We start from the raw sequence: 44,228 nt of genomic DNA, 5'->3' as shown, positions 1-44,228 counted from the left end.
ACTGGCAAAAAACTCCACAGACATCCCACACACGAGGAGTGCAGGACATCCACAAAACCAATGCCACAAAAAATGGCATCAGACAATCCATCAACACACTATCGAGTTCTCAAAGAACACACACCCGCTGATACGTCCCCTTCTAAGAGGCGTTCATCTGCGAGCTGATGTTCAGAAGTGTTGCTCTCGTCTCCGAGGCAACTCTTCTAGCCTACCCGGTCGGATTCCGGTGCGCAAGTCTTTGCGTCCCGGATCCCTGGCCGGCTCCGCAATGTTCCGAAACGGCTAGGTTCGGACACTCTGCTTCTGCCCGGTTCCTGTCGGCTCCGGGAAGTTGCTCTCTGCGGTGCGTCGATTAAGTTACACAGACGAGAACAACGCGTCAAATCGCCTGGTCAGAGGACTACGCGTGCTCCAGCGAAACTCTTCTTGCCTCGGCGGATCACCAACCAGCGACCGTGTAGTAGATCGCCTGCCTCCGGCCGCCAATCCGCGTCGCTCATCTTCACGTTGTTGACGTATGCGCCGCCTTCACCGATCGCACGGCGCGCCGCCTTGTTGCTCTCGGACAAACCCGTGTCGACGAGCAGTTCCACCAGTGTGGGGCTCGTTCCCGCGTAATCGGCGACCGTGGTCTCACCCACGGCCGCGGCGAGCGTGCCCTCATCGAGATCAGCCAACTCAGCCCTACCGAACAGAGCCTGACTGGCCAATTCGGCGGCGGCGGTATGCGCGGCGCCGTGGATCAGCGTGGTCATCTCCGCGGCCAGACGCTTTTGCGCGAGCCGGAGCTGCGGCGTTTCCTCGGTAGCCCGCGCGAGGTCGTCGATCTCGTCTCGTCCGAGGAAGGTGAACCACCGCAGGTACCGCACCACGTCGGCGTCTGCGGTGTTCACGAAGTACTGATACCAGGCATATGGGCTGGTCAGCTCCGGGTCCAGCCACAGGCTGCCGCCGCCGGTGGACTTCCCGAACTTCTTGCCGTCCGACGACGTGACGAGTGGCACCGTCATCCCGTGCAGTGACGTCGCGTCCAGTCGGCGCGCGAGATCGACACCGCCGACGATGTTTCCCCATTGATCGGAACCACCGACCTGGAGTACACATCCGTGCCTGCGGTTGAGTTCCACGAAGTCATTGGACTGCAGCAGCAGGTAGCTGAACTCGGCGTAGCTCATTCCGTCCGACTCGAGCCGGCGCTTGACGGTGTCGCGAGCCAGCATCACATTGACGGAGAAGTGCTTGCCCAGGTCCCGGAGGAACTCGACGGCACTGAGCTGTTGAGTCCAGTCGAGGTTGTTGACCACCAATGCGCCGGTGGGCGAGTCGTCAATGCTCACGAACCGGCGCAGCTGTCCGCCGATCCGGTCGGCCCAGTCGGCCACGGTGTCAGGTGCGTTCATCGCGCGTTCGCCGACATCGCGTGGGTCACCGATGAGTCCGGTCGCGCCACCGGCCAGCACGATCGGTCGATGCCCCGCCTCCTGGAACCGGCGCAGCGTGAGCAGTGGGACGAGGTGTCCGGCGTGCAGGCTCGATGCCGTCGGGTCGAATCCGGCATACAGGGTGATCGGTCCGCGCGCGATCTCAGCGCGGAGATCGTCGAGGTCGGTCGACTGCGCGATCAGGCCACGCCACTCGAGTTCGGAGAGGATGTCGGTCGTCGGCCGGTCAGACGTCTCGGTACTCACGACTCGATCCTGTCACCTGGGCGGTCCGTCGCGATCACCTACCCACAGGTCAGACAGACCCGGATGCGTCGCCGGTGATCCGGGCGTGTTCGTCGTCGGCCACGGCACGCGCCTCGTCGGCGAGCATGACCGGGATGCCGTCGGAATCGATCCGGTAGGCCACCCGCAGCCGTGGGTTGTACAACTCATCGCCGGCATCGAGCAGCGGACCACGATCCTGCGGGCACACCAGCCGCTCCCGCGTGATCGGATCGATGGATTCGGCTCGTGTCGCCATGTCCGCGCAGTCCCCTCGTCGTTCACCGTGTACTAGGGCTTCACTCTATCGCCCGCCGCGCTGACCTCAGTGATCACTGGCAGCCGGGGCGTTGCCACCGGCGCCGGCTTGTACCGACCACCCCATCGTCGCCGCCGCCGACCGCGTGTACCTGCGATAACGCCCCTCGCTGTCCCGGTACCACACCTTCGAGCCCGGTCGCGGTAGACCGCGTTGCGCGAAGCCGGACGACAGTGGGCGGTAGGCGTCGGAGACGGGAATCTCATCGACCAGGTGGATCAGATGGGGACGCTGTTCGGCGACGAATTCGCCGAGGGCAATGCGCAATTGGGTCACGGTCAAGGATTCCGCCGGGTGATCTGCGCGTAGCGTCAACGCGGCTACCGCCACTTGCCGGCCCGGCGCACCGACTCCATAGGCAACCGCTTGATCGACCGGTTCCATTTGCGACAGGATCGCCTCGATCGGCGGGATGAACACCGGGCCGTCGGAGGTTCGGATGATGTTGTCCAGCGACCCCAGGAACCACAGATCGTCATCGACGTCGCGGACGAACAGATGTCCGGAAACCTCCCACCGGTCCTGAGGGGTGAAGACGTCGCGTAGCACTGTCGCCGAAGTGTCGAATCGATGCCGGGCGCGGGCCAGAAGCAGCCCAGGCTCGCCCACCGCAGCCTTGCGGACGAAACCATGGTCATCGATCACGAGCCGATCGGCGGCGAGGTCATAGGCCGCCACCTCCAGCGGGTTCGTCTCCGGCAGCGGACGCCCCATCGACCCGACCTTGTTCGCGGACACGTTGGCGAGAATCGCCGAGCCGTCCGCGGTGGCGAAGAACTCCAGCACGCGTGCGCGGGGGAAATGCTCCATGACGTCGTCCCACAGTCCCACCGGCATTCCCGAACCCATGAACAGCCGGATCGGGTTGTGCTGGTTGATGCGGAACCCTTCGGCGCGCACGATCTCCCGCATCATCGTCCACGTGTAGGAGACCACGGTGATCCCGTAGCGGTTGACCTCGGCGGTGAAGGTGTCAGGATCTATTCCGTTGGACAGCGCGATCCGTGACCGCCCCACCACGGTGGCGCCGAGCGTGGTGAGCAGGCCGGATGCGTGATGTAGCGGCGGCAGGCAGTACACGGTGTCACGATCGGTGAGACCCGCCGCCGATGCCGCTCCGAATGCCGACTGCGCGAACCGATGGTTGGTCACCGGCCACGGAGCCAACTGACCCGCGCTGCGGGTGAACAGGATGAACGCGAGGTCACCGGCCAGACCGGGGTCCGGTCGATACCACGTGGGCATCACCACTTCGGCGGGATCGATCTGTTCCATGTCGATCACCGATGTGCCGTCCGCCTCGGAGATCGACCGCGACCCGCCACTGCCGCCACCGAGCACCAACACCCGGTCGCACACACCGGACGCCTCCGACAGATGTCCTGGGTCGGTGACCACGACCGAAGCGTCGGCCAGCCGCAGCATCTCCCGCATGTCGCCATCGGCGGCGAGCATGACGGCGACCGCGCCGAGTCGTGACAAGGCCGCCACCACCACCAGCGCACTGGGGCGCGTCTCCATCAGCACGCCGATGTGCTGGCCCGGCCGCACCCCGCAAGACACGAGGCCGGCGACCACGTTGTCGATTCGCGTGTTGACGTCCGCATGGGAAAGCACACGGTTCTCGAACAGGAACAGTTCCTGCTCGGGTGCACGCTTGCAGTTCTCCGACATCAACTTTCCGAGCGAGATCCGGGTACCCGACTGGATCTGGCCGAGCCGGAACAGGCGCGGCACGGTGCGCACCGATTCCTGTGCCACTGCCCGCGTGGTGCGCTGCAGCGAGTTGGCCATCACCAGCAGTTCGCGCGAGACGCCACCGCCGGCGTCTGCCAGTGAGCCGAGCCCGTGGGTGATCCGCGACGACAGGCTCACGCCCGAGCCGTGCGGATCATCGTCGTCGGTCATGTCCTCGACGAGCGGCGGACGTTCGCCGAGTCCGGCTTGCCACAATACCCAGTCCGAGGTGGTCGGCCAGGTATGTGCCCCTGCGGTACTACCCACCACCAAACCGAAATGTCCGACCGGTACGCGGGACTCGAAGACGGCGGCAGCCGGTGCCGCGCGGCGTATTCCACGTACCGCCTGAGGCTGACCGATGTCGTCGGCCTCACCTACGAAAGCCAGTACCGGGCAAGTGATCTCGGTGAGTGAAACCAGGTCTCCATTGATCACGAACCCACCCGACATCATCCGGTTGTGCACCACGAACTGCCGGAGTAGTTCCGCGACCGCCGGGCCCGACCACGCGACCCACCCCTCGGCCTCGATGAAGCGCCGCTGGTCCTCCCGCGGCAGCAACGCGTCCCGGTTGTGTAGTTTGCGCAGAAAGTCGATCCGGCTGCGCGCGGTCTTCACCGGGTCGACCAGCTGGAATCCGGCTCGAGCCATCCAGCCGGGTACCCACAGACGGTTGAACACCTTGTCGGCGAGGATCTCGGCACTCGGGACCACCAGGGCCGGCGGCAGCCCGAGCGGCAGCGCCGCGAGCACATCGACCGGACTACCGAAGGTGATCAGGCTCGCGATGCCCGTGGACTGGCGATACGCCGCGGTCTGATACGCGAACATGCCACCTTGCGAGTAACCCGCGAGATGGACGTCTTTCCCACTGGACTCGATGATCAGGTCGATGGCACGGCTCACGGCCACGATGTGGTCGGCGAGGGTCCGCTCCATGCCGCCCTCTTCGGAGTCCGGTGAGCCGAAGTCGATCACGAACGGGGTGATCCCCGCCCGTTGCAGCACCGAGACCGCACCATTGTGTTCGGTCACGTCATAGACGTTGGCCGACACCATCATCGGCGGGACGAGCAGAATCTGCGGTCCGGTGCTGGGGGTGTCCGGGAAATACCGGCGGAGCCGGAACATCTTCGATGTCTCCACCACGTTGAACGGCGCCGGCTCGGTTCCGGTGTCGAGTCCGCCGAAACGCAGCACCTCGAGGCCGTTCTGCGCGGTGGCGAGAACCCGGTCCACCGCGGCGCCGACGTCGGGCAATGCGGGTAGGCCCACCATGACGTCGTTCCCCTCCCGTAGTCGTTCACGTGATGCACGTCACTGTACCGACCTCCCCGCGGGCGGCGTCATCAGCGTACTCAGATGGTTGGCGTCTCCACGCCTCTCGACCATTCGGCGCGCCGCCGGGCCACGTCGGCGCGGACATCGGACAACTGACGGGCGACCTGAACCGAGGCCGTCCCGCCCTGGGCGTTGCGTGATTCGATGGAACCCCGGACGGTCAACACTTCACGCACCTCCGGCCGGAGATCGGGGCTGATCGACGCGAGCGTGGCATCGTCGAGATCGGCCAGGCCGACTCCGCGCTCCTCGGCGGCACGAACACTCGCACCGGCCACCTCGTGCGCTACCCGGAACGGAATTCCTTGGCGCACCATCCATTCAGCGATGTCGGTGGCCAGGGTGAAACCAGCCGGGGCGAGTTCGGCCATGCGGTCGGTGTGAAACTCCAGCGTCGCGACCAGGCCGGTGATCGCCGGTAGCAGCAGGTCCAACTGGGCCACCGAGTCGAATACCGGCTCCTTGTCCTCCTGAAGATCGCGGTTGTAGGCCAACGGTTGGGCCTTCAGCGTCGCGAGCAGACCGGTTAGGTTTCCGATGAGCCTGCCGGACTTGCCGCGAGTGAGTTCGGCGACATCCGGGTTCTTCTTCTGCGGCATGATCGAACTGCCCGTCGACCAGGCGTCAGCAAGCGTCACATACCCGAATTCCGGTGTGCTCCACAGGATGATCTCTTCGGACAGCCGGGACAGATCGACCCCGATCATCGCCAAAACGAAGGCTCCCTCAGCGGCGAAATCGCGCGACGAGGTGGCATCGATGGAGTTCTCGGCCGCGCGGTCGAACCCCAGGTCCGTCGCGATCGCCGCCGGATCCAGTCCCAGTGATGACCCGGCCAGCGCGCCGGAACCATACGGCGACACCGCGGTTCGCCGGTCTGCGTCGGCCAGCCGATCGATGTCGCGGAGCAATGGGTGCGCGTGTGCGAGCAGATGATGCGCCAGCAGAACCGGTTGCGCGGCCTGCAGATGCGTCTTACCCGGCATCACCGCGTCCGGGTGCGACTCGGCCTGGTCGGCCAGGGCGTCGACGACATCGAGCAAGCCAAGGGCCACACGACGCATCGCGGCGCGCAGCCACATCCGGAACAGCGTGGCAACCTGATCGTTGCGTGAACGACCGGCGCGCAGACGCCCGCCGAGCTCCGGCCCGACCCGCTCGATCAGCCCGCGCTCGAGCGCTCCGTGCACGTCCTCATCACTCTGTGCTGGGACAAAGGTGCCGTCGGCGACGTCGGCGGCGAGCTGCGACAACCCGGCGAGCATCGCCGAACGGTCCGCGTCGCTGAGCAGGCCGGCGCGATGCAGGACCCGCGCATGCGCCATCGACGCCTCGATGTCGAAAGGTGCCAGCGCCCAATCGAAGTGGGTGGACTTACTCAGGGCGGCCATGGCGGCGGCGGGTCCGTCGGCGAACCGACCGCCCCACAGCGAGCCCTCGTTGGTGCCGTGCGAGCTCACAGGTCGAGATCTCGCTTGGCCGCGATCTTCGAGGACAGTCCGTGCAGCTCGACGAATCCGCGTGCGGCGGACTGGTCGAAGCTGTCGCCCTCGTCGTAGGTGGCGAGGTTGAAGTCGTAGAGCGACTCACCACTGCGCCGGCCGGTGACCGCGATGTGCCCGCCGTGCAGGACGAGGCGGATGTCGCCGCTGACGTGCTCCTGGGTGGAGGCGACGAAAGCGTCCAACGACCGCTTCAACGGAGAGAACCACAGTCCGTCATAGACCAGTTCGGCCCACTTCTGGTCGGTGTGCCGCTTGTAGCGGCCCAGCTCTCGTTCCAACGTCACATGTTCGAGTTCCTCGTGGGCGCGGATCAGCACCATGGCGCCGGGGGCCTCGTAGACCTCACGGCTCTTGATGCCCACCAGTCGGTCCTCGACGACGTCGAGACGGCCGACACCCTGTGCACCGGCGCGGCGATTGAGTTCCTGGATGGCCTCGAGGACACTGACCGGACGGCCGTCGATGGCGACCGGGCGACCTTTCTCGAAGGTGATGATGACCTCGTCGGGCGAGTTCCAGTTGATGGTCGGGTCGTCGGTGTAGTCGTAGACGTCCTTGGTGGGCGCGTTCCACAGGTCCTCGAGGAACCCGGTCTCCACTGCTCGGCCCCACACGTTCTGGTCGATAGAGAACGGCGACTTCTTGGTGACGTTGATCGGGATGTCGTTCTCCTCGGCGAAGCTGATCGCCTTCTCACGCGTCCACGCGTAGTCGCGGACCGGTGCCAGGACCTGCAGGTCGGGAGCCAGGGTGGCGAAACCCACCTCGAAACGCACCTGATCGTTGCCCTTGCCGGTGCATCCGTGGGCCACGACGGTGCCGCCGTGATTGCGGGCGGCGGTGACGAGGTGCTTGGCGATCAGCGGGCGCGAGATCGCCGAGACCAACGGATAACGATCCATGTAGAGCGCATTGGAGTTGATCGTCGCCAGGCAGTACTCGTCTGCGAACTCGTCGCGTGCGTCGACGACGACGGCCTCCACCGCACCGCAGTCCAGCGCACGTTGACGGACGACATCCATGTCCTCGCCGCCCTGACCGAGGTCGAGGGCAACCGCGACGACCTCCTTGCCGGTCTCCTTGCCGATCCAGCTGATCGCGACCGAGGTGTCGAGACCTCCCGAGTACGCGAGTACGACGCGTTCCGCCATGTGTTGTCTCCTCTGTGTGCTGCGCGCCGGCGCGGGCGTCCTCCCGCTCGTGGCGCGTTGTGAGTTGATTGTTCTCTTGTGGGCTGTGGCGCGTGGCCACTATCTGAAGCTGTCGGGAACGGGCCGCGTGGTTACACGAGGCCCTCGATTCGTCGGGCGAGTTCGGCACCGTCGATCGGTTCCCGGGCCACCACGAAGATGGTGTCATCCCCGGCGATCGTGCCCACCACGTCGGGTAGGCTCGCGCGGTCGATGGCGCTGGCGAGGTAATGGGCGGCGCCGGGCGGGGTCCGCAGCACAGCCAGATTGCCACTGGAGTCGGTGGACACGAGCAACTCCGCCAGCAGTCGGGAGAGACGGTCGGTACCGCCGAAGACGCCGCGCACCGGCGACCCGTCCTCTGGGACCACGTAGCGACCGATGCCGCCGTCGGCGCCGCGTAACTTGATCGCACCGAGTTCGTCCAGATCCCGGGAGAGCGTCGCCTGGGTGGCCTCGATGCCCTGGTCGGCGAGCAGGTGCTGCAATTCGGCTTGGCTGCGTACCTGGTGGGCGGCCAACAGATCGACGATGCGCGCGTGCCGTCCGGCCTTGGTCGCCGCCAGCCGGGTCTCGCCCGCGGTGAGGCGGGACGAGGGGGCTGCCGACCGGGCCGTGGGAGTGCGTTCTGCGGTCATCACTGCCTCAACAACCAGACCAGCAGCGCCTTCTGGGCGTGCAGCCGGTTCTCCGCCTCATCGATGACCACGCTGGCCGGGCCATCGATCACGGCGTCGGTGATCTCCTCGCCGCGGTGTGCGGGCAGGCAGTGCAGCACGATGGCGCCGGGGTCAGCTTGTGCCAGCAGCTCGTCGTTGATCTGGTACGGCCGGAAGGGTCCTTTGCGATCCTTCCCGTCGGTCTCCTGACCCATCGATGTCCAGGTGTCGGTGACCAGCACATCTGCGCCGGCCACCGCGGTCGCCGGGTCGGCGACGACCCGCACCGAGCCGCCGGCCTGCTCGGCACGCGCCCGAACCGCCTCCAGCACCTCGGCTGCCGGCTCGAAACCGGTTGGCGCACTGATGGTCACATGCATCCCCGCGGTGACGCCACCGAGTGCCAGCGAATGGGCCATGTTGTTTGCGCCGTCGCCGAGGTAGGTCATCGCCAAGCCGGCGGGTGGCCCCTTGCGTTCGATGATGGTCTGCAGATCCGCGAGTACCTGGCACGGATGGAAGGTGTCCGACAACGCGTTGATCACCGGCACCGTCGCCGTGGATGCCATCGCCTCGAGGCGGTCCTGACCGAAGGTCCGCCACACGATCGCATCGACGAATCGCGAGAGCACCCGCCCGGTGTCCTCGATGGTCTCGTCACGCCCCAGTTGGGTGGTGGTGCCGTCGACGACGACAGCGTGCCCGCCGAGCTGCGCTATCCCCATTTCGAAGGAGAAGCGGGTACGGGTCGAGTTCTTGTCGAAGATCACCCCCACCCCGCGCGGCCCCTCGAGGGGCCGCTGTGCGAACGGCGATGCCTTGAGCTCGGCGGCCAGAGCCAACACCTCGGCCTGCTCCGCCGGCGACAGGTCGTCGTCACGCAGAAAGTGCCTCGTCATGCCTTCTCCCCCTGCTCGTCTGCGGCCGCCTGGTCCAGGATCGCGGGCAAAGCGGCGACGAAGCCTGCCCCCTGTTCTTCGGTGAGGATCAGCGGTGGCGCCAACCGCAGTACATCCGGCGCGGGCGCGTTGATCAGGAATCCCGCGTCACGCGCGGCCCTCTCGGCCCGCGCGGCGAGCGGGTTGCGCAGCACGACACCGAGCAGCAGACCCGCCCCGCGCACATGGGACACCTGTGGATGATCGAGTTCCTCGATGCCCGTCGCGATCGATTTGCCCACCGCGGCCACCTGATCGACGAGCCCCTCTTCCTCGATGACCCGCAGAACCGCAAGCGCCGCAGCCGTACACGTCGGATTCCCACCGAAGGTGGTGCCGTGCTGGCCCGGCTCGAACAGGTCGGCGGCGCGACCGGTGGCAATGCAGGCCCCGATCGGCAACCCGCCGCCGAGCCCCTTCGCCAGGGTCATCACGTCGGGTACCACGCCTGCGGACTGGTGGGCGAAGAACGCGCCGGTACGTGCGATTCCGGTCTGCACCTCGTCGAAGATCAGCAGCGCTCCGCGTTCGGAGGTGATCCGCCGCGCTTCGGCGAGGAAACCGTTGGGCGGCACCACGACACCACTTTCCCCGAGAATGGGTTCGAGGATGACCGCCGCGGTGCGGTCGGTGACCGCGGCGTCGAGCGCCGCGACATCTCCGTAGGGGACGAACCGCACACCGGGCGGCATGGGCTCGAACGGAGCACGTTTCGCCGGCTGACCGGTCATCGCGAGCGCACCCATGGTGCGACCGTGGAAGGCCCGCTCGGCGGCGATGATCTCCGGCCTACCGGTCAGCCGGGCGAGCTTGAACGCCGCCTCGTTCGCCTCGGTGCCCGAGTTGCAGAAGAACACGCGACCGGAATGGCCGAACTTGTCGAGCAGGCGCTCGGCCAGTTCCACTGCGGGCGCACTGACGTAGAGGTTGGAGACGTGCCCCAGGGTCTGCATCTGAGTGGTGACGGCGTCGATCAGGGCCGGGTGGGCATGTCCGAGTGCATTGACCGCGATCCCGCCGAGCAGATCAAGGTACTCCTTGCCGTCGGCGTCGCGCACCACGGCACCGGACCCACTGGTCAACGCGATCGCCGGGGTGCCGTAGTTGTTCATCAGTGCGGCCGACCACCGCTGCTGCAACGGTTCTGTCATGCGAGTTCCCCCTCGTTGTCGGCGGTCACGGTGGTGCCGGTCGAGCTCTCGGTCAGGAGTTGGGCGATCACCGAATGCGGTACGCGCCCGTCGATCACGTGGGCCGCCCGCACCCCTCCGGTGACGGCTCGCAGGCAGGCCTCCATCTTCGGCACCATTCCAGCGTCGAGTGATCCCAGCAGCGCCGCGAGGCGGTCGGTGCCGATCTGCGCGACCAGCGACGTACGGTCTGGCCAGTCGGTGTAAAGGCCCTCGATGTCGGTCAGCACCACCAGCCGCGACGCGCCTAGCGCCTCCGCGAGCGCACCCGCGGCGGTGTCGGCGTTGATGTTGTGCACCACTCCGTCACGATCCGGGGCGATGGTGGACACCACCGGAATCCGGCCGGCGGCCACGAGATCGAGCACCGCCGAGGTGTTGACCGAGGTGATGTCGCCGACGAGACCGATGTCGGTCGCGACACCATCCACCCGCACGGTTCGCCGGGTCGCGGTGAACAAGTGCGCGTCCTCGCCGGTGATACCGACCGCGTACGGGCCATGCGAGTTGATCAGGCCGACGAGTTCACGTCCGACCTGTCCGAACAACACCATCCGGGCGACGTCCATCACCTCGGGAGTGGTGACGCGGAACCCGCCGCGGAACTCACCCTCGAGGCCGAGTCGCTTGAGCATCGCCGAGATCTGCGGTCCCCCGCCATGCACCACGACAGGATGAATTCCACAGGCGCGCAACAACACCATGTCTGCGGCAAAGGCACATTTGAGGTCGTCGTCGACCATCGCGTTGCCGCCGTACTTGACCACCACGGTCGCACCGTGGAGTGACTGCAGTGCCGGCAACGACTCGGCGAGCACCATCGCCTTGTCGAGAGCGCTCAGCTCTGATTTCCCGCTCATGACGAATACGCCGAATTCTCTTCGACGTACGCGTGCGAGAGGTCGGTGGTGCGGATACTGGCCGACGCGTCTCCCTGCCCGAGTTCGATGCGGACCGCGATGTCCTCACCCGACAGGTCGACATCGCGTGCGCCGGCCACTCCACAGCCGGCCTCGCAGACCGGGGTCCCGTTGAACGACACCGCGATCCGGTCCGGGTCGATCGTCACCGATGCGATGCCCACTGCAGCCAGCACGCGACCCCAGTTGGGGTCGGATCCGAACAGCGCCGTCTTGACCAGGGAATCCCGTGCGACGCTCCGCCCGACCGTCACGGCGTCGTCCTCGGTCCGGGCGCCGGCCACGGTGATCACGATGCGCTTGGTGACGCCCTCGGCGTCGGCCATCAGCTGCGCGGCCAGGTCGTCGCACACGGCGAGTACCGCGGCGTCGAGATCGGCCTGGTCGACCGGTATCTGGCTGGCCCCGGAACTCAGCAGCAACACGGTGTCGTTGGTGGAGCACGAGCCGTCGACGTCGAGTCGGTCAAATGTCAGTGCGGTAGCGCGACGCAACGCGGCGTCGAGTTGCTCGGCACCGACCTGTGCGTCGGTGGTGAGCACACACAGCATGGTGGCCAGCGAGGGCGCGAGCATGCCCGCCCCCTTCGCCATGCCGCCGACGTTGAATCCCTGCGGATGATGCAGGGCAGCCTGTTTCGGAACGGTGTCGGTGGTCATGATCGCGTGCGCGGCGTCGGTTCCGCCGGACAGTCCCCCGCCCATCTCGTGCACGATCTCGGTGACCCCGCCCAGCACACGATCCATCGGCAGCCGATCACCGATCAGTCCGGTGGAGCACACCGCAACCTCGACGGCACCGGTCTCGGTCCCCCAGTTGCTGAGCGCATCGGCGACCGCCTCGGCTGTTGCGTGAGTGTCCTGGAAGCCACCCGGGCCGGTACAGGCGTTGGCGCCGCCGGAGTTGAGGACGACGGCACGCAACCGGCCGGCGGTGAGCACCTGTCGGCTCCACAGCACCGGCGCCGCCTGCACCTGATTGCGGGTGAAGACTCCGGCCGCGGCGTACTCCGGTCCCTCGTTGAAGACCAGCGCGAGGTCCGGAGCGCCGGAAGCCTTGATGCCGGCGGCGATTCCCGCCGCCCGGAATCCCAACGGCGCGGTGACACCCTGCGCCCGCACGAGGCGGGGCGCGTCGAGCGGGGCTCCCGGAGTGATCCGATCGTCTGCGGTCACGGTGCCACCCCCACGGTGCTCAGACCCTCGGCCTCATCCCAGCCGAGCGCGAGGTTCATCGATTGGACTGCTGCGCCGCCGGTGCCCTTGGTCAGGTTGTCGATGGCGCCCACCGCAACCAGCGTCTGGGCTCGCTCGTCGACGGTGACCGCCAGCTGGACGGCGTTGCCACCCATCACCGATCCTGTGCTCGGCAGTGCGCCTTCGGGCAGTAGATGCACGAATGTCTCGTCACCGTAGGCCTTCTCGTAAGCGGCCCGCACCTCAGCAGTCGACGCGGAGGTGCGCGCGGTGCAGGTGGCGAGGATACCTCGCGCCATCGGCGCCAACACCGGGGTGAACGACACGGTGACCGGCGTGCCGGCCGCCTCCGACAACGCCTGAGAGATCTCGGGGGTGTGCCGATGGACGCCACCCACGCCATACGCCCGTGCCGAGCCGATGACCTCCGAGGCGAGCAGATCCACCTTGGGGGACCGGCCGGCGCCCGACGCCCCGGTCACCGCGACCACCGTGACATGCGGGTCCACCAGACCGGCTGCGATGGCCGGCCGCAACGCCAGAATCGACACGGTGGGATAGCAGCCCGGGACCGCGATCCGCGAGGCGTCGCGCAGTCGGTCACGGTTGCCGGGCAGTTCGGGCAGACCGTATGGCCAGGTCCCGGCATGTTCGCTGCCGTAGTAGTCGAGCCAGTCCTGCGCGTTCTGCAACCGATGATCGGCGCCGCAATCGATGATGAGCGTCGACGGCGGCAAGGCATCGGCGATCTCGCCGGACGTACCGTGCGGCAGACCGAGGAACACGACGTCGTGACCGGCGAGCACCTCGGGGGTGGTGTCCTCAAGGATCCGGTCGGCCAGCGGCAACAGGTGCGGATGCAGGGATCCCAGCGTGCTACCGGCGTTGCCCCCGGCGGTCAGTGCACCGATCTCGAGGTCCCCGGTGCGCAGGCGCGGATGCCCGCAGAGAAGCCGAAGGATCTCACCACCCGCATAGCCGCTCGCACCGGCGACTGCCACCCTGATCGTCATATGATGATTATGCACGCTGATGCAAATCAATTCAGCGGCGGGGTCTCGATACGCCGGCTCGCTTCGCTCGCGCGGCTACTCGACCAGCAGAAAGGGCCAGCCCACTTCACTCACAGTCACACCACCAGCAAAAAGGGCCAGCCCACTCCACTCACAGTCACACCACCAGCAAAAAGGGGCAACCCACTCCACTCACGATCACACCACCAGCACAAAGGGGCAACCCACTCCACTCACAGTCACACCACCAGCAGAAAGGGCCAGCCCACTTCACTCACAGTCACACCACCAGCAAAAAGGGCCAGCCCACTCCACTCACAGTCACACCACCAGCACAAAGGGGCAACCCACTCCACTCACGATCACACCACCAGCACAAAGGGGCAACCCACACCACTCACAGTCACACCACCAGCAAAAAGGGGCAGCCCACACCACTCACGATCACACCACCAGCACAAAGGGCCAGCCCACACCACTCACAGTCACACCACCAGCAAAAAGCCAGCCCACGCCACTCGCGATCACGTCATGAGCAGATGGGCAGGTCTGCGTCAGCGCATACGCGCGCCGACCTGTGCACCTGCATGGGCGACGGCGGCGAGTTTCGCCTCGTTGGCCTCGTCTTCGGTCAGCGTGCGGTCGGCGGCGCGGAAACGCAGCGCGAACGTGAGCGATTTGCTGCCCGTACCCACCTGTTCGCCCGTGAACACGTCGAACAAGTCGATCGCCTCGAGCAGCTCTCCGGCGCCGTCGCGCAACGCGGCCTGTACGTCGGCGGCGGCAACGGTGTCGTCGACCACCACCGCCACGTCCTGCAGGACGGCCGGGAATGGTGACACCTGCGGGGCGGGCAGCTGTTCCACGATGGGCACCGCATCGAGATCGATCTCCACCGCGCACAACCGCTTGGGTAGGCCCGCACGTTCCAGCACCGCCGGATGCAGTTCACCGGCAAATCCTACGGTTGTGCCGTCAACGCTGATCCGTGCACACCGACCCGGATGCCATGGACGACGCTCGGCCGAGGTCAGCTGTACCTCGACCCCGGCTGCGCGCGCAATCGTGCGGGCGGCCTCGAAGGCGTCGACATGGTCGGCCACTCGCCCGGGGCCCCATGGGCCGGCGGGATCGCGCAGTCCGGTGAGGGCGACCGCCACATGTAAGGGCTGATGCGGTAGCGACGCGTCGAGAGCCGCGATATCGGATTCGGCGGGTCGTTGCGAGACATCAAGAGCGCCAACCGGCTCGACATTGTCGCCGGCGAAAACAACCTGCCCGATCGTGTACAGCGAGAGATCGCGCTGGCCGCGCGCGATGTTGCGTGCCGCCATTTCCAGCAGCCCCGGCAACAGTGTGGTGTTCAGTTCGGGGCGTTCGGATTCCAGCGGGTTGAGCACCGTGACGGTACGCCGGCGATCGTCGTCGGCCGGCAGATCCCAGACGTCGAACACCCCGGCCGGCATGAACGGATAAGGCAGGACCTCGACAAAACCGTCGAGCGCAAGCGTGCGCCCGACTGCGCGGCGCCGACGCTGCGGGGCGGTCAGGCCGGTGCCGGCCGGTGCGCGCGGCACCACAGCCGGGATGTCCTCGAGCCCTTCGAGCCGAAGGACCTCCTCGACGAGGTCCGCACGCTGGCGAAGATCCGGCCGCCAGGACGGCGGGGTCACCTCGAGGCGTTCGCCACCCTCGACCACGCATCCCACCTCCCGCAGCCGCACCGCAGTGGTGCCGGCGGGATAGGTCAGGCCCGCGGTCCGGTCGGGTTCGTCGGCGGGGATCGAGATCGCCGACGGTGTCGGCACAACCGCCCGCGCCTCACTCAACGGCGAGGTCACCGAACCGCCCGCGATGTCGACGATGAGCTGTGCCGCGCGATCCGACGCCGCCGCCGTGACCTCGGGGTCGACGGTGCGTTCGAAGCGCTTACTCGCCTCCGAGGTGAGTTTGTGGCGTTTACCGGTGCGGAAGACACGGACCGGATCGAAGGTGGCCGACTCCAGCAGGACCGTCGTGGTGGCGGCACCGACCTCGGTGGCTCCGCCGCCCATGACCCCGGCGAGCGCGACCGGACCGCTCTCGTCGGCGATCACCACGTCCTCGGTGTCGAGTACCCGATCGACACCGTCGAGAGTGGTGAGCTTCTCCCCCGGCTGCGCCGAGCGCACCGTGATGGTGCCGGTCAGCTTGTCGGCGTCGAACGCATGCAGCGGCTGGCCGAGCTCGATCATCACGTAGTTGGTGATGTCCACGATCGCGGAGATCGGGCGGATACCGGCGACCATCAAGCGCTTCTGCATCCACCACGGCGACACCGCCGTCGCGTCGACACCGGAGATGACGCGCGCCGTGTAGCGGGTGGCCGACGAGTCGTCGTCGATGGCGACCGGCCAGGCGTCACCCGTCGCGTCCGAGGCGGTGGCGGCGAGCGCAGGATCGACGAACGGCACACCGAAGCTGCCGGCGAGTTCGCGACCCAGGCCGCGGATCGAGAATGCGTATCCGCGGTCGGGCGTGACGTTGACGTCGATGGCCGCGTCATCGAGGCCGAGCACCTCACGGGCATCCGCACCCGGCTCGGCGGTGCCCGGCGCCAACACCAGGATTCCGCTGTGATCGTTGCCGATCCCGAGCTCGGAGACCGAGCAGATCATGCCATCGGAGATACGCCCATAGGTCTTGCGGGAGGCGATCTCGAAAGGACCGGGCAACACCACACCCGGCAGCGCCGCGACGATGAGATCACCTTCAGCGAAATTGCGTGCGCCGCAGACAATGCCACGGGGTTCGTCCTCCCCGACCGCCACCGTGCAGAACCGGATCGGCTTCTTGAACTCGGTGAGTTCCTCAATGGTCTCCACCCGACCGATCACCAGCGGGCCGGTGATCGTCGGGAATGCGTCGATGTCCTCGATCTCGAATCCGACCCGGACAAAGGCCTGGTCGATCTCGTCGGCGGTCGCCGACCACTGCGGATCGCCCTGCCGGAGGACCTCGGTGTACCAGGACTGTGGGGCACGCACGTCAACCAACTACTTTCATCGATCGGGTCTCGTGGGACGGATTTCCGGGCGGTGGCGTCGGTCAGACTGCCGGGCCGAAGGGGACGGTGAAGCGAATGTCACCTTCGACCATGTCGCGCATGTCGGAGATGTCGTTGCGGAACTGCAGGGTCCGCTCGAGCCCCATGCCGAAGGCGAAACCGGAGTAGACGTCGGGGTCGATTCCGCTGGCCCGCAGCACATTCGGATTGACCATGCCGCAACCGCCCCACTCGACCCAGCCGGGTCCACCCTTCTTACCGGGGAACCACACGTCGACCTCTGCCGAGGGCTCGGTGAACGGGAAGTAACTCGCCCGCATCCGCGTGGTGGTCTCCGGACCGAACAGTGCGCGGGCGAACACCTCGAGGGTGCCGCGCAGATTCGCCAGGGTCAGCCCCTTGTCGACGGCCAGTCCCTCGATCTGATGGAACACGGGGGTGTGCGTGGCGTCGAGTTCGTCGGTGCGGAAGGTTCGGCCCGGGCAGGCCACGTAGATAGGCAGGTCGCGACTGAGCATCGAACGCACCTGCACCGGCGAGGTGTGCGTGCGCAGGACCTGGCGCGATCCTTCGGGTGCGATGTAGAACGTGTCCTGCATAGAGCGGGCGGGATGGTCGGGCAGGAAGTTGAGTGCGTCGAAGTTGTGGTGCTCGGTCTCGACCTCGGGCCCTTCGGCGATTTCCCAGCCCATCCCCACGAAGACGTCGGCGACCTGTTCGGCGATCACCGTGATGGGATGGCGCGCGCCGACGCGGCGCCGCGCACTGGGCAGGGTGACGTCGACTGCCTCGGCGACCAGAACGGCGGCATCGCGTTCGGCCTGCAACGATGTGGTGCGCAGATCGAGCGCGGCACTGACGCGACCGCGGACCTCGTTGACCAGTTTGCCCGCTGAGGAACGCTGGTCCTTTGGAAGGCTGCCGAGCGCCCGCCGCGCCAGCGCGACGGGAGACCGATCGCCGAGGTGCGCGGTCTTGGCCCGCGCGAGTTCGTCGAGATCTCCGGCGGCGTCGAATGCCGCGACGGCGGCCGCCGCTGCGGCGTCGAGTTCCTGCGGTTCGGGGAACCGGATCTCTGGGGCGTCGTCGGCAGAGCTGGCCACGGTCGGCGGTCTCCTCGGGATCGAAAACGGGCGTCTAGGTGCGGCTACAACAGTAGACGAGCCGCTGGTGGTGCCGCGGCGCAGGTTCCTCGCCGGCGGCCCGCTTCAACGCCGACCGGCCATCGCTCTCGCGAGTAGAGCGCCGGTAACCGCGACTGCAGCCCACACGAGCCCGTCGTCGACGAGACCGTTGCGCGCAGTCATCAACGTCGCGCCACCGGTGACGACGAGAGCACCCGACACCATGAGGTCACGCGACCGGGCGGCGCCGGTCGCAACCGGCCCATCCCACCAGGGCAACAAGCGGTTCTCGAACACGGACAAGGCAGCGACCGCCGGAACCATGGCACCCAGCAGCAGCACCGTCTGGGTGCCGACGACCACTCCGAACAGGGCAGCACCCTGCGCGGGGTCACGGCTGAGTCCGATCGACTGCCCGGCGACGATGAGCAGCGCAAGCATCGGCAGGTGCCAGAGGTACAGGGTCATCGCACCCCGGTTGCCCGACACCACCCACCACCAGATGCGAGCCCTCGAGGCCAGCCTCGCCAACGGGCGGCGCACGGCGATCGCGGCGCCACACAACACGATCGCGTGACCGGCGAGCAACAGACTGGGCGGGTTCATGTTCGACACCTGTTGCCCCGGCACGGTCACCAGCGACTTCTCGTACGGACCAACGGAGACCAGTGCGATGTCGACGATGAGTAACCCGAGTGCACCGGCAGCGGCCTGCCGTGGTGACACCAACCCTTTGGCGTACGCGACACCGAGGATCGCGGGAATCGACCACACCGTCAGAAACGACAGATAGCCGACTGTCGGCCAACCCACGGCGAGTCTGAGCACGTCGACCACTGCGGTGATCCCCCACGCCGTCGCGAGTGCGACCACAACATGCACCGGTACGCAGATGCGTTGCAGCAGCGGGACGATGGCGAGCACAAGGAGGTACGCACCGAGGAACCAGAGCAATTGCACACCGAGACGGGCGACCACATCGGCGGCGGCGTCGGCGCCGACCGCGGACGTCGTCATGCTCGTGGCGAGCACCGCGAGCAGATACCAGAACACCGGCCGGAGCAACCGTTGGGCCCGGGTGAACAGCCAGTGGCCGGCGGCGGGCATGGGTCCTGCGGAGAGTCCGTAGGTGGCAGCTGCCGCGCCTGCGAAGAAGAACAACGGCAGGACCTGCAACAACCAGGTGGCGGCCTGCAGCATCGGGAAGTCGGCGAGCAGATTGCCGGGCGTGAGGCCCCCGGCGTCGACGGTGACCGTCAACATCACCGAATGACCTGCGATGACGACGACGAGCGACGTCAACCGGATCAGGTCGATCACCCGGTCTCGGTCACCGGTCAGTGCGTCGAGATCAGATGCGGAGGGCAGACGCCCACGACGGCGCGCAGTGTCGGTGCTGGTCATGGCGCCAGCGTGGCCTGTCATGAGCTGCCGGACCTGAGCACAACTACTCAGATCGGCCGCGCAAACACCCGCCGCTGTGTGAGGTGGCGGGACGCGGGGATCACGCGAGGTGATGCTGTCGGGCGCTCGCGTACAGACAGATCGCGGCTGCCGACGCCAGGTTCAGGCTCTCGGCTCGACCGCGGATGGGGATGGCGACACGATGGTCGGCAGCGGCTGCGACATCGTCGGGCAATCCGTGGGCCTCGTTGCCGAACAACCATGCGGTCGGTCCGGAGAGGATGTCGTCGGCGTCGTCGAGGGATAGTTCACCGTCGGCGGCCGTCGCCAGGGTGGTGATGCCAGCGGACCGGATTCCGGCCAGACCGTCGGCCACGTCGCGGTGGCGTACGACCGGGAGGTGGAACACACTGCCCGCCGAGGCCCGCACGCATTTGGCGTTGTGTGGATCGACCGCGTCGCCGAGCAGGATCATCGCGTCCGCACCCATGGCGTCGGCGCAGCGGATCAATGTTCCTGCGTTGCCGGGCTCGCGTGGTTCGATGGCGACCGCGAGCAGCGCCGGCTGCGCGTCGAGCACCGCCGACAGGGTCCGGTCCAGCAACGTGCAGACCGCGAAGATCCCCGGTGGCGTGGTGGATTCGGAGAGCTTGTTTACCGCGCGGTCGGACAGCATCTCGATCACCACGCCGGCGGACCGGGCCTCATCGATCAAAGGCGCGTGGCGCTCGACATCGCCCTCGCCGACGAGTACTCGTTCGGCGCGTCCGGTCGCCAGCGCGGCACCGACGGAATTTGGTCCCTCCACCAGAAACCGTCCCTCGGCCCGACGAACCGAGGTGCGATGGAGCTTCGCATACGACACGACCCGTGTGGAACGTTCGGAGAGAACTTCCATCACGGGTCGTGTGCGGGTGTGGCGGTCGCGATCAGGCAGCCGGTGCGTTCACGTCGGAGGGCAGCGCCTTGCGGGCGACCTCGACGAGACCGGTGAATGCCTCGGGATCGGTGACGGCGATGTCGGCGAGAACCTTGCGATCCACCTCGACACCGGCGGCCTTGAGGCCCTGGATCAGCCGGTTGTAGGTGATGTCGTTGGCGCGGGCCGCGGCGTTGATACGCGAGATCCACAGCTTGCGGAACTCACCCTTGCGGGCACGACGGTCCCGGTAGGCGTAGGTCATCGAGTGGAGCTGCTGCTCCTTCGCCTTGCGGTACAGACGCGAACGCTGTCCGCGGTAACCCTTGGAGGCCTCCAGGGTCGAACGACGCTTCTTCTGGGCGTTCACCGCCCGTTTCACGCGTGCCATGTGTCAATCCTTTGTTCGTCAGATGTCGGTGTCGACCGTCGCCGGGGGATCCCCCGGTCGGGTCACTTGTTCAGCAGTCGCTTGATGCGCGGGGCGTCGCTGTCGCTCACGACGGCGATGCCGTCGAGGCGGCGGGTGCGCCGCGAGGACTTGTGCTCCAACAGGTGGCGACGATTGGCCTTCTGGCGAACGACCTTGCCGCTGCCGGTCACCTTGAAACGCTTGGCGGTACCCTTGTGGGTCTTGCTCTTCGGCATGTTCTTCCTTCATTCGGGCGAACGAAACCACCCGTGTCGCCACGGGTGTGTCTCGCACGCTGCGGTCAGTGTCTGAGCGACCGGACGGCTCTGAGCCATCCGATCGGCTACTGGCTGGTCTTCTCGTCCTGGGCGGCGGCCGCAGGCTTGGGACCGCGGTCGCGACCCTGCTGGGCCTTCTGTCGCGTCTTCGCACCCTTGTGCGGTGCCAGCACCATGGTCATGTTGCGGCCGTCCTGCTTGGCCGAGGTCTCGATGAAGCCGTAGTCGGCGACGTCGTTGCCCAGGCGCTGCAGAAGTCGGTAGCCCAGTTCGGGGCGCGACTGCTCGCGACCGCGGAACATGATGGTCACCTTCACCTTGGATCCGGCCTCGAGAAACCTGACGACGTGACCCTTCTTGGTCTCGTAATCGTGGTCGTCGATCTTCGGGCGGAGCTTCTGCTCCTTGATGACGGTCATCTGCTGGTTGCGACGCGACTCGCGCTGCTTCTGGGCGGCTTCGTACTTGAACTTGCCGTAGTCCATGATCTTGCACACGGGTGGCCGTGCGTCCGGCGCGACCTCGACCAAGTCGAGATCGGCCTCGTAGGCCAGGCGAAGCGCATCTTCAACACGCACGATGCCCACCTGCTCCGAGTTGGGTCCGACGAGTCGGACCTCAGGGACGCGGATGCGCTCGTTGATGCGGGTCTCAGTGCTGATGGGGCCTCCTTGATCAGTTCTTCTCTGGTGACCGCCAGGAGTCGTGACTCCGGTGGCAGGAGGATCGCTCTCAGCAGAAGAGCCCCGGGACGCTGATCGCATCCGCAGGGCTCCGATACCGACCGGTTCGCCGACGCACACGTCGAACCGACGCGTTCGCGCAGCTCAGCAGCTTCGCGACCATCGGCGTGAACCGGACCGTACAACTGCGGACTGGCCGCGTCGTGACGGTGGGAGCGGAACTCCACTTGCGACCCCGGCGCGAACCGGGGCGGTCGTACTGTGGGAGTCTAGCAGCCATGGCCGAGAACTCCTATTCGTCACCTGCGCAGATGCCCGGTGAGGGCGATCCGGGAGGGAGCGACGGGGCACTCGGTCCGGAGCAGACCGACATGGATAACGTGCGCGATCTGGCCGATATTCCGTCCATCGAGGTCATCACGCGCGCGATCGTGATGTTGATGAGCGCGTCCGCGGAGAAGCTCGGTCTGGCGGAGGGTGCCGACCCCGACAGCGTGGACCTCGACGAAGCACGCAAACTGATCACCGCCCTGGCCGGGCTCGTCGATGCGTCGAAGGCCGACCTCGGGGTTCATGCCGCGCCCATCCGCGACGGCCTCAAGCAACTGCAGTTGGCGTTCCGCGACGCGAGCGCCTATCCGGACGAGCCGGGCGAGGGTCCGGGAGAGAAGTACACCGGTCCGGTGCGCGACCGACGTCGCTCACCCGGAGGCGCGACGTAGGCTGGAGGGGTGACCAGCCACACACCGAAGGACCCGAACCCGGACGTCATCGAGGGTGAGGTCGTCGCCGACCCGGCATCGGCTCCCCCGGCGACGTCCGAGTCCGTCCCACCGGTCACCGACCCCTATTACTCCGAGTCGGGCGTGCCCACCTTCGACTTCGTCCGCGACAAGATCGAGAACCGCATCTCCACCGCTATCGGCAGCGAGGAACTGGCCCATGCCAGCCCCGAGGGCCGGCAAGTCGACGAGATGATGCGCACGCGCGACGAGGCCGCCAAACGCAAGCTCGACGAGATCCGCAAGTCCATGGGCAAGTAGCCCCCAGCCCCCGGTTTCGTAGTACGAACCGGCGTTTTTCGTACAGTTCGGACTACGAGAACTGAGGTGGAACCGTCAGTGGCGCCGGTGCGTCCAATCCGCATGACGGATTTGGCAGCGTTGCGCAGGATGATCGCCGATCACGACGGGGTGTTCAGCCTCACCCAGGCGACTGCCTGCGGCGGCAGCGCCGACGGTGCCCGACGTCGTGTCGCTTCCGGTGAGTGGATTCGCGTGACCCGCTCGGTCTATCGCGTCGCGGACCGGCTGCTCGACGACCGCATGCGTGCCCGAATCGCGGTTCTCTCCGCGGGACCGGGCGCGGCGCTCTGCAGCGGAAGCGCTGCGTGGTGGCACGGCCTGATCCCCCACCCACGGTCGACGATCACGGTGATCACGCCGCACGGCCGACGCGGTCGGCCGGTGCCGGGCGCCCGCGTTTGGCACCGCACGCTGCACGCCGCAGATCTGACCGCCATCGACGGCCTGCCTGTGACGCAGGTGCCGCTGACTGTGCTCGACGCCGCCGTCGACATCGGCGTGCGGGTGATGGACAACGCGCTGCTCAATCAGCACACAACACTGTCTGCGCTCATTGAGGCGCAGAAGCGCAACGCGGGACGACGAGGCTCGCCGCGTTCGCGTGCGATGTTGGCCGCCATGTCGTCCGGTGCGCGCTCGGAGGGCGAACGCAAGACAGTGGCCCTGCTCGAGTCGTCGGACATCGTCGGATGGACGCAGAACCATCCCGCGTGTGGGTACGTGCTCGACATCGCGATCCCCGACCACAAGATCGACATCGAGATCGACGGCTTCGCCTTCCACAGCGATGCCGACGCGTTCCAACACGACCGGGAAAGACAGAACAACCTCATTGCCAACGGCTGGACCGTGCTCCGGTTCACGTGGCACGACATCACCACGCGCCCGCTGTGGGTCCTCGCCCAGATCCGGGCCGCCGTCAAGCAGGCGACCGCGGCATAAGCCTCCCCGGATCCGTAGTACGAACGTGTGAAATATCGACGGTTCGTACTACGAAATCGGGGTTAGCCAGCGGAGGCGACCGTCTCGTCGACGTCGAGGATGTCGGCGAGGAACTTTCCGGTGTGGCTGGCGGGCTCGAGTGCGATGTCCTCGGGGGTGCCTTCGGCTACCACGGTGCCGCCCCCGGTACCGCCCTCAGGACCCATATCGATGATCCAGTCGGCGGTCTTGATGACGTCGAGGTTGTGCTCGATGACGATCACCGTGTTGCCCTTGTCGACGAGACCGTTGATCACCGCGAGCAGCTTCTTGATGTCCTCGAAGTGCAGACCGGTGGTCGGCTCATCGAGGATGTAGACGGCCCGACCGTTGGTCCGCTTCTGCAACTCGGACGCCAGCTTCACGCGTTGCGCCTCACCACCCGACAGCGTCGGGGCAGGTTGACCCAGCCGGACGTAGCCCAGGCCGACGTCGACCAGCGTCTTCAAATACCGGTGGATCGACGTGACCGGTTCGAAGAACTCGGCGGCCTCCTCGATCGGCATGTCGAGGACCTCGGAGATGGTCTTGCCCTTGTAGTGCACCTCGAGGGTCTCGCGGTTGTAGCGCGCACCGTGGCACACCTCGCACGGGACGTAGACGTCGGGCAGGAAGTTCATCTCGATCTTGATGGTGCCCTCGCCGGTGCACGCTTCGCAGCGACCGCCCTTCACGTTGAACGAGAATCGGCCCGGCTGGTACCCGCGCACCTTGGCCTCGGTGGTTGCGGCGAACAACGTGCGGATCTTGTCGAAGACTCCGGTGTAGGTCGCCGGGTTGGACCGCGGCGTGCGCCCGATCGGTGACTGGTCGACCCGGACGAGCTTGTCGAGTTGGTCGAGTCCCTTGACCCGGGTGTGCCGACCGGGCACCTGTCGTGCGCCGTTGAGCTTGTTGGCCAGCACAGTCGCGAGGATGTCGTTGACCAGCGTCGACTTACCCGACCCGGACACCCCGGTGACGGCGGTGAGCACACCGAGCGGGAACCCGACCTCGATACCCTGCAGGTTGTGTTCGCGCGCACCCACCACGGTCAGTTGCTTCTTGCGTGAGATCGGACGGCGGATCGCCGGGATCGGCAACTCGTCGCGGCCCGACAGGTAGGCACCGGTCAGCGAACGACGATTCTTCAACAGATCTTTGTAGCTTCCACTGTGCACCACCTCACCGCCGTGTTCACCGGCGCGTGGGCCTATGTCGACAATCCAGTCGGCCGAGCGGATGGTGTCCTCATCGTGCTCGACGACGATCAGCGTGTTGCCGAGATCACGCAGGCGCGTGAGGGTTTCGATGAGGCGACGGTTGTCGCGCTGATGCAGACCGATGGACGGTTCGTCCAGGACGTAGAGAACCCCGGCCAGACCGGAACCGATCTGGGTCGCCAGTCGGATGCGCTGCGCCTCGCCGCCGGACAACGAACCCGCCGCACGCGACAGCGACAGGTATTCGAGACCGACGTCGAGCAGGAAGGTGATTCGCGCCTGTACCTCTTTGAGCACCCGCCCGGCGATGGCCGCCTGCCGTTCGTCGAGTTTCAGGCCGTTGAGGTAGTCGGCGCATTCGGCCACCGACAGTGCGCACACCTCGGCGATGGACATCGCGCCGTAGCTGGGATGGTCGAGGGTCACCGACAGGATCTCGGGCCGCAGGCGTGCGCCCTGACACGCGGGACAGGGGATGTCGCGCATGTAGCCCTCGTAGCGTTCCTTCATCTGCTCGGACTCGGTCTGATCCATCCGCCGCGCGAGAAACGAGAGCACACCTTCGAACTCGGTGTAGTACGAGCGGGTTCGGCCGTAGCGGTTGCGGAACTTGACGTGCACCTGATGGTCGCTGCCCTTGAGGATGGCGGTACGCGCCTTGGCCGGCAGTTTCTTCCACGGAGTGTCCACCGAGAAGCCCATCTGATCGGCCAGGCCGCCCATGAGTCGCAGGAAGTAGTCGGCGTTGTGACCAGTCGACCACGGCGCGATGGCGCCGTCGGCCAGCGACAGCTCAGGGTCCGGGACGACGAGTTCCTCGTCGACTTCCTTGCGGATGCCGAGGCCGTCGCATTCCGGGCACGCACCGTAGGGCGAGTTGAACGAGAACGACCGCGGTTCGAGGTCGTCGATCGCGATCGGGTGACCGTTGGGGCATGCCATGCGCTCGGAGAAGCGTCGTTCGCGGTGCGGGTCATCTTCCTCGAGGTCTACGAAGTCCAGCACCACGATGCCGTCGGCCAGCCGCAGCGCGGTCTCGATCGAATCGGTGAGACGCTGCTTGGCCGTCGGTTTGACGGCCAATCGATCCACGACAACCTCTATGTCGTGCTTTTCCTGCTTCTTCAACTTCGGCGGATCGGTCAGCTGGTGGACGACGCCGTCGATGCGGGCGCGGGAGAAACCCTGGGTTTGCAGTTCGGCGAACAGATCGACGAACTCACCCTTGCGGGTGCGCACCACCGGCGCGAGCACCTGGAACCGGACACCGGCCTCCATCTCGAGCACCTGGTCGACGATCTGCTGCGGCGTCTGCTTGGCGATCAGCTCGCCGCATTCCGGGCAGTGCGCACGGCCGGCACGGGCGTAGAGAAGCCGCAGGTAGTCGTAGACCTCGGTAATGGTGCCGACGGTGGACCGCGGGTTGCGGTTGGTCGACTTCTGGTCGATCGACACCGCCGGCGACAGCCCCTCGATGAAATCGACATCCGGCTTGTCCATCTGGCCGAGGAACTGCCGGGCGTACGCCGACAACGATTCGACGTAGCGACGTTGGCCCTCGGCGAAGATGGTGTCGAAGGCCAACGACGACTTCCCCGACCCCGACAACCCGGTGAACACGATGAGACTGTCGCGCGGGAGGTCGACATCGATCCCACGCAGATTGTGTTCTCGGGCGCCGCGGACAATGAGACGGTCAACCACTGGATAAGTCCTCGTTCGTTGCTGTCCGGCATGCCGGAAGTGCTGGCAGGTGAGCTGGGTGGAGGCGGTCGGCCTGCTGGTTGGACCGCTCCGCGCGTACCTTATCGACGGACTCCGACAACTACGTCGTGCCGTCGACCACTGCTCCACGATACGCGCGTGGCATGACCGCTGATCGGGGCAGAACCGTCGGGCACACCGACCACGGCGCCGCACCGGTGGCATAGCCTGGCCTCATGAGCCCTCAGGATGTTTCGATCAGCGACAGCTACAGCGGCGACCTGTCCGAATCGCCATCCCCGCAGCGCAGGAACCTCTCCTCTGCGTCGATCGTCAAGATGTCGGTCGGCCCGATGGACAACAACGTGTACATCATCACCTGTTCCGCGACCGGGAAACAGCTCGTCATCGACGCCGCCAACGACGCGGACCGGATTCTGGCGGTTGTCGATGGGCTGCCCGGAACACCTGAACTCATCTTCACCACCCACCAGCACCCCGACCACTGGCAGGCACTCGCGGAGGTGGCCGCCCGACTCGATGTCCCGACCGCCACCGGCCGGCTCGACGCCGACCCCCTGCCGGTGACGCCGGATCGGTTGATCGACGACGGCGACACCATCTCGGTGGGTGACCTCACCCTGGAGGCCATCCATCTGGTGGGACACACTCCCGGATCCATCGCGCTGGCCCTCCGCGACGGCGACGTGGTGCATCTGTTCACCGGCGACTGCCTGTTCCCGGGTGGCGTCGGCAAGACCTGGCAGCCCGGCGACTTCGAGACGCTCCTCGCCGACGTCAGCGCGAAGGTGTTCGACCGCTACCCGGATTCCACCGTCGTGTACCCGGGCCATGGCACCGACACCACGCTGGGCGCCGAACGACCGGCCCTCGCCGAGTGGCGCGAACGCGGCTGGTGACCCCGGGGCAGACCCTGACCGGACCTCCGAACAGGGCACCTGCAGACGCTGCCGGTGACCGGTAACCTCGATAAGGTTCGCCACTCAAGCCATGGGGGTGAGCATCCGAGTCATGTCACGAGGAGGCCGTCAGTGTTGATCCGCCGAATTGCCCGACCCATGCTCGCCACTGCGTTCGTTGCCTCCGGCATCGACGCCCTGCGGAGCCCGACCGCGAAGGCCGAGACGGCACGCGGTTTCATCGACAAGTCCGTCGAGACCCTGCCCGACGATGTGACCGAGAAGGTGCCAACCGACCCGGAGACGCTGGTCCGGATCAACGGTGCGGTACAAGTGGGTGGCGGAATCCTGTTGGCCACCGGCAAGTTTCCGCGGATCGCGGCATTGGCGCTCGCCGGGTCGACGGTTCCCACCACGATCGCCGGCCACGCGTTCTGGGAGGAGACCGATCCCGAGGCCAGGGCGCGACAGAAGACCCAGTTCTTCAAGAACGTCAGCCTCGTCGGCGGCCTGCTGATCGCCGCTGTCGACACCGAAGGCAAACCTTCGTTGGCCTGGCGTGGAAAGCGCAAGGCATCCGACGCCAGCCATGCGATCGCGGCCGCCTTGCCGCTGACCGCAGCCGCATCGGAATCCGGCTGGGACTCCTTGGTGGAACGCTCCCAGGAGGGTGCGCATGTCATCGGTGAGCGCTCGGCCGAAGCGGCCGACGTGATTCGCCAGCGGGCACCGGAGTTCGCCGAGCTGGCACGCGAACGGTCCACAGAGGCAGCTGACCTCATCCGCAGCCGGGCACCCGAACTTGCCGAGGCCGCCCGCGAGCGGTCCGTCGAGGCGGCCGAACTGATCCGTCAGCGCGCCCCCGAGCTCGCCGAGGCCGCACAAAAGCATTCGACCGAATTCATCGAGGCGGCGCATAAGCAGTCGGAGAAGGCCGGCAAGGCCGCCAAGGCAGCACAGAAGAAGTCCGACAAGGCCACCAAGACTGCGCAGAAACGCGTCGACAAGGCGGCCAAGACTGCGCAAAAGCGTGCCGACAAGGCCACCAAGACCGCGCAGAAGCGAGCCGACAAGGCGATCGCGGAAGCTCAGCGACGCTCCGACAAGGCTGCCGGCGTAGTCCGGGACCGGGCTCCGGAGTGGGCCGACGAGGTCAGCTCGCTCGCCGATACCGCGCGCGACAAGGCGTCCAAGGGCGCCGACGAGGGTCGGCGCCGGTTGCGAGAGGCCCGCTCATAGCTCCGTCATCTGATCCCGCCCACTCGGGCCGGGGTTCGTCACCTCGGCTGCCCGCCCACGAGTATCCGTGGGCGGCACCCGATATGGACGGCGACCTACTCACCCGGCCCCGTGACATCGAGGGCCGCGACCTCGTCGTGGCGGTGGGATCCAACGCGTCACCGGAGGTGATGCGGACCAAACTCGCCCGCATCGCCACCGGTGACCCCGGCCCGCCGATGGCCCGGGTGACGGTGTCGCACGTCGCTGTCGGTCATTCCGCGCACGTCTCGGCGCGGGGCTACATCCCGGCGGCGCCCTATCACTCGCCGGGCGCCGTGCTGCACAGCGTGGGCGCCTGGCTCACCCCGGCCGAGGTGTCGATGCTCGATCACACCGAGCCGAATTACCGTCGCGTCGAGCTGGCCGTCGGCGATCATCCGGGCATCGACCATCCGAGCGGCATCGGCGCGACGTTCTCGGTGTATGTGTCGCTGCACGGCGTGCTCGCCGATCCCGATGCCGAACCTGTGCCTCTCGGTGCCCAGCGCGAGATCGTCGACTGGCTCGGCTCCCGCATCTGCGACAACGCGTTACACGGTCCGACAGCGGAGGCGTGCCATCGCCTGGCCGACCCTCGTGTGGGGGCACGGGTATCGGCGTCCATGCGATCGGCCGGCCTGTCGCGACCGGCCGGACTCCCCATCCACGACCCCGAGACAGGACCAGCACCGCGGTGAGTTCGACAGAGACCGACGTCGACACCCGCATCACCGAGGAACAGGAACACCTCGACCAGGTGTATGCGCGGCTCGACCGAATGCGCTCGAATACCCAGCGACGACTCTCGTCGACACTGCGCGAGAGCGGCGGAACCCCCCAGGCCCGCTCGGAACGCGAGTCCTACGAACGGATGTACACCGACGACCTCGCCAAATTCGATGCGGCCGAACATAACCTGTATTTTGGGCGCCTCGACCTGGACGACGGCGAGACCCGCCGCATCGGCCGCATCGGTGTCCTCGACGACGACGCCGCCGACACCACACTGCTGCTCGACTGGCGCGCGCCGCTGTCACGGCCGTTCTATCTCGCCACCCCGGCCGCACCTGAGGACGTCGACCGGCGCAGGCACATCCGGACCCGTAACCGTCGTGTCCGCGCGGTCAACGACGAATTCCTCACCCTGGGTGAGGCCTCCGCCGACGACGTGGGACATGGCGACGTGGTAAATGAGAACGCGCTGGTCGCGGCGTTGAACGCCGCACGCACCGGCGAGATGACCGACATCGTGGAAACGATCCAGCGCGAGCAGGACCTGATCATCCGGTCGACACATCGCGGCGTCACCGTCATCCAAGGTGGCCCGGGGACCGGAAAAACCGCGGTGGCCCTGCACCGTGCCGCCTACCTGCTCTACACCCACCGAGACATCTTGTCGCGCAGCGGCATCCTCATCATCGGACCCAACGACGACTTCCTCACCTACATCGGCCAGGTGTTGCCGTCGCTCGGCGAGTCCGGGGTGCTCCTGTCGACCGTCGGCGACCTGTTCCCCGGCGTCCACGCCACCGCGCGCGACGACCGCCAAGCGGCGGCGATCAAGGGCGACCTGCGAATGGTCGACATGCTCAAACGTGCGGTGCGGGCGCGTGAGTCGTTGCCCGCCAAGCCGGTCCCGGTGGATTTCGACACCTATGAGGTGATGATCGACTCCGCCCTCGTCAAGGAAGCACGCGCCAAGGCCCGCAGCACGCGCAAGGCGCACAACCTTGCGCAGCCGACATTCCTTCGTGCCGCACTGGACGGTCTGGCCCGCGCGCACGCCGGCACGATCGGTTCTAGTCTGCTGGACGGCTCACAGTTGCTCAGTGGTGCCGATATCGCCGACATCCGGACCGAGATGAGTCAGGATCCGGAGATCCGACGGGCCTTGCTGCAGTTCTGGCCCACGCTGCACCCGCAGGAGATGCTGCGCGACCTGTACGGCGATCCCGCCGCAGTCCGGAAAGCCAGCCCGGGATGGTCGGACGCGGACCGGGCAGCACTACAGCGCGACACCACGTTCCGACAGGATGATGGCAGCGACTTCTCCCCTGCCGATGTGCCGTTGCTCGACGAGTTGGCCGAACTGATCGGGTTCGGCACCGATGACGCCGAGCGCGCGGAACGCGAACGCTGGCGCCGACAGCTCGCCGATGCCCAGGATGCGCTCGACATCCTCACCGGATCGGCCCCGCAGGATCTCGAGGACGAACTGGATCCGGAGATCCTGATGGCCTACGACCTCATCGACGCCGAACAGCTCGCCGCCCGGCAGACCGACACCCAACGCCTGACCACGGCCGAACGCGCGCACGGTGACCGTAACTGGGCCTTCGGACATGTGATCGTCGATGAGGCACAAGAACTCTCGACGATGGCGTGGCGAATGGTGATGCGGCGCATCCCGAACCGATGGATGACGATTATCGGCGACACCGCCCAGACCGGCGACCTCGCGGGCACCCGCGAGTGGGGCGAGGTGCTCAGCCCCTATGTGGCCGCACGGTGGCAACTGCGGGAGCTCACCGTGAACTATCGGACGCCCGCGGAGATCATGACCTACGCGACCCGGGTCCTTGCCGCGATCGATCCGCAGATGACCCCGCCGACGTCTTTGCGCAGCAACGGTGTGGAGCCGGTCGCGATTCGTACCGAAGCTGCTGATCGCGCGCCAACCGCCGTTGCCGCCACCGGACGACCCGATCTCACGGGTCTCAGCGTCGTGATCGTTCCGTCGGAGCTGCACGAGCAGGTCCGAGCCGTCGCCGATGCGGCGGCCGACGACTCCGGGCACCCACCACGAGTGCTCACCGTTGCCGCGTGCAAGGGTCTCGAGTTCGACAACGTCGTGCTGGTCGAGCCGAGCGCCGTCGTCGCCGACTCACCGTTGGGCCTGTCCGATCTGTACGTCGCGCTGACCCGCGCGACGCAGCGACTCGTGGTGGTGCACGCCGACGATCTGCCCGCGGAACTCGCCGACATGCCTGCCGGGCAAGTCTGACATTCCCCGTCGGTCAGGCTGCCCCGGTTGCCCGCAGCTGCGACACCGCCTCCTCGAGGTCGATCACATCGGCGTATTTGGCCTGCAGGTCCAGCAGATTCGCCTCGTGCAGCCGGGGTTCGCGGTCGCCGCACGCATCGGCCACCACCAACGGTCGGAACCCGTGCTGCATGGCGTCGGTGGCGGTCGCTCGTACACAGCCGCTGGTCGACAGCCCACACAGGTAAACGGTGTCGATGCCCTGCGCGGTCAGCGTGGACGCCAACGACGTCCCGAAGAAGGCACTTGCGTACTGCTTGGTGACCACTACGTCGTCTGGCTCCGGGCGACACCCCGGAACGTGGTCGGCCAGCGGTGATCCCTCCTCGAACACGTTGAGCGACGGAATCTTCCGCATGAACAGACCACCATCCGCACCGCCCGGCCGATAGCTGACACGGGTGAAGATCACCGGTACCGCAACCTCCCGTGCCACCGACACCAGCGTGGTGGCGGCGGTCACGGCGTCCTCGACGGGAGCCCGCAGCGGTGATGAATCGTCGAGATAGGCCATCGTCAGATCGATCACCACCACCGCGGCCCGCGCCCCGGGACCCAACCGCCCGGCGAACCCCGACGCCCGGTAGTCCCCGAGGGTATCGGTCACGCCCCGACCGCCTTGCGCACGTTCACAGGTGGGCGTGGTGCCGGCAACCCCGTCTCCTCCTCGCACCGTTCGAGCAGCTCGGGGATCGACGGCCCCTTGTCGAATACGGGCAGTTCGCCGCGCTCGGCGCGGATCGCTTCGCGGCGTGCGCCGGTGGCGGCCACGTCGACGGTTCCGTCGGCGTCGCACACCACGCCGTAGGCGTCGGCCGCGGCGTCCGCACCCACCAGCCGGCGGCGGACCTCAAGGGCGACGAGCTCCGGATCGCGTTCGAGCGGATCGCCCCACCCGCCACCGCCCCAGGTCACGAAGTGCAGGACATCGCCGCGCGCCACCGGGACGTCGTGGATCTTACTCGGCAGGATCTCCACCTCACCGGTGGCGCGCTGAATCCACTTGCGGCCCCGCGCACCCGGTTTCCCACCGTTGACGCCCCACGGATAGGTCAGCCACCGGTCGTCGTGGATCGCGATCGTGCCCGGCTCGCCGAAGCGGTAGGCGACGTCGACGCCGTTGCCACCGCGATGCAGACCCGCACCGCCGGTGTCGGCGATCGTCTCCCATCGTTCGATGCGCAGCGGATAGTACGACTCGAGGTACTCACACGGGATGTTGACGAATGACGGCCACAGCGAATGGCCGTCCGGGCCGTCCCCCATGGGCCGGCCGGGAATGCCGCCGAATCCGATGGAGTACAGCTGGAACCATTCGCCGTCGCGCGGTCCGCCGTCGTAATGTCCCGAGTACATGAAATGCGGCGACGACGAGAAGCCGGCGGCGTTCAGGATCTCCGGGTTCTTCTTGCCGAGCAGGCCACCGAACAGGTCGAACACCCGCCCGATCCCGTGGTTACGACCGTTCAGTGCCGCAGGGTATCTCGGCTTCCAGAACGAATCCTCCGGGATGGTGACGTCGATGAGCGGATAGAAACCGTCGTTCCAGAGAATCTGCGGGTCGGCAACGGTGATCACGTAGATGCCGAAGAACATCCGGACCAGGTTCTCGTTGATGAAGTAGTTCACCGGCCCGACGGCCTGCGGGGCGGCCTCGCTGAAGTCGAGATGGATCTTCTCGCCGGTGCGGGTGAGCTTGATGGTGAGCTCGTACGGCCCGTAGCCGCACCCGTCGTCGCAGATGAAATCGCTGAACTCGATGGTCTCGCCGTCGTCGAACAGTGTGGCCAGCAACACCTTCATCGCCTGATAGTTGCGGTCGAGCAGCGCGTCGAGCGCCGAGAGGTACACCTCCACCCCGAACCGGTCGCACAGTTCGACGATGCGGCGCGAAGCCGTGGTGCACGCGGCGACGAGGCCGTTGAGGTCGGCGCGGTTCCAGTCGGGCATCCGCACCTGATTGAGGATAATGTCGAGCGCCGTCTCGTTGAGCTCACCGGATTGGTAGAGCTTGAACGGCGGGATCACCACGCCCTCTTCGTAGATGGTGTGCGCATCGGCCGGCATCGAACACGGTGTCTTCCCGCCGACATCGGACATGTGCCCGAACATCGACGACCAGCCGACGACGCGTCCGCTGTGGAAGATCGGCAGCACGATCAGCCAGTCATTCGCGTGGCTGATCGCCGCCCCGCAGGCGTACGGGTCGGAGGTGAGCAGGATGTCGCCCTCGCCCACGGTGCCGGAGAAGTTGTCGAGGAAGTCGGGCACCGACAGCCCGAACTGTCCGACGACCATCTTGCCGCTCGGGTCGGCGATGAGCGGGAACTCATCGTGCTGCTCCCGAATCCCCGGCGACAGCGCGGTGCGGAACAGGACCTCATCCATCTCGTAGCGGGCGTTGCGCAGCGCGTTCTCGATGATGTCGAGGGTGACCGGGTCAACCGGCACCTTGGTGACGGGGTCGGTGGTTGTCTCGATGATGGTGGCCATCGTGGCTCCTGGGGGTGAGAGGTCGAAATGCTCTGGTGGGTCCGGGAGGTCGTTCGGGCGGAGCTGGCCGGGTCAGGCCGTGGCGCCGCCGGACGGCCGAATGAGCAGGCTGGCGTTGGGATGCACGGTGGCCGCGTGCCCACTGAGCACGAGCGTGGTGGAGTCCATCTCGGTGATCACCGCCGGACCCTCGATCACGTTGCCGGCAGACAGTTTTGCCCGGTCGTAGATGCCCGCACTCACCATCGCGCCATCCATCCACACCTTGCCGGTGCGGATGAGCGCCGCCGACGGATCGGCGTCGCCTTCGGTGAGCGGCTGCCAGGCCACGTCGGGCCGCGGACCGCTCACCGTGACGCGCAGATTGATCACCTCCCGCTCGTTCTTGAGCAGGAACGAGAACAGTCGCTGGTGTTCGGCGTCGAAGGCCTCCCCAAGACGGGACAGGACATCGCCGCCGGTCAGTGCGTCGGCGTCGAGATCGACCGGGATCTCGAAGCCCTGACCGTGGTAGCGGAGGTCGACCTGGAAACGCACGGTCTGCTGCTCGCGCGGGACCCCCTCGGCCGCGAGCCGTTTGGCGGCCGAGTCGGCCAGCTCCGAAAGCGCCTGACGCACCTCATCATCGGAGGTCTCGGAGAATGCGCGGATGAGGGTTCGTGCGCTCTCGTCCCGGACGCAAGTGGTGGCATCGCCGTAGGCGCAGAGTACGCCCGGCGACGGCGGCACGATCACCGGCCACGATCCGGTGAGCCGGCCGAGCGCATTGGCGTGCAGCGGCCCGGCACCGCCGAATGAGACGAGTGCGAAATCCCTCGGGTCGTATCCCTGTTGAACGCTCACCAACCGCAGCGCGCCGAACATGTTCTCGTTGACGATGTCCACGATGCCGGCAGCCGCAGCCTCCGGGCCGTCGAGTCCCATCGCATCCGCGATGGACGCCACGGCGGCTCGACTGGCAGCCGTGTCGAGTTCGACCTCACCGCCGGCGAGTTCGCTGGGCAGGTAGCCCAACACCACATTGGCGTCGGTGACGGTGGGTTCGGTGCCGCCGTTGCCGTAGGCGGCCGGGCCGGGATCGGCTCCGGCCGACTGCGGGCCCACGCGCAGTGCGCGTGTCAGTTCGGGCACGTGGGCGATCGAACCGCCACCCGCACCGACGGTTCGGACGTCGACGCTGGTGGCGCGCACGGCGAGGTCCCCCACCTTGGTCTCCCGACCGATCCGTGGTTCACCGCCGAGCACGAGGGCGACGTCGGTGGAGGTTCCGCCCATGTCGAAGGTGAGGAAGTCCGTGTAGCCGGCCTGCTCGGCAAACCATGCCGCGCCGGTGACGCCCCCGGCCGGTCCGGACAGCAACAGCGATACGGGATCCTCGGCCGCCTTCTCCGCCTGCACCAGGCCCCCGTCGCTCCGCAGGATCGACAGTGGCGCATCGATCCCCTCGTCGGCGAGAGACCGTGCGAGATTGTTGACGTATCTCGAGACCTCCGGCTGCACATAGCTGTTGGCCACCGTAGTGAGGGTGCGCTCGTACTCGCGCATCTCGGGTAGCACATGACTCGAAATGGACACCGGGATACCGGGGAGCTCTTCGCCCGCCCACTGCGCGACCTGCTTCTCGTGCGTGTCGTCGACGTAGGAGTTGATGAGTGAGACAGTCAGCGCCTCGATACCCGCACCGGAGAGGCTGCGCAGTTGATCGCGCGCCTGGTGCTCGTCCAGCGGGGTCACCTCCGCGCCGTCGGCACCGATTCTCCCCACCACCTCCACCGTGTGCTCCAGTCGTGCCAGCGGCTCGGGTTTCGGCCAGATGATCCACCCGGCGAGGCCGCCCGGGACGAACGACCGCGCGATCTGCAGCACCTGCCGGAACCCGTCGGTGGTGACCAGCCCGACTCGCGCGCCCCGTCCCTGCAGGATCGCGTTGGTGGCAACGGTGGTGCCGTGGAAGATCTGCCCGACGTCGGCGAGGGCGATACCAGCCTCGGCACACACCTTGCGGATGCCGTTGAGCACGCCGATCGACTGGTCGGCCGGGGTGGACGGAGTCTTGGCCCGGTAGGTGGTGCCGGAGGTCTCCTCGAGCAGCAGCACGTCGGTGAAGGTTCCTCCGACGTCGACGCCCAATCGATAGCGCATGTGATTCTCCAGGTGTTCGGTTGTGCAGGGGTGGTTTTCAGATGACGCCGCGCTCGGTGAACGCCATGCGCTCGTCATCGGACAGGCCGAGAACCCGGCCGTAGATGTCGGAGTTGTGCTCGCCCAGTTCGGGTCCGGCGTGCCGGACCGACCCCGGGGTGTCGCCGAGTTTCGGGAACACCCCAGCCATCGGCAGCTCACCGAAATCGGGGTGGGCCACACGGACGATCGCATCTCGGGCGGCGAAGTGCGGGTCGTCGAACATGTCACGGGCGGTGTAGATCCGGCCCGCCGGGACACCGGCCTCGTGCAGGATGTCGAGCACCTCATCGGTGCCGAGGTCGGCGGTCCAGTCCGCGACGAGCGCGTCCAGTTCGGCCATGTTGACACCGCGGGAGGCGTGGTCGGCATACCGCGGATCATCGATCAGATCCGAGCGTCCCATCGCCGTTGCGAGACGGGCGAACACGGTGTCCTGGTTGGCCGCCACCAGCACCATCTCACCTCCTTTGGTCGGATAGACGTTGCTCGGCGCGATGTTCGGCAGTACCGACCCGGTGCGCTCGCGCTGATATCCGCCGACCTCCCATTCCGGCAGCAGAGATTCCATCATCGCCAGAACGGCCTCGTAGATCGCGGAGTCCACGAGTTGACCGCGTCCGGTGGTGGTGCGGTTGTGCACCGCGACCAGGATTCCGATCGTCGCGAACACCGCAGCGAGCGAGTCACCGAGGGATATCCCCGCACGCGAGGGGGTGCTGTCGGCATCGCCTGTCACATAGCGGATCCCGCCCATCGCCTCGCCGATGGAGCCGAAGCCGGCCCGCGACGCATACGGCCCGGTTTGTCCGTAACCGCTGACCCGCGCCATGATGAGTCGCGGATTGAGCTCGCGGAGCTCGGCGAAGCCCAGCCCCCACCGCTCGAGGGTGCCGGGCCGGAAGTTCTCGATCACGATGTCGGATTGTGCGATCAGCGACCGCGCGAGCTCCTGCCCCTCGGTGCTGCGCAGATTGCAGGTGACTGATTTCTTGTTGCGGGCGACGACCGGCCACCACAGTGACTTTCCGTGGGCCTTCTCCCTCCCCCACTGGCGCATCGGATCCCCATTGCCGGGCGGCTCCAGCTTGATCACCTCGGCACCGAAGTCGGCGAGCAGCTGCCCGCAGAACGGCCCGGCCAGCAGCTGGCCCATCTCCACCACCCGCAGGTCGGCCAACGGCCCGGTTGTCGTCATGTCATCTGCCTCTCTCGTCGTCGTCGACGTGATCCGCGGCCGCTGGCCCGGGTCCATCCGGAAGCGACTGCAGGAGAACATGCTTGGCCGCACGCACGTGGGACCGCATCACCGAGTCGGCCCACACCGCGTCACCGGCCCGCAGCGCGGCGATCAGATCACGATGGTGTGCGCCGCTGCGTTCGAGGTCCGCTGGCGAATATCGATGAAATGTGCGCAGCACCAACGGGAGCTGGATCACCGCGCCCAGCATCGTGGTGAGCCGGCTGCTGGCCGCCGCCGCACGAACGATCGCGTGGAACTCGTCGTTGAGTTGCGCCACCAGATCGAGCTGCGGCCGGGGACCCGACGCGGCGTCCTCCATCAGGCCGGAGAGCTCCTCGAGTCGATCGATGTCCTTGCCGGCGATCCGTGATGCCGCTCGTTCGGCGGCCATCGCCTCGAGCGTCATCCGCAGGTCGTAGATCTCCTCCAGATCCTCCGCGGTCCACGCGCAGACCCGCGCGCCGCGATGGGGCAACACCTCGACGAGACCTTCCATCTCGAGTTGTCGCAGCGCCTCGCGGACCGGTGTCCGGCTGGCCTCGGTGAGGTCGGCGATCTCGACCTCCCCCAGCCGAGTTCCGGGACCGTAGGTGCCATCGATGATGCCGTCCCGGATGTGGGCGTAGACGCGATCCACGGCGCGGGCCATGTAGTACCTCCGCTCATCGAATTGTTCACAATGTAAACGCTGCACACCTCTGGCGCTGGGCCTTTTCGTAAACATTGTGTTTCGATGGCCTCTATTGCATACAACTGGCGCCTACCGCAAGATGGAGCGATGAGTGAGTTCACTGTGGTCGAGGTGGGTCCGCGCGACGGACTGCAGAACGAGAAGACACCGCTGTCGGTCGACGACAAGGTCTCACTGATCACCCGGCTCGTCACCGCGGGGGCGCGGCGCGTCGAGGCCGTTAGCTTTGTCAATCCGAAACGTGTTCCGCAGATGGCCGGCGCCGAGGAGGTGATGGAACAGCTCCCGCGGGATGCGGGGGCCTCCTACATCGGCCTGGTGCTCAACCGACGTGGACTCGATCGGGCGTTGGCCGCCGGCGTCGACGAAGTCAACGTGGTGGTGGTGTCGACCGACGAGTTCAGCACCCGCAATCAGGGTTGCACTGTCGCCGAAGGGATCTCCGCGGCCCTCGACATCGTGCGGGAGGCGCGTGCGGCAGGCGTGTTCAGCACGGTGACCATCGCCGCGTCGTTCGGTTGCCCGTTCTCCGGCGAGGTCGCTGCCGATCACGTGGTGGACATCGTGCGTCAGGTGGCCGCGGCCGGACCCGATGAGATCGCACTGGCCGACACGATCGGCGTCGGTGTCCCCGCGCAGGTGCGTGCGCTGGCCGCGGGTGCGGGCCGGGTGGCGTCGGAGATCCCGCTGCGGTGGCATTTCCACAACACCCGCAACACCGGGTATGCGAATGCTCTCACCGCGTTCGACTTGGGCGCCGCTGCACTGGATTCGAGCGTCGGCGGTTACGGGGGTTGCCCGTTCGCACCCGCCGCGACCGGCAACATCGCGTCAGAGGATCTGGTGTACGCACTGGAACGGTCCGAAGTGTCCACCGGAATCGACCTCGCCGCGATGGTCGAGACGGCCGAATGGCTCGCCGGCAAGCTGGGTCAGGACGTCCCGGCCTTGTTGGGTCGGGCGGGACCGTTCCCGGGCCCGGCCTGAGGCAAAGACGAACCGCTCACCGGTGGCCGGTGAGCGGTTCGCGAAAAGTTGCGTTACTAGGTCGTGTGCACGATCAGTACGTCGCACGCCGACTTGCGCGCCACGTCTGCGGGCACCGATCCGAGCAGTCGTCCAGCGATGGAGTTCAATCCTCGGTTGCCCACCACCAGCAGGTCCGCCTTGGCATCGGTCACGAGTTGCAGCAGCGCGTCGACCGGAGCGCCCTTCACCGAACGCGGGTCTATGTTGCCTGCGCCGGCCTTGGAAGCCCGCTCCTTGGCGGTGCGCAGGATCTCCTCGGTCGGCGAGGAACCCATCACCTGATAGGCCTCGTCCTTCAGCACGTCGGCTGCCCCGCCCGCACCACGATCGTTCGGGAAGTAGGCGCACGCGATGACCAACGTGGCCGACTCGCCGGCGATTGCCCCCGCACGGTCGACCGCCTTGAGCGATGACTCGGAGCCATCGGTGCCGACGACGATCGTCTGATATGCGCTCATCCATCCTCCACGTGTCAGTCCGCCTCGACCGGCGTCGAGGCAGGTGTCATCCCCACACTGTAGAACCCCTGATCCGGCAGATTAGTTTGCGGCGCCCGGTTTGTCCGCCGTTCGTGGGGATCGGCACAATTACTTGATGCCCGCGGCGTCCATGCCGCGCAGTTCTTTCTTCAGGTCGGCGATCTCGTCGCGGAGCCGTCCGGCCAACTCGAATTGCAGATCCCGGGCCGCAGACATCATCTGATCGGTCAGTTGCGACACCAGATCGGCCAGTTCGGCGCGCGGCATCGCCGATGTGTCACGCTTCTCGATGACGCCCGCGCTGCCCGCCTTGGACACCTCGCCTTGGGCCCGGCGACCGCGACTGGCGTTGCGGCCGGAACCGCCGACCGTGACCGCTTCATCCTCGGCTTCGCGGTACACCTGGTCGAGAATGTCAGCGATCTTCTTGCGCAACGGCTTCGGATCGATGCCCATCTCCTTGTTGTAGGCGATCTGCTTCTCGCGGCGACGTTCGGTCTCGTCGATCGCGTTACGCATCGAATCGGTGATCGTGTCGGCATACATGTGCACTTGTCCGGACACGTTGCGCGCGGCGCGGCCGATCGTCTGGATCAGCGAGGTGGTGGACCGCAGGAAGCCCTCCTTGTCGGCGTCGAGGATCGCCACCAGCGACACCTCCGGGAGGTCGAGGCCCTCACGCAGCAGGTTGATGCCGACGAGCACGTCGTACTCACCGGATCGCAGCTGCCGCAACAGTTCGACGCGACGGAGGGTGTCCACCTCGGAGTGCAGGTATCGCACGCGGATACCCAGTTCCAACAGGTAGTCGGTGAGGTCTTCGGCCATCTTCTTGGTGAGCGTGGTGACCAGCACACGCTCGTCGCGTTCGGTGCGTTCTCGGATCTCGTGCACGAGATCGTCGATCTGCCCCTTGGTGGGTTTCACGACGACCTCCGGGTCGACGAGACCGGTGGGCCGGATCACCTGCTCGACGAACTCGCCGTTGGCCTGACCGAGCTCGTAGGGGCCCGGCGTTGCCGACAGGTACACCGTTTGTCCGATGCGATCGACGAACTCATCCCACGTCAGCGGCCGGTTGTCGATCGCCGACGGGAGCCGGAAACCGTAGTCGACGAGGTTGCGTTTACGCGACATGTCGCCCTCGTACATCCCGCCGATCTGCGGCACGGTCACGTGCGACTCGTCGATGACGAGCAGGAAATCCTCGGGAAAGTAGTCGATCAGGGTCGCCGGGGCACTACCCGGCCCACGTCCGTCGATGTGCCGCGAATAGTTCTCGATGCCCGAGCAGAAACCTACTTGCCGCATCATCTCCAGGTCGTAACTGGTGCGCATGCGCAGCCGCTGCGCTTCCAGAAGTTTGCCCTTGTTCTCGAGTTCGGCGAGACGCGCCTCGAGTTCCTCCTCGATGCTCTTCATCGCTCGCTCCATGCGCTCCGGGCCGGCCACGTAGTGGGTGGCCGGGAAGATGCGCAGGTTGTCCACCTCGCGCACCACGTCGCCGGTGAGCGGGTGCAGATAGTACAGCGACTCCACCTCGTCGCCGAAGAACTCGATGCGTACGGCGAGCTCCTCGTAGGACGGGATGATCTCCACAGTGTCGCCGCGTACGCGGAAGCTCCCGCGGGTGAACGCGGTGTCGTTGCGGGTGTATTGAACATCCACCAGGAGCCGCAGCAGGGCGTCGCGATCGATTTCGTCGCCCACACTGACCTCGACGGACCGGTCGAGATAGGACTGTGGGGTACCGAGACCGTAGATGCACGACACCGAGGCGACCACCACCACGTCGCGCCGGGAGAGCAGACTCGACGTGGCCGAATGCCGTAACCGCTCGACGTCGTCGTTGATCGACGAGTCCTTCTCGATGTAGGTGTCGGTCTGCGCGATGTACGCCTCGGGTTGATAGTAGTCGTAGTACGACACGAAGTACTCGACGGCGTTGTTGGGCAGCATGTCCCGCAGTTCGTTTGCGAGCTGTGCGGCCAGGGTCTTGTTGGGCGCCATCACCAGCGTCGGGCGTTGCACGCGTTCGATGAGCCATGCGGTGGTCGCCGACTTGCCGGTACCGGTGGCGCCGAGCAGGACGATGTCCTTCTCCCCGCCGGTGATGCGCTTCTCGAGGTCGTTGATCGCCGTGGGCTGATCACCGGCGGGTTCGTACTCGCTGACCACCTCGAAGTGGCCACCGGTCCGTTCGATCTCCCCGACCGGCCGGAACTCGGAGTGCGCCACGACCGGGCGTTCTGCTGCAAAAGCCATAGTGCCAGGGTAAACGCGGGCTATGACAGTTGTGTTCCGTCGCCTGACCTGCGGGTTAAGGTGTTGGTCATGCCCAGCGGACCGCCTACCCCCAAGCGCCACCCACCCAAGCGCGAGGTGTTCGACGTCCCCGCGATGACCAACACCGACAACAAGGGCTTCGTGCGGCCGGTGGAACGCTACGTGGTGGCCGACCACGGGCTTTACATGTCTCGGACCGCGGATCACCCACGGTTCAACCGCCTCGAGTCCTGGCTGCTGCCCGCGCTCGGGCTGCGGGCGAACATCTTCCACTATCGGGGTGGCTACCGCGACGGTCAGCGCTTGTATCTGGACGTGGGACGGTTCTCCGGACCCGACGAGCACGGCCTTTGGCATGCCGAGGACTGGTACCTCGATCTCGTCGACGTACCGGGCCGGCCGTTGGAGTTGCTCGACGTGGACGAGTTGTTCGATGCTCGCGTCGCCGGCCTACTCGGGGCCGACGAGTGTGAGCAGGCGGTCATGATCGCGGCGCGAGCCCTGGTGGGGTCGGCCGAACACGGCCACGACGTGCAGGCCTGGCTGGACGCCGCGGCAGGCGGGCCGGTCTTCTTTCCAGACCGGCCCGCCTGAGCGCTCAGTAGATGGGCAAGACGAAGCAGGCGCCGGCCCGGATGAAGTCCGGGAACTGCACGCCCGGTCCGACGGTGACCGTTCGCTTCTTGGTGACGCCGTCCAAGGTGGCCGTCAGCACGTGCCGACCGGGCTCGGTCGGGCGCCAGACCGGATGCTCCATCACGCTGGTCGGCTTCTTGTTGTAGAACGTCACGGTCTTGCCGTTCACCGTCGACGTGAGCTTCAGGTTGCCCTTCGCCGAGCGTGGACCGGCCACCGGTACGTCGAGGCGATACGTGCACCCCGCGCCGTAGACGTTGTAGTTCAGCGAACCGGTCGCCGACGATCCGTAACCGGCGGGTGTGTCGACCGCGACGCCTTGCAGCGTTGCCGCACCGGCCGGCGCCCCAACGGCCACCCCGCCCATCGCCGCCGCACTGAAAGCGATTGCGCCCCCGACGATCCGCAAACGATTTCGACTTCCCCGACCAGTCATGCTCAACTCCACTTCACTGCGATTGCACTGTCAGATCGCGCCTCCAGCGGGCGCGATGATGACGCTAGCAGGCACAAATATGAAATATGACACATTGGGTCACAATCGTGACCAGATGTCGCAATCAGTCACAACGCCAAAGCGGGACGCCTCGGACCTACGTGTGGTCCGAGACGCCCCGCACGGCGTCATGAGTGGTTCGGCGTCAGGAGGACGTGACGATGCACGATCCCGCGAGCGGCAGCTGGATGGTGATCTTCCCGAGTTCCGGAGCCGGAACCTCGAAGCCACTTCCGACCTGCAGTTCGCCGGTGGCCTTGCCCGACTCGCCGGCCTGGGTCGCGGCGATCACGTAACTGCCCGGCGCGCCAGGAGTCCAGGAGTACGTCGCCTTACCGTCTTCGGCCTGCACCTCGTCGAGTTCGGTGGCGTCGTCGCCGTCCTTGGCGACCCAGAACGTTACCGGCACACCCTCGTTCTCTTCGTCGACGGTGACCTCGATGTCGTAGGAACACTGGTCGCCGTACACGCCGGCGGTCGAGCCGTAGCCCGACGGGGTGGTCACCTCGATGCCGGTGACCGCGGCGTTGGCCGGCGCGGCCATCATCATCGTGGCGGCTCCCGCACCGATGAGCGCTGCGGCGCCACCGGCGATCCGGGTACGGCGGGTCGAATTCACAGCCATGCGCTGTTCTCCTTTGATTAGGCATGCTGATCGCGTCGTTCTACACGATCGATTAAATGTTCACACTTAGTCGCCCAGAGGGCGACAAAGGCCACTGACACTCCCTTGACATCGACGACGGAGGCTGTGCGGGTAACCCGCACAGCCTCCGTATGGCCCGTCTGCTATCAGAGAACGATGCAGCTGACCGGTATCGGCGAGATGATGTTCAGCGAACCGGTGTCCAACGGGATATCGAGATTGATCCCGGTACCGACTTCAGCTTCCGTAGACTTAACGGCCGACGAC

The 44,228-nt window shown here is 66.6% G+C and carries 38 protein-coding genes (1 of these 38 cut by a window edge); 9 read left to right on the top strand and 29 right to left on the bottom strand.

The window, feature by feature from the left end; genetic code table 11:
- Positions 1-395 precede the first annotated feature (395 nt).
- The 18 genes from tyrS to infC all read right to left on the bottom strand — a co-directional run bounded on the left by tyrS (position 396) and on the right by infC (position 21,565).
- Positions 396-1,691 carry a tyrosine--tRNA ligase gene (gene tyrS, locus OSB52_RS07980; protein WP_266061132.1) on the bottom strand — a complete coding sequence of 432 codons (1,296 nt, stop codon included), beginning with the start codon at positions 1,689-1,691 and terminating at the stop codon, positions 396-398.
- Between the two features lie 49 nt (positions 1,692-1,740).
- Positions 1,741-1,968, bottom strand: a complete 228-nt coding sequence (locus OSB52_RS07975; protein ID WP_235723056.1) for a Trm112 family protein — start codon at positions 1,966-1,968, stop codon at positions 1,741-1,743.
- A gap of 66 nt (positions 1,969-2,034) precedes the next feature.
- On the bottom strand, positions 2,035-5,046 hold the full coding sequence (locus OSB52_RS07970; RefSeq protein WP_266061131.1) for an AMP-binding protein: 3,012 nt from the start codon (positions 5,044-5,046) through the stop codon (positions 2,035-2,037).
- An 80-nt stretch (positions 5,047-5,126) separates the two neighbouring features.
- Positions 5,127-6,569, bottom strand: a complete 1,443-nt coding sequence (gene argH, locus OSB52_RS07965) for an argininosuccinate lyase (RefSeq protein ID WP_266061130.1) — start codon at positions 6,567-6,569, stop codon at positions 5,127-5,129.
- Positions 6,566-7,765, bottom strand: a complete 1,200-nt coding sequence (locus OSB52_RS07960; protein WP_235723059.1) for an argininosuccinate synthase — start codon at positions 7,763-7,765, stop codon at positions 6,566-6,568. Before OSB52_RS07960 ends, argH begins: the two co-directional genes overlap by 4 nt.
- 131 nt (positions 7,766-7,896) lie before the next feature.
- A complete protein-coding gene (locus OSB52_RS07955; protein WP_235723060.1) occupies positions 7,897-8,442 on the bottom strand; it encodes an arginine repressor in 546 nt (181 codons plus the stop codon).
- A complete protein-coding gene (gene argF, locus OSB52_RS07950) occupies positions 8,442-9,362 on the bottom strand; it encodes an ornithine carbamoyltransferase (RefSeq protein ID WP_235723061.1) in 921 nt (306 codons plus the stop codon). Before argF ends, OSB52_RS07955 begins: the two co-directional genes overlap by 1 nt.
- Positions 9,359-10,552: an acetylornithine transaminase gene (locus OSB52_RS07945; protein ID WP_266061129.1), complete on the bottom strand. Its 1,194-nt coding sequence runs from the start codon at positions 10,550-10,552 to the stop codon at positions 9,359-9,361. The genes argF and OSB52_RS07945 overlap by 4 nt, the downstream gene beginning before the upstream one ends.
- Positions 10,549-11,451, bottom strand: a complete 903-nt coding sequence (argB, locus tag OSB52_RS07940) for an acetylglutamate kinase (protein WP_235723063.1) — start codon at positions 11,449-11,451, stop codon at positions 10,549-10,551. The genes OSB52_RS07945 and argB overlap by 4 nt, the downstream gene beginning before the upstream one ends.
- The gene (gene argJ / locus OSB52_RS07935) at positions 11,448-12,686 is read right to left on the bottom strand and encodes a bifunctional glutamate N-acetyltransferase/amino-acid acetyltransferase ArgJ (protein ID WP_266061128.1); all 1,239 of its coding nucleotides are present in this window, start codon (positions 12,684-12,686) and stop codon (positions 11,448-11,450) included. Before argJ ends, argB begins: the two co-directional genes overlap by 4 nt.
- Positions 12,683-13,720, bottom strand: a complete 1,038-nt coding sequence (argC, locus tag OSB52_RS07930; RefSeq protein ID WP_235723065.1) for an N-acetyl-gamma-glutamyl-phosphate reductase — start codon at positions 13,718-13,720, stop codon at positions 12,683-12,685. Before argC ends, argJ begins: the two co-directional genes overlap by 4 nt.
- Positions 13,721-14,274: 554 nt before the next feature.
- Complete coding sequence (gene pheT / locus OSB52_RS07925; RefSeq protein ID WP_235723066.1) at positions 14,275-16,746, bottom strand: phenylalanine--tRNA ligase subunit beta; 2,472 nt, start codon at positions 16,744-16,746, stop codon at positions 14,275-14,277.
- 61 nt (positions 16,747-16,807) lie between these two features.
- On the bottom strand, positions 16,808-17,869 hold the full coding sequence (gene pheS / locus OSB52_RS07920; protein ID WP_235723067.1) for a phenylalanine--tRNA ligase subunit alpha: 1,062 nt from the start codon (positions 17,867-17,869) through the stop codon (positions 16,808-16,810).
- 105 nt (positions 17,870-17,974) lie between these two features.
- Positions 17,975-19,294, bottom strand: a complete 1,320-nt coding sequence (locus OSB52_RS07915; protein ID WP_266061125.1) for an acyltransferase family protein — start codon at positions 19,292-19,294, stop codon at positions 17,975-17,977.
- A 100-nt stretch (positions 19,295-19,394) separates the two neighbouring features.
- Positions 19,395-20,192: a TrmH family RNA methyltransferase gene (locus tag OSB52_RS07910; RefSeq protein ID WP_266061124.1), complete on the bottom strand. Its 798-nt coding sequence runs from the start codon at positions 20,190-20,192 to the stop codon at positions 19,395-19,397.
- 31 nt (positions 20,193-20,223) lie between these two features.
- Positions 20,224-20,604, bottom strand: a complete 381-nt coding sequence (rplT, locus tag OSB52_RS07905; protein ID WP_235723070.1) for a 50S ribosomal protein L20 — start codon at positions 20,602-20,604, stop codon at positions 20,224-20,226.
- Positions 20,605-20,666: 62 nt separating this feature from the next.
- Positions 20,667-20,861: a 50S ribosomal protein L35 gene (rpmI, locus tag OSB52_RS07900; RefSeq protein WP_235723071.1), complete on the bottom strand. Its 195-nt coding sequence runs from the start codon at positions 20,859-20,861 to the stop codon at positions 20,667-20,669.
- A gap of 107 nt (positions 20,862-20,968) precedes the next feature.
- On the bottom strand, positions 20,969-21,565 hold the full coding sequence (gene infC, locus OSB52_RS07895; RefSeq protein ID WP_235723255.1) for a translation initiation factor IF-3: 597 nt from the start codon (positions 21,563-21,565) through the stop codon (positions 20,969-20,971).
- Positions 21,566-21,864: 299 nt separating this feature from the next.
- Between infC and OSB52_RS07890 the strand changes: the two genes are divergently transcribed.
- From OSB52_RS07890 to OSB52_RS07880, 3 genes are all read left to right on the top strand, one after another.
- Positions 21,865-22,308: a DUF1844 domain-containing protein gene (locus OSB52_RS07890; protein ID WP_235723072.1), complete on the top strand. Its 444-nt coding sequence runs from the start codon at positions 21,865-21,867 to the stop codon at positions 22,306-22,308.
- Positions 22,309-22,317: 9 nt separating this feature from the next.
- Positions 22,318-22,629 carry a PspA domain-containing protein gene (locus tag OSB52_RS24975; protein WP_235723073.1) on the top strand — a complete coding sequence of 104 codons (312 nt, stop codon included), beginning with the start codon at positions 22,318-22,320 and terminating at the stop codon, positions 22,627-22,629.
- Between the two features lie 102 nt (positions 22,630-22,731).
- Positions 22,732-23,613 carry a DUF559 domain-containing protein gene (locus tag OSB52_RS07880; protein WP_235723074.1) on the top strand — a complete coding sequence of 294 codons (882 nt, stop codon included), beginning with the start codon at positions 22,732-22,734 and terminating at the stop codon, positions 23,611-23,613.
- A 62-nt stretch (positions 23,614-23,675) separates the two neighbouring features.
- On the opposite strand, the gene uvrA is transcribed toward OSB52_RS07880, so the two are convergent.
- Entirely contained in the window at positions 23,676-26,558 is a 2,883-nt protein-coding gene (gene uvrA / locus OSB52_RS07875; RefSeq protein WP_235723075.1) for an excinuclease ABC subunit UvrA, read from the bottom strand.
- Positions 26,559-26,794: 236 nt separating this feature from the next.
- Between uvrA and OSB52_RS07870 the strand changes: the two genes are divergently transcribed.
- From OSB52_RS07870 to OSB52_RS07855, 4 genes are all read left to right on the top strand, one after another.
- A complete protein-coding gene (locus tag OSB52_RS07870; RefSeq protein ID WP_235723076.1) occupies positions 26,795-27,478 on the top strand; it encodes an MBL fold metallo-hydrolase in 684 nt (227 codons plus the stop codon).
- A 132-nt stretch (positions 27,479-27,610) separates the two neighbouring features.
- The gene (locus OSB52_RS07865) at positions 27,611-28,717 is read left to right on the top strand and encodes a DoxX family protein (protein ID WP_235723077.1); all 1,107 of its coding nucleotides are present in this window, start codon (positions 27,611-27,613) and stop codon (positions 28,715-28,717) included.
- A gap of 83 nt (positions 28,718-28,800) precedes the next feature.
- Positions 28,801-29,436: a hypothetical protein gene (locus OSB52_RS07860; RefSeq protein ID WP_235723078.1), complete on the top strand. Its 636-nt coding sequence runs from the start codon at positions 28,801-28,803 to the stop codon at positions 29,434-29,436.
- The gene (locus OSB52_RS07855) at positions 29,433-31,742 is read left to right on the top strand and encodes a HelD family protein (RefSeq protein WP_266061118.1); all 2,310 of its coding nucleotides are present in this window, start codon (positions 29,433-29,435) and stop codon (positions 31,740-31,742) included. The genes OSB52_RS07860 and OSB52_RS07855 overlap by 4 nt, the downstream gene beginning before the upstream one ends.
- Positions 31,743-31,755: 13 nt before the next feature.
- On the opposite strand, the gene OSB52_RS07850 is transcribed toward OSB52_RS07855, so the two are convergent.
- From OSB52_RS07850 to OSB52_RS07830, 5 genes are all read right to left on the bottom strand, one after another.
- On the bottom strand, positions 31,756-32,388 hold the full coding sequence (locus OSB52_RS07850; protein ID WP_235723080.1) for an isochorismatase family protein: 633 nt from the start codon (positions 32,386-32,388) through the stop codon (positions 31,756-31,758).
- On the bottom strand, positions 32,385-34,274 hold the full coding sequence (locus OSB52_RS07845) for a hydantoinase B/oxoprolinase family protein (RefSeq protein WP_235723081.1): 1,890 nt from the start codon (positions 34,272-34,274) through the stop codon (positions 32,385-32,387). Before OSB52_RS07845 ends, OSB52_RS07850 begins: the two co-directional genes overlap by 4 nt.
- Positions 34,275-34,346: 72 nt before the next feature.
- Positions 34,347-36,416 carry a hydantoinase/oxoprolinase family protein gene (locus tag OSB52_RS07840; protein ID WP_235723082.1) on the bottom strand — a complete coding sequence of 690 codons (2,070 nt, stop codon included), beginning with the start codon at positions 36,414-36,416 and terminating at the stop codon, positions 34,347-34,349.
- Positions 36,417-36,453: 37 nt separating this feature from the next.
- Positions 36,454-37,653, bottom strand: coding sequence for a CaiB/BaiF CoA transferase family protein (locus OSB52_RS07835; RefSeq protein WP_235723083.1), 1,200 nt, complete (start codon positions 37,651-37,653; stop codon positions 36,454-36,456).
- Position 37,654: 1 nt separating this feature from the next.
- Positions 37,655-38,347 carry a GntR family transcriptional regulator gene (locus OSB52_RS07830; RefSeq protein ID WP_235723084.1) on the bottom strand — a complete coding sequence of 231 codons (693 nt, stop codon included), beginning with the start codon at positions 38,345-38,347 and terminating at the stop codon, positions 37,655-37,657.
- A 129-nt stretch (positions 38,348-38,476) separates the two neighbouring features.
- On the opposite strand from OSB52_RS07830, the gene OSB52_RS07825 reads away from it, so the two are divergent.
- Positions 38,477-39,376: a hydroxymethylglutaryl-CoA lyase gene (locus OSB52_RS07825; protein ID WP_266061117.1), complete on the top strand. Its 900-nt coding sequence runs from the start codon at positions 38,477-38,479 to the stop codon at positions 39,374-39,376.
- Positions 39,377-39,432: 56 nt separating this feature from the next.
- On the opposite strand, the gene OSB52_RS07820 is transcribed toward OSB52_RS07825, so the two are convergent.
- Together OSB52_RS07820 and uvrB are read right to left on the bottom strand one after the other, a co-directional pair.
- Positions 39,433-39,876, bottom strand: a complete 444-nt coding sequence (locus OSB52_RS07820) for a universal stress protein (protein ID WP_235723086.1) — start codon at positions 39,874-39,876, stop codon at positions 39,433-39,435.
- Between the two features lie 129 nt (positions 39,877-40,005).
- Complete coding sequence (gene uvrB, locus OSB52_RS07815; RefSeq protein WP_266061103.1) at positions 40,006-42,162, bottom strand: excinuclease ABC subunit UvrB; 2,157 nt, start codon at positions 42,160-42,162, stop codon at positions 40,006-40,008.
- Positions 42,163-42,231: 69 nt separating this feature from the next.
- Between uvrB and OSB52_RS07810 the strand changes: the two genes are divergently transcribed.
- Positions 42,232-42,777 (top strand): ribonuclease FAU-1 family protein, encoded by a 546-nt coding sequence (locus OSB52_RS07810; protein WP_266061101.1) that lies wholly within the window; start codon positions 42,232-42,234, stop codon positions 42,775-42,777.
- 4 nt (positions 42,778-42,781) lie between these two features.
- Here OSB52_RS07810 and OSB52_RS07805 read toward each other — a convergent pair whose 3' ends face one another.
- The 3 genes from OSB52_RS07805 to OSB52_RS07795 form a co-directional block, all read right to left on the bottom strand.
- On the bottom strand, positions 42,782-43,255 hold the full coding sequence (locus OSB52_RS07805) for a hypothetical protein (RefSeq protein ID WP_266061099.1): 474 nt from the start codon (positions 43,253-43,255) through the stop codon (positions 42,782-42,784).
- A gap of 205 nt (positions 43,256-43,460) precedes the next feature.
- Entirely contained in the window at positions 43,461-43,940 is a 480-nt protein-coding gene (locus OSB52_RS07800; RefSeq protein WP_266061098.1) for a hypothetical protein, read from the bottom strand.
- Positions 43,941-44,107: 167 nt separating this feature from the next.
- On the bottom strand, positions 44,108-44,228 hold the 3' portion of the coding sequence (locus tag OSB52_RS07795; RefSeq protein WP_266061097.1) for a hypothetical protein. It continues 374 nt past the right edge of the window; 121 of the gene's 495 nt are visible here — the last part of the coding sequence; its start codon lies beyond the right edge, outside the window — the gene reads right to left on this strand; its stop codon occupies positions 44,108-44,110.

Source organism: Gordonia aquimaris (assembly GCF_026262595.1).
In the GTDB taxonomy this organism is placed as follows: Bacteria; Actinomycetota; Actinomycetes; order Mycobacteriales; family Mycobacteriaceae; genus Gordonia; species Gordonia tangerina.
This window is presented reverse-complemented; position numbering and strand designations above follow the sequence as displayed.

Excerpts from the sequence above, each read along its gene's own strand:
- uvrB (WP_266061103.1), bottom strand. The coding sequence starts at position 42,162 with ATGGCTTTTGCAGCAGAACGCCCGGTCGTGGCGCACTCCGAGTTCCGG.
- rpmI (WP_235723071.1), bottom strand. The coding sequence starts at position 20,861 with ATGCCGAAGAGCAAGACCCACAAGGGTACCGCCAAGCGTTTCAAGGTG.
- OSB52_RS07870 (WP_235723076.1), top strand. The coding sequence starts at position 26,795 with ATGAGCCCTCAGGATGTTTCGATCAGCGACAGCTACAGCGGCGACCTG.
- OSB52_RS07835 (WP_235723083.1), bottom strand. The coding sequence starts at position 37,653 with ATGACGACAACCGGGCCGTTGGCCGACCTGCGGGTGGTGGAGATGGGC.
- OSB52_RS07805 (WP_266061099.1), bottom strand. The coding sequence starts at position 43,255 with ATGACTGGTCGGGGAAGTCGAAATCGTTTGCGGATCGTCGGGGGCGCA.
- OSB52_RS07825 (WP_266061117.1), top strand. The coding sequence starts at position 38,477 with ATGAGTGAGTTCACTGTGGTCGAGGTGGGTCCGCGCGACGGACTGCAG.
- OSB52_RS07975 (WP_235723056.1), bottom strand. The coding sequence starts at position 1,968 with ATGGCGACACGAGCCGAATCCATCGATCCGATCACGCGGGAGCGGCTG.
- OSB52_RS07955 (WP_235723060.1), bottom strand. The coding sequence starts at position 8,442 with ATGACCGCAGAACGCACTCCCACGGCCCGGTCGGCAGCCCCCTCGTCC.
- OSB52_RS07840 (WP_235723082.1), bottom strand. The coding sequence starts at position 36,416 with ATGCGCTATCGATTGGGCGTCGACGTCGGAGGAACCTTCACCGACGTG.
- OSB52_RS07915 (WP_266061125.1), bottom strand. The coding sequence starts at position 19,294 with ATGACCAGCACCGACACTGCGCGCCGTCGTGGGCGTCTGCCCTCCGCA.
- OSB52_RS07860 (WP_235723078.1), top strand. The coding sequence starts at position 28,801 with ATGGACGGCGACCTACTCACCCGGCCCCGTGACATCGAGGGCCGCGAC.
- OSB52_RS07810 (WP_266061101.1), top strand. The coding sequence starts at position 42,232 with ATGCCCAGCGGACCGCCTACCCCCAAGCGCCACCCACCCAAGCGCGAG.
- OSB52_RS07960 (WP_235723059.1), bottom strand. The coding sequence starts at position 7,765 with ATGGCGGAACGCGTCGTACTCGCGTACTCGGGAGGTCTCGACACCTCG.
- OSB52_RS07970 (WP_266061131.1), bottom strand. The coding sequence starts at position 5,046 with ATGGTGGGCCTACCCGCATTGCCCGACGTCGGCGCCGCGGTGGACCGG.
- argF (WP_235723061.1), bottom strand. The coding sequence starts at position 9,362 with ATGACGAGGCACTTTCTGCGTGACGACGACCTGTCGCCGGCGGAGCAG.
- OSB52_RS07945 (WP_266061129.1), bottom strand. The coding sequence starts at position 10,552 with ATGACAGAACCGTTGCAGCAGCGGTGGTCGGCCGCACTGATGAACAAC.
- OSB52_RS07890 (WP_235723072.1), top strand. The coding sequence starts at position 21,865 with ATGGCCGAGAACTCCTATTCGTCACCTGCGCAGATGCCCGGTGAGGGC.
- OSB52_RS07845 (WP_235723081.1), bottom strand. The coding sequence starts at position 34,274 with ATGGCCACCATCATCGAGACAACCACCGACCCCGTCACCAAGGTGCCG.
- OSB52_RS07800 (WP_266061098.1), bottom strand. The coding sequence starts at position 43,940 with ATGGCTGTGAATTCGACCCGCCGTACCCGGATCGCCGGTGGCGCCGCA.
- rplT (WP_235723070.1), bottom strand. The coding sequence starts at position 20,604 with ATGGCACGCGTGAAACGGGCGGTGAACGCCCAGAAGAAGCGTCGTTCG.
- OSB52_RS07820 (WP_235723086.1), bottom strand. The coding sequence starts at position 39,876 with ATGAGCGCATATCAGACGATCGTCGTCGGCACCGATGGCTCCGAGTCA.
- OSB52_RS07880 (WP_235723074.1), top strand. The coding sequence starts at position 22,732 with ATGACGGATTTGGCAGCGTTGCGCAGGATGATCGCCGATCACGACGGG.
- OSB52_RS07830 (WP_235723084.1), bottom strand. The coding sequence starts at position 38,347 with ATGGCCCGCGCCGTGGATCGCGTCTACGCCCACATCCGGGACGGCATC.
- argB (WP_235723063.1), bottom strand. The coding sequence starts at position 11,451 with ATGAGCGGGAAATCAGAGCTGAGCGCTCTCGACAAGGCGATGGTGCTC.
- argC (WP_235723065.1), bottom strand. The coding sequence starts at position 13,720 with ATGACGATCAGGGTGGCAGTCGCCGGTGCGAGCGGCTATGCGGGTGGT.
- OSB52_RS07910 (WP_266061124.1), bottom strand. The coding sequence starts at position 20,192 with ATGGAAGTTCTCTCCGAACGTTCCACACGGGTCGTGTCGTATGCGAAG.